Origin of the sequence: Streptomyces phaeochromogenes (assembly GCF_001418655.1) — a bacterium.
Taxonomy (GTDB): Bacteria; Actinomycetota; Actinomycetes; order Streptomycetales; family Streptomycetaceae; genus Streptomyces; species Streptomyces phaeochromogenes.
This window is the reverse complement of sequence record NZ_LIQZ01000003.1, coordinates 1-55,034: the sequence shown is the minus strand read 5'-3', so window position 1 is coordinate 55,034 and position 55,034 is coordinate 1. Positions and strand designations below refer to the sequence as shown.

Sequence of the window (55,034 nt, the reverse complement as noted above, 5' to 3'; positions counted from 1 at the left end):
GCACCTGGCAGCCATCGCCCGGTCAAGGCGATGACCGCGCCGATGCACACCAGCAGTGAGAGCAGCAAGCACGCGGCCCGGGCGCCATCCATCGTGGAGAGCTGGACCCACACCGGGGCGGGCGACCGAACGAGCCCCGCGTACCAGCGCGTCAGGTGCAGCCCGCTGTCCACCGCGCCGGCCGCCAGAGCGAACGGGGCAGCCAGGGCGAAGAAGCGTCCCGCGCGCGACGCCGAGTCGAGGCCCAGCCGAACCCGTACGGCGTGCGCGGCGAGGTCGGCGTCCGCACGCAGCCGGGCCGTGCGCGGCATGTCCGCCGTCATCTCCCGGTGCACATCGACGATTTCCTGCCCGTAGGCGGCCCGGTACGCGGCCGGATACAGGCGGAGCAGGGGATCGGTCACGTCAGCGCCGCCGCCCCGCCGGTGTCCAGACGCCGCCTGACCTCCCGGGCGGTGGCGGCCAGCCGCTCCGCCTCGGCCGCCAGTCGCTCCCGTCCGGCGGGAGCGAGAGCGAAGATCCGGCGCGCCCGGCCGCCCACCACCTCCTCACGCTCCACCTTGATCAAACCCTCCGCCAACAGCCGGTCCAGCGCCCCGTAGAGCGCCCCGGTACGTGGCACCACGCGACCGTCGGTGATGGTTTTGACCTCCTGGGCGACGGCATATCCGTGCCGAGGCGCATCCGCCAGCGCCGTCAGCAGCAGCAGGGCCAGCTCCTGCATTCCTCGTTCACTCATACCAGCAGAGTATTCCGTCCGACGGACCTTCTTGAGGGCCAGGGCCAGGGCCAGGGCCAGGGTCGGGGGCACGGCCAGGGTTAGGGCAAGGTCACTCGACTGTCGACCGCAGGTACGCACCGAGGCGGGCGATGGCCGCCGGGTTGCGCGGGCTCTCGACGAGGTCGACATAGTCGAGGACGAAGATCCGCCGGTGCTTGACGGCGGAGACGTTGCGCAGCGGGGCGTAGGAGAGCAGGAACTTCTTCTTCTGCTCGGCGCTCACGTCCCCGTAGTCGCAGATCACGATGACATCCGGGTCGCGCTCCACGACGCTCTCCCAGCCGGTGGTGGTCCAGGAGTCGGCGACATCGTGCATGACGTTGACCCCGCCGGCCTCGCTGATGATCTGCTCGGGGGCGGCGTAACGGCCGGACGTGAAGGGCTGGTCCTGGCCGCTGTCGTAGAGGAAGACCTTGGGCCGCTCGGCGCCCTTGGGTGCCTTCGCCCGTACGTCGGCGATCTGCTTCTTGAAGTCGGCGATCAGCGTGGCCGCCCGCTTCTCGACGCCGAACAGCTTTCCGAGGTTGGTGAGGTCGGTGTACAGGGCGTCCAGTGGCGGCATGAGGCCGCGCGAGGTCTTGGTGCGGCCGTTGCGGCAGGACTCGGTGAGGATGTACGAGGGAATGCCGAGCTTCTTCAGCGCCTCGGGGGTGAAGCCGCTGTCGTCGCGGAAGCCGTAGTTCCAGCCGGCGAAGACGAGGTCGGCGCGGGCGTCGAGGACGTTCTCCTTGGTGAGTTGGTCCTTCGACAGCCACTTCACCTTGTCGTAGCCGTCCTTCCAGGGCACGCCGCTGACATCGCCCTTGTCGTCGGGCATGGCGAACCCGGCCATGCGGTCCTCAAGGCCGAGCGCGAACATCAGCTCCGTGATACCGACGTCGTTCGTGACCACCCGCTTCGGGACCTTGTCGTACGTCACCTTCCGGCCGCAGTTGGTCAGGCTGACCGACGAGGACTTCGCGTCGTCGGACGACTCGACACTGGCGCCGCAACCGGCAGTTGTGACGGTCGTGGCGAGGCAGAGGGCAGCGGTGAGGAACTTGCGCATGGGGATCCTTACGGGGTGGTGAGCGGGAGCCGGTCGAAGAGGAGTTGGACGGCGCCGGTCTCCGGATGCCGTACGGGATGCGCGCGGACCCCGAACACCCCGGCTAGCAGGTCCGGTTGGAGCACGTCGTGCGGCGGTCCCGATGCGACGATCCGGCCGCCGTCGATGACGTACAGGCGATCGCAGTGCGCGGCGGCCAGGTTGAGGTCGTGGAGGGCGGCCAGCACGGTCGGGCCGCTCTCCCGGACCAGCGAGAGCACGTCCAGCTGGTGGGCGATGTCGAGGTGGTTGGTGGGTTCGTCGAGGACGAGCACCTTGGGCTGCTGGGCGAGTGCGCGGGCGATGAGGACACGCTGTTTCTCACCGCCGGAAAGTGCGAGGAACCCGCGCTCGGCGAGGTGCGTGACACCCGTGCGGGCCATGGCATCCGTGCACACGGAGCGGTCCCCGGCGGCGGTACGGTCCCGGTGCGGCAACCGGCCCATGTCGACGACCTCGGCGACGGTGAAGTCGAATTCGGCCGACGACTCCTGCGGCAGCGCGGCCAGCACCCGGGCGGCGGCCCGGGGCGACATGGCGTGTACGTCGTCCCCGTCGAGCCGTATGGTTCCAGCCGCCGGACTCAGCGCCCGGTACACGCAGCGCAGGAGTGTGGACTTGCCGCTGCCGTTCGGGCCGACGAGACCGACGAACGCCCCGCTGTCCACGGCGAGTCGGATGTCGTCGACCAGTCGGACCCCGGCGGCCTCGACCGATACGCCCTCCAGGTCAAGCCGCATGGCCACTCACCCTCCCCATACCGCCGCCGGTGGCCATCAACGACCTCCGAAGGCATAGCCACCGCGTCGCATGAGCAGCAGAAAGGCGGGCACACCGACCACCGCGGTGATCACTCCGACGGGCAGTTCGGCGGGTGCCAGCAGCAGCCGGGACAGCAGATCCGCCCACACGAGCAGGACGGCGCCGACGAGCGGGGCCACGGCCAGCACCCGCCGGTGATCGGCACCGACCAGCATCCGCACGACATGCGGCACCATCAGTCCGACGAACCCGATGGCCCCGCTGACCGCGACCACGGTCCCGGTCACGGCCGCGCTGACAAGGAACAACTCCCGGCGCAGCCGCCCCGGTTGGACGCCGAGCGCGGCCGAGGTCTCGTCACCCATGGCCAGCGCGTTGAGCGCCTCGGCGCGCCAACGCAGCCACGCCCAACCGGCCGCCACGGTCACGGCAGCGAGCGGCACCTGCGCCCACGTCGCGCCGCCCAGGCTCCCCAGCAGCCACATCATCGCCGACCGGGCCGCCTCGCCCCGGGCCGCACCGAACACCATCACAGTGGTGACGGCCTCGAAGCCGTACGCGAGAGCCGTCCCCGTCAGGATCAGCCGCAGCGGTGTCAGCCCGTGCGCCGACCGGGCCACGGAGTACACCAGCACCATCGCCGCGAGAGCCGAGACGAACGCCGACAACGACAGCGCCCAGACCCCCAGCCCCGCGAACGCGCCGAGCAGAATCACGGCGTTGGCGCCCACGGCCGCGCCCGAGGAGATACCCAGCACGAACGGGTCGGCGAGCGCGTTGCGCACCATGGCCTGCACCGCCACACCGACGGCCGCGAGCCCCGCTCCGACGACGGCGCCGAGCACGACACGCGGCAGACGGATCTCCCAGACGATGGTGTACGCGGCGACATCCCCGGCATGCACCGTCCCGCCGGTGAACCCGGCCCACAGAAACCGCTGCACGTCCGCCCAGCCGACCCCCGCGGCCCCGAGAGCCACCCCGCACACGATGGACACGAGGAGCAGCAGCCCCAGCCCAACGACCCACGGCACGACGGATATTCGGCTCGGGTTCCGGCTCAAGCTCAAGCTCGGGATCGGGCTTCGGCGCACGGTCGGGGCGGTCCTTCATGTGAGGCCGCCTGAACGTCAAGAAAAGAGGCAGCCCGTACGACACGCCGGCCGTGCGGTCCCCTCTCGCAGTCCACGGCGAGCAGTCAACGGGTCGCACCACCTACGGGCGATCGGGCTCACGCGACGAACCACGGGTTCGCCACGCACACCGTTGCGGGTCAGCGCCGGACTCTCACCGGACTTCCCCCACAGGCAGCGACGGGAGCGTAGCAAACCGGAGAAGTGGCGGATGGGCTGGGTCACTTGACGTCGCAGTCACCGACTGGATACTGGCGGAGGTTCCGACAGCAGCACGTCTGATCGGCATCTCGAACAATGCTTGAAATGTCGGCCAAGGGTTGGACTGTTCAAGCCGTCATCTCCGCACCCGACAGCTCAACCTCCAACTCCCCCCCCACACACAGGAGTACTTCTCCATGACCCCACGACAGACCCCGGAGCCCACTGAGCGAGCGACCATGCCCTGGCGAGGGAAGGTGGCCATAGCCGCGCTGGCGGGAGCCCTATTGGTCGGGCCCGGCGTCGCGCATGCGGCACCTCAGGTCGCCCCGGCCCCCAAGGAACAGGTGGCGGCGGCCACCATCACCTGGACCCTCGAACGGGCCGCCAACCCCACCCAGGACCAGCAGACGGCGTACAACCTCATCACGACGGCCATGAACGCCGCCGTGACCCGCTACAACAACGTGAGCGACCTCGGCAAGAGCATCACTGTCCGGTACGACCCGGGCGTACCCACGGCCGACGGCAACATCAACGGCACCATCCGCTTCGGCAACCGCGGTTACATGACCGAGCGGACCGCCCTGCACGAGATCGCCCACACCATCGGCGTGGGCACGAGCTCCGGCTGGTCCTCCCTCGGAGGCAGCGGTACCTGGCGTGGAGCGCAGGCCACGGCGCTCGTCAAGCAGTTCGACGGTTCGGGCGCCACGCTGTCCACCGGCGGCGGCCACTTCTGGCCCTACGGCCTGAACTACGAGAACGAGTTCTCCAGCACGGCGGCCAACCGCCATGTCCAGATCGTCGCCGCCATGGTCCGCGACGGCCTGTAACCCGGACCCTGCTGGAGGGGTGGCCGCTCCCGCCGGTTCGCCGCGCGGCCCGCGCACCCCTCCGGCTCGGCCGGTTGGTGTAGTAGGAAGGGTGCACATGCCCTGACGCACGACCCACACCCGCTCCCACCGCCAACCCCCACGCGCCCACATCGAGGACTCCTGGAGGACTCCTGAATGAAAGACGTGTCGGCTTCCTACCGGCTCGTGGCCGGCGCGCCGGACTCCCCAGTGATCCTGCACGTTCCGCACTCCTCGCGGGTGATCCCGCCGGATGTGCGAAGCGGCATCGTGCTCGAAGATGCCGCCTTGGAACGGGAGTTGGACCACATCACCGACTCGCACACCGCCCGGATCGCGTCGACGGCAGCCGAACGCTGCGCCACAGGGCCCTGGCAGTTCGTCAACCAGTTGTCCCGGCTGGTCGTCGACCCCGAACGGTTCCCGGACGAGCGTGAGGAGATGCTGGCCGTCGGGATGGGCGCGGTCTACACCCGGACAACGCACCGGGAGGAGCTCCGCCCGGCCGACCATGACGGTCAGCAGCTCGTCGAACGCTACTTCCACCCGTACGCGACCGCTGTCACGGACGCAGTGACACAGCGGCTGGCAGCAGTCGGACGGGCCGTGATCATCGACGTCCACTCCTACCCGACCGAGCGCCTGCCCTACGAACTGCACGGTGACGGCCCCCGGCCGCCCATCTGCCTGGGACGGGACACCTTCCACACCCCGGCCGATCTGCTGGCCCACGCCGAGAAGGCGTTCGCGGGCTTCGGCGGCACGGGCGTCAACACCCCCTTCGAGGGGACGTACGTCCCGCTGAAGTACTACGGGAACGACCCGCGGGTCAGCGCCCTGATGATCGAGATCCGGCGGGACGTCTACATGTCCGAGCCGGGCGGCCCGGCGGGCTCCGGCCTCGACGCCCTCGCGAACGCGCTCGCCGACCTGGTCGACATGGCGAGTACGGCAGGCGTGGTACGCCCCTGACGCAGACCTGCTTTCGCCAGCAACGGGCTCGATTCAACTTGGCGTCCGCTCAACGTGGCGTCCGTTCAACATGGCGTCCGCCATGGCTCGCCGCTGTCGCCTCCGCCCGTCCGGCCACCGCCCACGGCACAGTGGAGACATGAACGCAGACGACAGAAACATTCTGGCCGGGGCACGTGTGGCGACGAGGCTTCCCGCCCAGGACCTGGACCGGGCACGGCGTTTCTATTCCGAGCAACTCGGTCTGGAGCCCGTCGACGAGCGTCCCGGTGGGCTGTTGTACCGGTGCGCAGGCGTGGACTTCGTCGTGTTCCAGTCGACGGGAGCCTCGCCCGGGACCTTTACCCAGATGGCGTTGGAGGTCGACGACATCGAGACGGTCGTATCGGAACTCAAGCGGCGTGGCGTGGTGTTCGAGGAGGTCGACGCTCCTGGATTCCGCACCAGGAACGGCATCGCCGAGATCGACGGGAACTACCCGAGCAAGGGCGCACGGGGCGAACGCGGCGCCTGGTTCCGTGACAGCGAGGGAAACCTGCTGGGCATCGGCGAGTTGGTCTTCTGAGCACGGACGGGATCAGAAGCGGCCCTTGACCGCTGAGTACAGAGTCTCCACGCTGCGCCGGGTGTCGTCACTCCCGCCGATGAAGCTCGTACGGGGGTTGAGGCGGAAGGTGCTGCCGTCCGCGCGGCGTATGCGCACGTACGTGTTGCCGGTGTAGGCGCCGTGCATGTGCAGCTCATTGGGTCTGCCGCCCAGTGCCACCTCGTCGAGCGGATCCGCCCAGAGGAGCCCCTTGTCGCTGATCGACCAATAGGCACTCCTGACCAGAAGCACTCGACGGTCGGTCACCCCGAGGACGGCACGCCGGAAACCGGCACCGAGGTACCCGGACAGGGCCACCTTCAGTGTCTCCTTGCGCAGATGGGGGTGCAGGGCTCGCTTCAGCTCGGAGTCGATCATGAGGACCCTCCATTGGCGGGTGCGTGCAGACCTGGCGCGGTGCCGCGGTCGAGTGCGTACACCTCGTCGGTGTCCGCACCGCCGGTGCACCCACAGATGATGCCCGCCGGACCGTCCACGAGTCACGCCATGTGACCCAACTGGTCCTGCGAGAAGCCGAGTTGGGTGGGCGTAGTCGGCAGGGCGACCGACGTGCCGCCCGGCGGTCCGGTCAGCCATCGGTGCGAGTGCGCGCGCCCGGGAGTGGTCCCGGGCGCCGTACGTCACCATGAGCTCGCCCAGAACAGCCATCGGTCCTGACCGCGGAGCGGAGCCCATGCGCCAGATGCTTTCCACTCGACGCCCAGCCGTTCTCGTCGCACTCCTCACTCCTGGTGTGGCACTGCTGCTGGCAGGGTGCGGGAGCGACGGCGCGGACAAGACCGCCCAAGACCGATCGAGCACGCCCCGGACGTCGGCGACGGCAGCCGCGCAATCGCCGGATCCGGACGCCACGCCCGACGAGAGTCCGAGCGCCGTGCCCCGCCCCACCGGCGACACTCTTCCGGCGGACGCCGCTACGGACGCGAGTGCCCAGGTCGACGAGGCGTTTCGCGCGGCGCGAGTCGTCGCGCTCCAGGGCAACCTGCGGTACATCGACCCCGCACTGGGCGCACCCGAGGACATCGACAAGGCCGATGCCCAGTACGCCGACCTCCAACGGAACGTCGCCAATCCCGACCAGGTCGCCGCCCGCCGCTTCAGCACCGGGAACCACAAGGTGACCACGGCCGACGGCAAGCGGATCAACACGCTGTTGAGCAACACGTATTGCGGCTGAAGCGCGTTGGCGGTGGCCGGCGGAGTCAAGGCACCTCCGGCGTGCCGATCCCCAGTAGCGTGCTGCCCGACGGCCACGGCGGTGGCCGTGGCGATGCCCACGCGGTGCGCTGGGCATCCCATCACTACGAAGCCACCGTCCAGATCGCCGCCATCGACGGTGCCGCAGCCGCAGGATGTCTTCGCCGCATGTCACCACGGCCACTTGGCAACCTGATTGGGACTCAGTGGTCACGCTGAAAACGCTCATTCCAGCAGCCGTCTCTCCTTGGCGACCGCCACGGCCCCGGCCCGCGTCTCCACCCCCAACTTGCCGTAGATCCGTCCGAGATGGGTCTTGACCGTCGCCTCGCTGATGAACAGAGTTCGGGCGATCTCCCGGTTGCCCGAGCCGTGGGCGAGTTGTCCGAGGATCTCGTGCTCGCGCGGGGACAGGGTGGGGCTCGGGCTGCGCAGCCGGGTCATCAACCGGTCGGCCACCGGGGCCGACAGAGCCGTGCGACCGGACGCCGCGTGGCGGATCGCCGTGAACAGTCCATCAGGGTGCTCGGCCCTGAGCAGACAGCCGGTGGCACCCGCCTCGATGGCCAGGGTGGTGTCGGTGTCGGTGTCGAACATCGTGAGCACCAGGACCCGGGGGCCCGTCCCACCACACTCGGAGGTCAGGCGCCGGGTGGCGGTCACGCCGTCCATCCCACTGTCGAGTTGGAGGTTCATCAGCACAACGTCCGGACTCGGCCGGGCAGCCATGGCGAGCGCCTCCTCGCCGGTGGCCGCCTCACCGACCACTTCGATGCCGTCGGCGCGGGACAGGAGAGCGCGCAGCCCGGCACGTACCACGGCGTGGTCGTCGCACAACGACAGGCGGACGGGCGTCACAGAGGAGGAGCAGGCCTACGCGACAGCGGACAGCCAGTCCTTCTATGGACCGGACATGCTTGTGGCCCCCGTGACCTCACCCGGTGCCACGGCCTCCGTCTCGGTATGGTTCCCGCGGTTCCGGACACACCCTGCGGATCGGCCCCGCAACCGGCTCGTTCCACCGTCAGGTGACCCACCGTGAATGGACCGTCAAGGTTCTCAACGCCCGGGCACCCAAAGGGATCTCGGTCAACGGCGAGCCCTTGGGCGCCGGCGCTCACCACTGGGACAGCACAACCCGCACGCTGACCGTCAAACTTCCTCGACACAACATCAGGGCCCCACTCACCCTCGCCTACCACTGACCCGCAGAGACGGTCCGTTCGTCGTACTCCCCGGCCGTCGGGGCCGGGGTCAGTACCCGATGGCCTCTCGGAGAAGCAGCACGGTGCCGCACCCCGGGCGGGTTTCCGCGTTGAGGATGAGCAGACGGTTGACGGCGCTGGGCATCCCGTACACCGCCTGGGCGCGGGCGTTCTCCAGCGGTAGGGCGTACTCCTCGACGCGGCGCAGCGCTGTGCTGAGGTCGGGCACCACCTTCTGCGCGCCGACGATCCAGACCGCGTTGGCGGCGCCGCCCGCGTTGGCGGGGAGCTGGCTGCCGCTGCCCGAGGCGAGAACGAGCGAGCCGGTCTCGGTGACCGCGGCGACGCTGTTGACGACGAAGTCGGGGCCGGCGACCAGCCTTCGGATCTCGTCGGCGCCGGTGGCACGGTCGATGGCCAGGACGCGCGGCCTGATCGCGTCGTACCGGCCGCCGGTGTTGATGTCCTCGTCGATGCCGGACAGCCGGAGGGTCTCGCTGGCTCCGGTGAGCACGCTGGCGCCCTCGGGAACCAGCTCCTTGATGCGGGCGCGCGCCGCTGCGGCGTCGTCGAGGATCTCGGCGGCAAAGCCGCCTGCCCGCAGCGCGGTGGCTGCCCGCTCCAGTCGTTCGGCCGACGCCGGGTCGGCGAAGGAAGCGGCCGGAGCCGGAGCCGGGGACGTTGTGGCGTCTGTCCGGTTGGCCCCGGAGCCCTGTTCCGCGCGGGGCGCCGAACCCGCCAGCGGGGAGGTGTCGAGGTACCTGACCTCGTACACCCGCTCGGTGAACTTCCAGCCCTCCGCGGTGCGTTGGTAGCGGTCGTGGTAGACGGCGTAGTTCAGACCCTGGCGTCCGTCGAGGGTGCGCGCGAGTTCCTGGATGTAGGCGCGGCCGGTCGCGGTGTCGCCGTCGAGCAGGATCGTGCCGGGGTGTGTGGTCTGTACGAAGAAGTCCCACTGGCTCTGCAGCCGCTCGCCTCCGGCACGGATCTCCTCGCGGCCGATCAGCTCGACGGGGATGTTGGGCATGCGCAGGGCGCCGTCCGGTGTGAACAGCGACGCCAGGCGGGGGCGGTCACGCATCATCGCCGCGTCGGTGAACTCGCCGCGCAGCGCCTCTATCTCGACGCGGTCCGCGGTGGCCTGGAAGTCGTTCATCGGAATCACCTCTCGGTCCTGTTGTCGTCCTCACCGGTACGACAACGCAGCCCTGCGGAATGTGAGGTGGCGCGACGACCTCACATTCCGGCGAGCTGTCCTGTCGTAACGGGTAGAGGCACAGAACCGAGCGAGGGAGACGGCCAGACCATGACCAGCAGAGCCGAGCCCGGCGACGACCGGAGCGATCCGGACCTCATCGAGATCATGAGCGAGCGGCGCCAGTTGATCAACCTCGGCTATCGACTCCTCGGGTCCCTCGCCGACGCCGAGGACGTCGTGCAGGAGACCTACGCCCGCTGGTACGCCATGTCCGCACGGGAGCGGCAGGCCATCGAGTCGCCCGGCGCCTGGCTGATGACGGTCGCCAGCCGCATCTGCCTGAACCTGCTCGGCTCGGCTCGGGCCAGGCGGGAGACGTACGTGGGCGACTGGATCCCGGAACCGCTGCCGGAGCCCACGGAGTGGATCACCGGGCGTTCCGGCGTCGGCGGCATCGACCCGGCCGATCGGGTCACCCTCGACGAGTCGGTGACGATGGCCTTCCTGGTGGTCCTCGATTCGATGACTCCGGCCGAGCGCGTCGCGTTCGTCCTGCACGACGTCTTCCGTTACCCCTTCGGCGAGGTCGCCGAAATTGTGGGCCGCACTCCGGCGGCGTGCCGCCAACTGGCCTCGTCCGCCCGACGTCGCGTCCGCACCGCACAGACCCCGGCGGGACCGAGCGCCGGGCAGGCCAGGATCGTCAGGCAGTTCAGAACGGCATGGCAGGCCAAGGACATCGATGCCCTGATCAGCCTGCTCGACCCCGATGCCACCGCGACCGCCGACGGCGGCGGCCTGGCCGTCACTCACCTGCTTCCGATCTTGGGCGGCGAGCAGATCGCACGGGCCTACGCCGAGATCGCCCGTGTGTCGGGCCACCGCACGACATTCCTGGAGTGCACGGTCAACGGCCTGCCCGGCCTGGTGGCGCAGCAGGACGGCGATATCGCGACTGTGTTCGCGTTCGAGATCTCGGGCGACCGGATCAGGCACATCTGGGCGGTACGAAACCCCGAGAAGCTCCGTCCCTGGCGGATCGGCTGAGGAGCGATCCGGATCACGGCAGCGACCGGATCGCGTGAACCGGCGCATGGGGCCCGTCCGGCCCTGTGCCTGCGCCTGTGCTCCAGCGCAGCGAGTGACGCCGGTAGCGCCACTCGGGAGGCCCGAGCGTCCGGCAGTACATCGGCCGAGGTCGACGACGGGGGTTCAGCCCACCGGCATGTGATCGGGTGCGGATGACGGCGTGCCGGTCCATCGGTGCAGGGCGGATTCGAGGCCGGTGACGGCGGCGAAGTCGGTGGCGTCCGAGGCCCAGGCGACCACCCCGTCAGGGCGTACCAACACCCCGGTCGGCGTCGCCTGGCCGTCGGTCACGCTGCTCACTCGCCCGGCCCAGCCCTGGGCGAGGCGGGCGAACGTGCCGTCCGGAGTACGGTCGAGCAGCAGGAACCCGCCGCCGTGCCCGTGGTCGACCAGACGGGAGCCGTCCCCCAGCCACAGGTCGGGGACGAACCGTCCGACCAGCGGATGATCGCCGGGCAGGTCGATGCGCTGGTCGGCTCCGGAGACCTTCTTGACCGCGTAGGTCACGCCGTCCCGGGTGCTCAGCAGATCGGCGACGACCTCCCGGAGCGCGGCCGACTTGGCGTCCCCGCGCATCACCCCGATCTGGGCCCGCGTCCAGTCCAGCACCCAAGCACCGAGGGGACGACGCTCGGCGTCGTAGGTGTCGAGCAGCCCGTCGGGCGCCCACCCGGCGACCACGGCACCGAGCTTCCACCCGAGGTTCATCGCGTCGCCGACTCCGAGATTGAGCCCCTGACCGCCGAACGGCGAGTGCACGTGCGCGGCGTCGCCGGCCAGCAGCACACGTCCTGACCGATAGGCCGCGGCCTGGCGGGCGTTGTCGGTCCAGCGCGTCGCGGCGGCGCGCAGCGCGGTCAGCGTGACGTCGGTGCCCGAGACCCGCCGCAGACTGGCCTGCACCTCGTCCAGGGTGACCGGCGTCATCGGGGTCCCTCCGCGCGAGCGAGGCCGAGCGTGGGCGAGGTCGGCGTGAGCACTGTCGAACTCCACGGTGACCACCCGCCCGGGTTGTGGCCCGTAGCGGTACGCCCCACGGGTCGACCACGCCCATCCGTTCGCCAGTTTCTCCGGGTCGGCGATGTCGACGAGCGCCAGATGTCCGGTGAGTTCGGGGTCGGTGCCGGGGAAGTCGATGCCCGCGAGGCGGCGTACGGTACTGCGCCCGCCGTCGCACCCGACCAGCCATCCGGTGCGCACCGGGCCGGCAGTGGTGCCGACGAGCACGCCGTCGCCGGTGTCCTCGAGCGCGGTGACCTCCACCCCGCGAAGCACCGGTATGCCGAGTCGCGCGACATGGCCGGCCAACAGCTCCTCCAGCTCACGCTGAGGCACCATCCGCGCTCCGGCGATTGCCGTGTGCGCGGCGAGGTCGGCATCGGACCAGTCCACGAGGTCGGCGTCGAGGACCATCCCCGCGAAATGCCCGGTGAACCGCGAGTCGGGCGCTCGCCGGCCGCCACCGGGCTGTTGATCGCCAGTGGGCTGCCCGCCACCGGGCCGCTGGTCATCGGTCTTGCGAGCGAACGGCCCCACCCGCTCAAGCACTTCCCGCTGCACCTGTTCGGCCGCGGCCAGCAGACCACGGCGGTCGAGCGCCTCGGCCGTCGGCACGTTGATCGACCCCGCCTTCATCGCCTCCGCCGGCTCGGTCAGTCGCTCGATCACCTGCACCGACGCCCCGGAGAGCGCCAGCTCGGCGGCGAGCACAAGGCCCACCGGCCCGGCGCCCACCACGGTCACGTCCACGTCCTGCTTCGCATTGGCTGTCACGAACACTGTTCTAACTACGAACACTGTTCGCGTCAAGTTATGATGGCTGCGTGAATCCGAGAGAGCGACGCGCGGCGCGCCACCAGCCGCCGAACCCCGAGGCCGAAACCGGCTCCAGGCCGCGGCGCCGCAAGGCCCCGATCACCGTGGATCAGGTCATCGACACCGCCCTGGGCGTCATCGCCGCAGAGGGCTACGAGGCACTGACCATGCGCCGACTGGCCGGCGTGCTGGACACCGGCCCCGCCTCGCTCTACGCCCACGTGGTGAACAAGGCCGACCTCGACGAGCTGCTCATCGGACGGCTGTGCGCCGAGCTCGTACTGCCCGATCCCGACCCCGCGGCCTGGCGGGAGCAGATCCGCGGCGTGTGCACCCAGATCCGCGAGCAGTACCTGAAGTACCCCGGAATCTCCCGCGCCGCGCTCGCCATGGCCCCCACCGACCTCGAGACGGTGCGCGTCAGCGAAGGAATGCTGGCCATCATGCTCGCCGGCGGAGTCGCCCCGCAGACCGCCGCCTGGGCCATCGACGCCCTCCTGCTGTACGTGGCCGCCTACTGCCTAGAGGTATCGATCGCACGCCGGCGATCAGCCCAGGACGACGCCGTCTGGGTCCACGACCGCGACGAACTGCTACGCCGGTTCGCCGCCCTGCCCGCCGAGACCTTCCCCCACACCACCCGCCACGCCGCCGAGCTCACCGCGGGCGAGGGCCACGACCGGTTCGACTTCACCCTGGCCCTGATGATCGACGGCCTCGCGCACCGCTAGCCCGACGTCGCCCTCTCGAGCCCTGGTTGTCGGCGTCCTGCGCGGAGGTGTGCGAGGAGTGTCCGGCCTCCGAGTGGTCGACGCCTCGATCTTGCCCGACATCCCCTCCGTGGCCACCAACCTCATAGTGATCATGTCGCCGAAATCATCGCCGACCGCTACACCGAGGACGCCGAGGTCTGACATCGGCGCGGTGGTTCCGCAACGACATCGCGTGGAGTGACCGTTGAGCGGAGACGGTGTCGGTGCGAATCGGTCTACGTCCCCACGTGCGCCTCGCCGACCGAGGCCGCGTACGTCTCCAGTGCGGACCGCGGCTCCCGCTCCAACAGCCCGCGCAGCGCGTTGTGTTCGATGCCCGTGCCGTCCAGGAAGCCGGCTGCGATCGCCGAGTACGTGCCCACCAGCATCGGCACCTGGTAGGGCAGCGACTCTCCGGCCGCAGCAATCGTTTCCCGGGCTCGGGCGAGTGAGCCGGGCTCGTAGGAGCCGCCGGCCGCTGCCGCCAATTCCGTACCGCTGAGGGCTTCCTCGCCGACAAGTTCGTACGTGCGGCCCGCGTGTTGCTCCGGGGCGCTCACCACGCGAGCGGCCACCTCCGCGAGATCCTCGCGGGCGACGGCGGCCAGACGCCCCGTGCCGAGCGGCGCGGTGATGGTCCCGGCGGGGTCGGGGGCGGCGATGGCGGCCAGGAACTCGGCGTACAGACCGTTGCGCAGGACGGTCCACGCCAAGCTGCTCTGCCGGATTCGCCGTTCGGTCCAGCGATGGGGGAGTGCGTAGGCGAGGTGGTCGCCGTCGCCGCTCAGGCTGGTGTAGACGATGTGCCGTACGCCCGCCTTCTCGGCCGCAGTGATGGCCGCGTCGTGACGGGCGACGACCACGTCGTCCTCGCCGAACCCCGCGGAGATCAGCAACAGCGTGTCCACACCTGAGAAGTCGAGTGACGCCGGATCGTCGAAGTCGACGCGGCGCTCGCCCGCGGAACGGGGTGTGCGGGTGCCGAGCACCACGTCGTCGCGTACCGACAGTTGCTGGGCGACGAGCTGTCCGAGTGCCCCGGCGGCGCCGGTGACCAGAATCATGGGAAGTCCCTCCTGAGCTGTGTGGTTCCATCCTCAGCGGAGGAACGGGATCGCATAAGGAGGCACATTCATGTCAGCAGGGCACACGGCGGTAACCAGCCCGGCGACCGCCCCGGTGGTCGCGGAACCCGTGATCGTCTGCGACACACCGCAGGACGAGTGCGGTGTCCGGGATGTGCTGGACCGGCTCGGCGACAAGTGGTCCGTCTACGTGGTGGTCGAACTCGCTTCTGGCATCCGCCGATTCAAGGAGCTCCAGCGCGCCATCCCCGGCGGCATATCGCAGCGCATGCTCACGCTCACCGTTCGCCGCCTCGAGCGCGACGGTCTGGTGAAGCGCACGGTGTTTCCCACGGTCCCGCCCCAGGTCGAGTACGAGTTGACGGAGATGGGACACAGCCTGACTCACCTCGTGAAGGCCCTCGCCGACTGGTCGATCGCCCATCGCCCGGCCATCGCCGCCTCGCACGAGGCATGGGACACGGCCCACCAGGACTCGGACGCGCGCTGACCGCTCGGTCCGGCGGGCCTGACACCGGACCCGGCGGACCTGCAACCGGATCCGGACCGGGGCCGTACCGCCGGAACGTCGCACGGCGTCACCGCGCCCGCCGTGCCATCGTGGTGCCATGACGATCGAAGTGCGCCCGGCTACGGTCTTCGAGGACGTCCGCACCCTGGTCGGCCCGAAGTCACCCGGGGCCAACGTCTGCTGGTGCCTGAGCTACCGGATCCCCTCCAAGCTCAACAACGAGCTTCGAGGGCCGGCCCGAGGCGAATACGTCGCCGAACTGTGCCGTACGGGGCCCCCACCAGGTGTGCTCGCCTACGACGGCGACGAGCCGGTCGGCTGGGCCGCGGTGGCGCCGCGCGCGGACACCTCCTTCGCGCGCAACCGCAAGATCCCGCACGTCGACGACCTCCCGGTCTGGTCGCTGTGGTGCATCCGCGTACGCCCCGGTCATCGCAAGCAGGGGATCTCGCACGCTCTCATCGCCGGGGCGGTCGAGTACGCCCGCGCCCAGGGCGCACCGGTGATCGAGGCCTACCCCCTCGACAACGGTGACGCCAAGGTCGACATGACGATGGCCTACGCGGGGCTCCGCAACAACTTCGAGCGCGCCGGGTTCATCCATGCCGCCGACACCACCTCGGTACTGGCCGGTCATCCCCGCATCCTGATGCGCCTCGACCTGCGCTGACAATCGGCAGGAACCCATGGGTTCGACTACAAGAAGCTGCTCCGCACCGCGGCATGGAGGACTGAGCAGGGACGGACGCAGGCCGGTGCGGGCGACCGGAAGACGCCCGCGCGGCAGCTCGCCACACCCTGCGGGTCAGGGCTTGCCCAGGTACTCGGTGGCCTCGATCTCGTTCAGGTGGATGAGGACGTCGTGTGCCTGGCCGAGGGCGATCTTGTACGTCACGGGGTCGGGCCACCCGGCGCCGATGTTCCAGGTGACACGCGACTTGTCCAGCCAGGCGCGCGCGGAGTTGGGGACCGTGCGCATGTCGAGGATGTAGTCGTCCTGGCGGACCTTGTCCAGGGTCTCCTCGTTGGAGCCGGGCTTCGCGGCACCCACGCGGTAGGTGCGCATCACGTTGTCGTCGGTGCCGAACGCCTTGAAGGAGCCCTTGAAGAAGCTGAAGCCGATGCTGACGTACTTCCTGCCCAACGCGTCTCGCAGGAACGCCCCTTGAGTCTTGGGATACCGCTCGTCGAAGGAGTCGTACGCCACGTGCGTGTTGTGCGCGGACAGCAGGACCCGGTCACCGGTGTGCTTGTTCCACCAGGCCACGTTCTCCGACATCACCTGGTCACGGAGCCTCATCATCTCCGAGACCTGGGCCTCGTCGGTGATGTCGAGGGAGTAGCCCTTGGCCATCTGGTGGATGGCCCTGGCGTGCTGCACGGTCCACAGGTGCTCCTGCCGGTCGGCGCCGGAGCCGGGGCGCTGCTTGTGCAGCAGCTCGTACACCTTCCCGGTCCGCTCCGCCCGCTCCTGGCGCTCGGCCAGAGGCAGCTTCAGGTAGTCCTCGCTGTAGGTGCCGGCGTCGGTGGTCGGCGCCAGACCGCGGTACAACTCGGTGACGCGCTCCAGCAGTTGCGGGTGCTCGCGCGCCACCTGGTCGGTCACCTTCTCGTACAGCTCCGGCCCGGCGTAGCCCATGTCGTTGCCCATGAACTGCACCTTGTCCTTCGGGTGTTGGCGGTTGTAGTCGCGCATCCACTCGATGAGGTTGATGTAGTCCTGGTTGTTCCAGATCCGGTACGCCCCCAGGAACTCCTCGTTCGCTATGTCCTTGAGGTTGCCTTTGCCGTTCAGTACGTAGTCGTTGAGCCGCAGACCGCTGCTCCAGGCAAGTTCCAGGGAGAAGGTCCGGAAGCCCTTCTGCTCCACCAGGTAACGGAAGACCCGGTGCTTCATGCGGAAGAAGTCCTGCGATCCGTGGCTGGCCTCACCCAGACCCACCACCTGGGCGTCCTTGACCATACGGCCCAGCGCGTCCAGGTCCCGGAGACTGCCTTCGGGCTGGGTGGTCCTCAATGTGTGGGCACTGCGCTCGATGGCATCGACCACGCTGCCCGCGCGTTGCCCCGTTGCCGACGTCTTGGAGAGGCCGGCGGACGCCGAAATCGGAGTCGATGACTTGTCGTCCATGGCATCGCCGATGGCCGGAGTGGCGACCGCCATGGCACCGAGGGAGAGGAGGACCGAGGGAATGATTACTGCCTTGCGTCGCGTCATGGCCATAGATTCCCGTGCGCACAGGGGTCGTCTCCAACCCATACGCTGCCCAGCTCCGGGTAGCGCAGACACTACCGCCGGGCACCTTGGCGTGTTCAGGTCGGGCGCCTTCTTCAGAGAGAAGGCTGCAGCCTCGTTGGTGTCCGCCCACGAGCCCCGGAACTGGACTCCGCCTGGCCCGGCGTTCGGTACGGGCTCGGCCTGATGGAGATCCCGCTGTCCTGCGGCGGCGCGTACTACAGCCACGGCGGTGACATGCCCGGCTACACGACACGTAACGGCGTCAGCGAGGACGGCCGCCGCACGGTGGTCCTGAACGCGACGGGCGACGGCTCGACGGACTCGTCCACGCAGCAGGCGGCGAACAACCTGATCGACGACGAACTCCGCGCGTGAGCCCGCCCACCTGGCCGGCGCGGCCACGGTCGCCGCGTCGAACAGAGGCCCTGGCCGGCAGCCGGGGCGGGAGCTGTCCATGCCCGGGCTGCCGGGTGTCCGGGCCGGTCAGGAGACCTTGGCCCCCAGCAGGTCGATCGGGGCGATCACCGGCGGTGCGCTGAGCCTGGTCTTGGCGGCCTCCCCGAGGGCGGCGGCGATCCGGCCCACGAGGTGCGCCTCGCGTCCCTGCTCGTCCTCGAAGGTGTCGAACACCCCGAAGGTGGTGGCGTTCTCACGGAACGCGAACCACGCCACCGTGCCCTCCTCCTGCTCGGCCAACTCCTGGGCGCCGCGCAGCATCGCCGCCACCTCGTCGGCGAACTCCGGCTTGGCCTCGATGCGTACCAGCAGACCGACCTTCATGTGACCACTCCTTGCCTGAGGACCGCCGGGCTCCCGGCGTGCAACGAACGTATGGCGGCGGTCGGTGATCACATCAGTGGCAGAAGCGACACGGTTGATAGGGTTCCCGCCATGCGGATAGCGGTCGTCGTCTACGACGGGGTGTTCGACTCGGGGCTCGCAGCCATCCTCGATGTGCTGGACAACGCCAACGCGCTGGCCCGGCAGATCGACGAACCGCCCACCTGGAACGTGACACTGGTCGGCCCCGCTCCGCAGGTTCGGACCGGAGCGGGATTCCTTGTGGCACCCGAGCCGCTTGAGCAGGCACACACGGCGGACCTCCTGGTCGTTCCGGCATTCGGGGCGAGCGATCCCGACGCATTGCTCGACCATGTCGGCGGCGATGCGTCCCTTGCCGTACGTGACCTCGTCGCACACACCCGCGCCCGCGGTACGACCGTCGCGTCGGCGTGTGCGGGTACCTTCCTGCTGGCCGAGGCGGGAGTACTGGACGGCCTGCGCGCCACGACGACCTGGTGGCTGTCGCCGGTGTTCCGGAACAGGTATCCCAAGGTCGAGCTGGATCACAGTCAGATGCTCATCACCTCGGACGGCGTCATCACCGCCGGGGCGGCCTTCGGTCACGTGGACCTCGCACTGGCGATCATCCGGGCGAGCAGCCCCGCGCTCGCCGACCTGGTCGCCCGCTACCTCGTGGTCGACGAACGCCCCTCGCAGGCCGCGTACACCATTCCCGGTGCCCTGGCCCAGAGCGATCCCACGGTCGCGGCCTTCGAACTGTGGATCCGCGAGCATCTTGCCGAACCCATCAGAATCCCCGAAGCAGCCGGTGACATCGGCGTCAGCGAGCGCACGCTGCAGCGTGCCGTACAGCGCACGATCGGAACGTCCCCCATCCGATTCGTCCAGGACCTGAGAATCGAGCGGGCCTCCCACCTGCTGCGCACCACTGACCTGTCCCTGGAGACCATCTCCAGGAAAGTCGGCTACGAACACCCGAACACTCTGCGAGTACTCCTTCGCGAACGCACCGGGAAGACCACATCAGCCCTGCGCGGCGGCAACTGACGCCGCGCCTCCGCGCAGCACGGAACGCTACGAACAGCGCGGTGGTGACGCGCCGTCCACCCACCTACGGACGAGGTCGGAATCGGGTGAAGGGGTCCAGCTCCCCGTCGCGAGTGATGGTGGGCACCGCGATGTCCGGCGCTGCCGCGAGGCGGGCCTCGATACCGTCGTAGCGGCGCACAGACGCGGCCCGTGATCCGTCAGTCGGGGGCGTCGCTGGTCCGGAGATCCACTTGGCGGGCTTCTCCGTTGCCGAGCGTGATGTCGGCGGAGACGGGAGGGCAGCCGGAGGCGACGACGGTGTAGGGGCCGGGAGTCAGGCCCTTCAGGGTGTACGTGCCGTTCTCGCTGGTTGTGGACGTGGTCACGACATCGCCATGGGCGTTCAGCAGGGTGATGTGGGCGTGGGGGACGGGACGATCGGTGTGTGCGTGGCGCACGGTGCCGTGCACACCGCAGATCGCCGTCAGGGCGAGGTCGGAGAGGACCGGTTCAGCTCCCGTGGTGACCTGCACGGCGCGGGGCTCGTGCCCCTTGGCCGACACGACCAGCATGTGCGAACCGGGTTCCGCTGACGCCAGCTCGTACGCCCCGTCCTGACCCGATCTGGCGATGGCCTTCTGATGGCCGTAGCGGTCGACGAGTGTGAGCGTGGCGTGGACCAGCGGCTCGCCGGAGCTGTCCCGTACCCTGCCGCGCAGTTCAAGGGCGGGGGGCGTGGCCGAACCGACCTCAGTGGCTGCCTGCGCGGGCGCCATGGCAGCAGGCGTCACGGGTGTCGGTGAGGTGGGCGACGGCTTGGTGCGGCCACGGATCAGTGAGGCGGCCGCGGCGGCCAGGGACATGGCGATGGCGAGGGAGAAGACGATGACCAGACCGTCGTGGAACGGCTGCGAGATCAGGTGGGGGAAGAACTCACGCCCCGTGAGGTGCGCCGAGGCAGTCGGCGAGAGGTGGGTCAGGACGTCCGGGCCGAGCAGGTGCTGGATCGGGTTGTATCCGAGGAAGGCCGCGAACAGGACGCCCACCGGGGGCAGTTCGGCGACGGTGTGGGCGGCGTGTGCCGGGACGCCCTGGGCGGTGAGGCCCGAACTCAGGGTGTGCGGCAGTGTGCTGGAGAGGCCGGCCACCATGAGCGAGAAGAACACGCCCATGGACAGCACCATGCCGGCGTTCTGGAACGTGGCGCGCATGCCGGAGGCGGCACCGCGGGCATCGGCCGGGACGTTCGACATGACGATCGAGGTGTTCGGCGCCGCGAAGAGGCCACCGCCGACCCCGTTGAGGAAGATCAGCGCTGCGAAGATCCCGTACGGGAAGTCGCTGGGCAGCATGAGCAGTCCCGCGAACGACGCCGCCATCACCGCGAATCCGGATGCTGCGAACAGCCGCGCACCGAACCGGTCGGACAGCGCTCCGGAGATCGGCCCGGCTATCAGGAAACCGGCAGTCAGCGGCAGCATGTAGATGCCGGCCCACAGTGGGGTGTCGGCGTAGTCGTAGCCGTGCAGGGGGAGCCAGATGCCCTGCAGCCAGATGATGAGCATGAACTGCAGGCCACCGCGCGCGATCGACCCCAGCAGAGTGGCCGCGTTGCCGCCCGCGAACGCCGCGTTGCGGAACAGGCGCAGCGGGAACATCGGCTCGGTGACCTTCATCTCGACCACGCAGAAGACCGCGAGCATGGCGACACCGCCGATCAGCCCGGCCAGCACCCACGGGTTGGTCCAGCCCATGGTGTGGCCCCCGTAGGGCTGGATGCCGTAGGTGATACCGGCGAGCAGGGCACTCAGTCCGACGGCGAAGGTGATGTTGCCCCACCAGTCCATCCGCCCCGGCCTGCGCACGCCCGTCTCGTGCAACGACTTGTACGCCCACACCGTGCCGATCAGGCCGATGGGCACGTTGACCCAGAAGACCGAGCGCCAGTTCCACGTGACGAGGGCGCCGCCCAGCACCAGGCCGATGAACGACCCGGCGATGCCCGCCACCATGTTGACGCCCAGGGCCATGCCGCGCTGACGGGCGGGAAAGGCGTCGGTGAGGATGGCCGCGGAGTTGGCCATCAGCATCGAGCCGCCGACCGCCTGCACGATCCGCCAGCCGATCAGCCACAGCGCCCCGCTCCCGCCGTGGAAAGGGTCGAGGGACAGCACCACCGAGGTGAGCGTGAAGATCAGGAAGCCGGCGTTGTAGATGCGGACCCGGCCCATCATGTCCCCGAGTCGGCCGAGAGCGACCACCAGCACCGCGGTGACGAGCATGTAGCCCATCAGCATCCACAGCAGGTAGCTCACGTTCGCGGGTTCCAGCGGATCGAGCCGGATACCGGTGAAGATCCCGGGCAGCGAGATCAGCACGATCGAGCTGTTGATCGTGGCCAGCAGCATGCCCACGGTGGTGTTGGTCAGCGCGACCCACTTGTAGCGGGGATGATCCACGCCGATCCACGTTTTGTGACTGCCCCGCCCTGTGTCCGCGGTTGCGGGGACGTGGGACTGCTCGGGGGTCATCGCTTGCTCCCGGTGCTGTGCTGTTCGAGAAGGGGAGGCTGCTGTGTTCCGTCCTGGAGCAGCATCCGCCGCACGAGCGGCAGGGCGGTCCGCATCGCTGTTGCCAAGGCGTGCTGCTCCTCGTCGGGGAGGGAGGACAGCAGGTTGGCCAGGCGGGTGTCACGCTCTTGTCGGCGCTCGGCGAGAACCTCCCGCCCGGTGTCCGTGATGGCGACCAGGGTGACCCTGCCGTCTTCCGGGTCGTCGATCCGCAGCGCCAGCGCCTGCCGCTCCAGGCGCTGCACCAACTGGGTCATCGACGGCTGCGTGACGCCTTCCGCCGCCGCCAGCGCGGTCAGCCGGGCCGGGCCCTCCCGCTCCAGCCGGGCGAGGGCGGAGGCGGCGGTGAAGCTCATACCCCGCCTGTCCGTCACGGCCCTGACCACGACAGAAGCGAGGTCGGTGAGCGCCCGCGCGGTTTCCTGGAGGCTGTCCTCCGAATGCGACTGATCCACGGTTACCAAGTATCGCGCTTTTACATAGGCACCCTATGAAAAATGGGTAAGAAGAATTTCCGGGACGGGGTAGTGCTGTCAGGGAGGGGCGGAGACAGGGGAGGGGCGTCGCCGGGCCGACGGTCCCGATCCCGGCTGTGGGCCTCACCCGCGCCGCCCGTATCAGTCGCGCTTGGCCGCGGTCTCGATGCGGTCGAAGAGCTGCTGGCGCTGGTGGGCGTGGGTGAAGTCGGCGATTCGGTGGGTGCCTTGGCTCAGGTCTTCGCGGATGCCGGCGTAGGCGTGGCCGACGGTGTAGGCCGGGCTGGTCCGGGCGTCGGCGAGGGCGGGCAGTTCGTAGGCGGCGGGCAGGGGCAGTTCGGCCAGTTCGCCGCTCTCGCCGCGGGCGCCGTGGAGGGTGATCGGTCCGACCTGGAGATGACCGTTGGGTCCGGTGATCTGGATGTCGCCCTCGGTGCCGTTGATCTCCCACAGGAAGTTCGTGCCCCGGCTCAGCCCGCCGCGGTAGTGGGCGGAGACGACAGCGCCGGACTCCAGGACACCCTGGACGGCGATCTGGTCGGCCGTGCGCATCGCCACTTCCTTGCCGGTCTGCGCGACGCGGACGGTGGTGCGGCGGGTGACGGCCCTCGCGTCGAGGTCGGCGAACTCCCCGAGCACCATGGTCAGCGCGTCGACGGTGTGGCCGAAGGGGATGGTCAGCAGCGTCGCGCCGTTCGCGGGGTCGAGCAGGTAGATGTTGCTCTGGTCCACGGTGTCGCCGTATGCGTGTCCCGATCCGACCAGGGTCGTGGACAGTACGTCACCCACGTAGCCGTCCGCGATGAGGTCGCGAAGGTACTGGACGTGCGGCGCGGTCCGGGCCTGAAGACCGACGAAGGTGCGGACGCCCTTGGCCTCAGCGGTCTCCGCCAACTCCCTTGTCTCGGCCGCGTTCTTGCCCAGTGGCCATTCGCTGAGCACCATCTTTCCGGCGTTCAGCGCGGCCATTACGTTCGCGTAGTGGTCGGGAGCCTTGACGCTGACCACGACGAGGTCGACGTCCGGGCTCTCGGCCAGCTCCTTGGCACTGCCGAAGGCAAGGGGCACCCCGTACTGCTCGCCCGCCCTGTGGGCGGAGCCGGGGTTGGACGTGCTCAGTGCGCGTATGTCGAACCCCTCCAGGGCGCGCAGCGCGGGCAGATGGGAGGCGGCTGCCCAGCCGCCGGAGGCGCTGAGGCCGATGATCCCCACGCCGATGGAGGATCCGGGCGCGACCGGGGAAGAGGCCGAGGGCATGGGTGTCTCCAATACGTGGGGGAGCGGGGGTATGGATCACTCCCCGCCGCTTCACCGTAGCCCATGTACACATTCTTGCGAACATGGTGGCGGGTGACCCGGTACCCTTGCCGCATGGCCAGCCGCACGTCTTCCCCGCTCACCCACCCCGACTTGGAAGAGTTCGACCTCTTCAAGATCATGAGTGCGCTGGCCGACCCCACCCGGCTGGCCATCGTCGTCACGCTCGCCTCCAAGCCCGGCCTGGCTTGCAAGGGCTTCTACCCGGCCGTCGGGAAGTCGGCCCTCACCCGCCACCTCCGCATCCTGCGCGAGGCCGGCCTCATCCAGCAGCACGACGTCGGCACACTCCGCGTCAACGCCCTGCGCAAGGACGACCTCGACCAACGCTTCCCCCACCTGATGGACCTGGTCATCAACGAGGGCGCCGGCGCCGACCATCCGATCCTTGTGGCGGACCTCGAGAGTGCGTGACACCCACTGAGGTGTGGCGCCGAATCCGTTTCGACTGCGGGCCCCGCCTTCCATCCGACCAGCAAGGGACGCCAGGCTGTGGACGTCGAGTTACCCCCGTTCGTACGCGACACCGCCGCCCAGTTCGGGGCCGGTGTCCCCTACGCCCTGAAGGTCCTGGCCGGTCAGTTGGCCGACGACCCGGACATGGGTCGGCCCTCGAATCTGCCTGGCATCCTCACCGTGATGGTCGACGGCGACCTGTTCGAGGACTGCCCCGCCCTGGCCGTCGGCTACATCCGTGAGCCCGACCGGATCGAGATTCGGTACGTGACCCCGATCTCCTTTGCCGAGTCCGCCGAGCCCGTTGCGGACGCCCGGGACCGGGAGCAGCAGGTCGAGGGGCCCGCCGACCTGGCCACCGACGTGGTCACCGTCCGGGAGGTCGCCGACGCCTGGCAGCGCATCACCGGCTGGCTCCAGCGCAACGCACCCGATTCCTACGCCGCGCTCCGTGCCGGTGCAGGCCCCGCCTCCATCGCCGCCCTGGAGGGTGACCTCGGCATCCGGATACCCGTCGAGCTGCACGTCCTGTGGCTGCTGACGGCGGGTGACAACGGGGTCAATGGCGGGGGATGCCTTCCGGGCAATTGGGCTCTGATGACCCTGGACGCCGTGGCCGCCACCTACCGGCTGAAGACGGACTCCCAGGCGCACGAGGACACCTTCAACACCGACCGACCCGAGGACGAGCGGATCACCGTGTGGAAGGAAACCTGGATTCCGGTTGTCGCCTTGGGCCCGGCCGACGGCACCTCGGGGCTGTACCTGGACGCCGAGACCGGCTACCTGGGCCGCTGGTCCCGCTACAACGAAGCCCCCGGCGAAGAACTCGACACGCTGGTCACCTACTTGGAAGAGGCCGCCGACATGCTCGAAGCCCCGGCCCTGGCCACGCGGGACAAGCCCGGCCTGATCGGTGGGGCGTTGGTGTGGCTCAGCAGTATCCACCGCGCACAGGAAGACCGGTGGCAGCCCTGGACCGGCTGACCACCGGTCACGATCCGGTCGGCTCAGTGGGTGACCAGCAGGCCCCGGCTGCGCAGTACCCGCCGCTCCAGTGGACTGAAGATGAGCAGGTCGATGGCGATTCCGACGATCAGGATGAGGAGGATGGCGAGGAAGACCATGGACATGCTGTTGGCGGTGCGGCCGTTCTCAAGGAGTTGGCCGAGGCCGATGCCGAGGTCGGGTGAGGAGGCGATGATCTCGGCGGCCATCAGGGAGCGCCAGGAGAAGGCCCAGCCCTGCTTGAGGCCGGCGAGGTAGCCGGGCAGTGCGGCCGGGATCACGATGTGCCAGGTGCCGCGCAGTCCCGTGGCGCCCAGGGTGCGGCCGGCCCGCAGGTAGAGCGGGGGTACCTGGTCGACGCCGGAGACCAGTCCGTTGGCGATCGAGGGGACCGCGCCGAGCAGGATCACCGCGTACATCATCGAGTCGTTCAGCCCGAGCCACAGGACGGCCGGCGGCACCCACGCCACCGACGGCAGCGACTGGAGGCCGGACAGGATCGGGCCGATCGCCGCGCGGACGAACTTCACCCGGGCGACCAGCAGACCCAGCGGCGTGCCGATCACCAGGGCCATGAGGAACCCGAGCAGACCGCGCGAGACGCTGGTCCAGATGTACTCAAGGAATGTGCCTTGCCGCCAGGCCTCGCTGACCTCGTCCCAGACCGCGGACGGCGCGGGCAGTTTGTAGCTGTCGGTGACCTTCGCCCAGACCAGGACCTGCCAGACCACCAGTACCAGCGCCACGGCGACGATCGGGCGGCAGCACCTTGCCCGTCAGCGTCTCGCGCAACGGCGTACGGTCGACCCGCACCGAATCCAGCGCGTCAAGGCCCGCTTCCAGTCCCGCCAGATCGTGCGGGTCCTGGGACTCCCCGGCCGCCGGGGAGTCGTCCTTCTTGATGTCGACCCCGGGGTCAGTGCTGGCCATGGCGGCGGATCTCCCCACGCAGTTGTTCGGTGATCTCGACGGACAGTTCCGCGACGGCGGAGTCCTCGATACGGCGTGGCTGCGGGATGTCGACCGTCCACTCGTGGGCGATCCGCCCCGGGCGGGAGGACAGCAGCACCACGCGCTCGGCGAGGCGTACGGCCTCGCGGACGTTATGGGTGACGAACAGCACCGACACGCTGGTCTCGCGCCAGATGCGGGTCAGTTCGTCGTGCAGCACGTCCCGGGTGATGGCGTCCAGGGCGGCGAACGGCTCGTCCATCAGGAGGAGTTTGCTGTCCTGGGCGAGCGCGCGGGCCAGTGCGACGCGCTGGCGCATCCCGCCGGACAGTTCGTGCACCCGCTTGCCGTAGGCGCCCTCCAGCCGGACCAGGGCCAGCAGTTCCTCCGCCTTGGTGCGCCGCTCCGCCTTCGCCACGCCCCGTAGTTTCAGGGCGAGTTCGATGTTCTTGCCCGCGGTCAGCCAGGGGAACAGGGCGTGTTCCTGGAACATCAGCGCGGGGCGGCCATCGGTGCTGATGCCGCCCGCCGATGGCTGGTCGAGGCCGGCGACGAGGTTGAGCAGGGTGGACTTGCCGCAGCCGGAGGCTCCCAGGAGGGTGACGAACTCGCCGGGGGCGACATCGAGGGTGATGTCGTCCAGGACGAGCTGGCGGCCGGCGGGGGTGGTGAAGGACTTCGAGACGTGCTCGATCCGCGCGGCGTACTCCACCGACGTAGTGGCGTCGGCGGCCTTGGCGAGGGCGGTTGCCATGGTCGTCACCTCCTGGGAACTCATGCGGATGAAACGGGACTGTCCGGGCTTGTGCGGGGGGTTACTTGACGCCGAGTCCGGCGTCGTCGACCGTGCTCTTGCCCTCGGCGGTGAGGACCTTGTTCAACGGCGCCAGGTCGTAGATGCCGTCCAGCTTCGGCTTCTTGAGCAGACCCGCCTTGACCGCGTGCTCGGCCTCGGTGTTCAGGGTCGAGGCCAGCGGGTCATCGGTGAACTGGATCGACTTCCACGCCGGGTCCAAAACGTCGGCCGGCAGCGGCTTGCCGGACAGCTCCTGGAGCTTGGTGTTGGCAGCCGCCTTCGCCTTGTCGGGGTTGGCGTTGATCCACGTGTTGGTCTTCACCGAACCGCGCAGCACCGCCTGCACCACATCCGGGTGCTCCTTCAGGAAGGTCTGGGAGACGATGATGTTGGTGATCACGAACTTCTTGTCGGGCCACAGGTCGGCCTCGTCCAGGAGCACCTTGCCGCCCTCGGCGACCAGCTTGGACGCGGTCGGCTCGGGCACCCACGCGCCGTCGATGGAACCGGCCTTGTAGGCATCCGGGGTGATCTTGTTGTCGGTGCGCACCACCGACACATCACCCTTGCCGCTCTGCGCGTCGACCTTCCAGCCCTGCTCGGCGATCCAGTTCAGGAACGCCACGTCCTGGGTGTTGCCCAGCTGCGGGGTCGCGATCTTCTTGCCCTTGACGTCCTTGAGGGACTTGACCTTGTCCGGGTTGACGACGAGCTTCACACCGCCGGACGCGGAACCGCCGATGATCCGCAGGCCCTTGCCGTCCGTGGTGCTGTAGCCGTTGATCGCGGGCGAGGGGCCGATCCAGCCGATGTCGATCGAACCCGAGTTGAGTGCCTCGATCTCCGCGGGGCCTGCGTTGAACTGGGAGTAGGTGGCCTTCGTGCCGCCGAGTTCCTTCTGCAGCAGGCCTTCCTGGTCGCCGACCAGGGCGGTGGCGTGCGTCAGGTTCGGGAAGTAGCCGATCCGCACGGTGTCCGCGGAGAGCTTCTTGCCCTCGGCCGCCACCTTCGACGTGTCGTTGTCCTTCGACTCGGACCCGTAACCGCAGGCAGTGAGAGCGAGCAGGGGAAGCGCGGCTATGGCGGCGATGGTGCGCAGGGTGGTGAGCGGTCGTGCGGCAGACACGGAGGTGTCCTCTCAGGAATGGGTTGTCGGGAGTTCGGAAACGCGAGGCGCAAAGCCCATTGGCGCGTAGCGCACCAGCACTCCACTACCGGCCCTCGGTGGCAGGAATGCCGTCGCGGGCTGAGGAGCGGAACGTGGCGGGTGTCGCCGGAGTGGTCGCTGCGTCGCCGACACAGCCACGCCATGCCCGAAGGCATGCGGTCAGCGGGATGTGCGGGTGACGCAGTCGGCCGAGGAGTGTCGAAGAACGTCCGGGCCACCGACAGGGGCGGGGAGGCAGGGAGCGCAGCGGTGTTCTGCGTGAGCCACCGGGTTCCGCGGACGGCGTCAGACAGGGCGACAGATGGCGCTTGACGTACGGCCGAGGTCGATGTGGCGACGCGAGGTCAGAAGGGGCAGCAACCGGTCTGTGCGGTTGAGCGTTCTCATGGCCACCCCGCAGTTCCCTAGTTTTCCCACCTGGTTGATGGGGATCGTGACAGAAGGTGGCCTTCACCCCAAGAGGGTGTTCATATGATGGACAGCCTGATCTCACATTGCGGGATCAGGCTGGGATCGGCCTTGCGGTCAGGGGTTTGTCCAGGCGCCGGGGGAGTCGGTCAGCGCGGACACCCCGGCGGGCAGCTCGGCCGACGCGACGTCGGCGAGGGACACGCCTTCGAGGATCTCGCGCACGTTGGAGCGCAGCGCGATCCACAGCGGAAGCAGCGACTGGGCGGGTCCGGTGTAGGACAGATCGGGAGGGCGGACCCCGCGGACCGAGACCAGCGGTCCGTCCACGACGCGAATGACGTCGGCGATGCTGATGGACTCGGGAGACTTGGCCAGCCGGTAGCCGCCGTTGCCGCCGCGCTGACTGAGGACGAGTCCGCCCCGGCGCATGTCGTTCAGGATGCCTTCGAGGAATTTGTGCGGGATGTCCTGGGCGTCGGCGATGGCCTCCGCCTTCAGTGGCCCGTCATCGCGTGACGCGGCGAGCTGCAGTGCGGCACGTACCGCGTAGTCCGCCCTGGCTGAGATCCGCATGCGTTCATTATCCCGTACGAATTCGGTCGGCGTCCGCTGCGGGCGGGATGCCGGGCACCCGTTCTCGTCCGGCAGCCGAGGGGTTCAGGTCGCCGGAGATCAAGGCAGGGTCTTGCGAGGTCAGGCGGGCAGGACGAACGGGGGGTGCGCACCGTTGAGGAAGTAGTCCCCGACATCGCGAAGCCGGTCGGCCACGGGCTCGTACAAGGTGTGGGTCCTGGCGTTGCGCCAGAAGCGGTCGAAGCCCAGCCGCGAAGACGTGGAGCGGACGCCGATGACGTCCAGTGCGCGAGCGGTGCAATCCTGCACGGCCCTGGAGGCGGCGGCTTCGGCCATCGCCACGAGGACCGATACCTCCGCGTACTCGTCGTACGTAAGATCTTCACCGCGCGCCAGCCCGCCCTGCAAGGCGTCCAGAGCTTGATCGGTGAGCGCGGAAGCGGAGCGGGTGAGGACGGTGAGTTCCCCGTAGATGGCCAGCACCTGCGGGTCCTGCGGAGAGCCGGCCGGCCACGCCGGGTCCCAGGGAGAGTGGCCCGCCCGGCTGTACTCACGGGCTTCGGCGAGCACTCCCTCGGCCATGCCGAGACGGAGCTGGACGGACACGAGTCGCCCGACCGGTGACGCCAGGGAGGACACGGGCGACAGGGCGTCCTCGTCCGCGGACAGGGAGCCGAGTACGTCGTCGGTGCTGACCGGTACGCCGTCGAACTCCACGCTGCCGCCGGCCGCGAGCCGCTGGCCGAAGGGGTCGGCGTCGCCGTCGATCACCACGCCGTGCCGGGCGGGATCGACGACCACGGCGAGCGGTTCGCCGGTGTCGGTCCGCACGGCCCGTACGACGAGCCGGTCGGCGACCAGGACCCCGGTGACGTAACTCTGCCGGCCGTCCAGCAGGTAACCACCGGCGGTCCTGTTCAGCGCGAGAGGTGGTTCCTGACGGGCGAAACCGCCGCCCCAACACCACTGCTCCGCCGCGGACTGCCGCCCGACCTGCGCGGCGAGGGAAGGCTCGGTGAAGAACCGGGCGCTCCACGACATGAAGTAGTGACAGCCGAGGAGCTGGCCGATGGCGCCGTCGGCCGCGGCGATCTCCCGGACAACGGCGTAGGCCGTCGGCCAGTCCTCGCCTGCGCCCCCGAGCTCGGCCGGAATCAGCAACGTCAGCAGTCCCGCTTCGCGCAGCCGGGACACCTCGTCGAACGGGACCTTGCCCGCTTGCTCCCGGACCACCGAGTCCGTGGCCAGGTCGTCCGCCGTCTCGCGGGCCACGCGCAGCCAGTGCGCGCGGCCCGTCGCGGTCCGGTCCGACTCCGGCGCGGGACCGGACTGCGCGGGGGCAAAGCCCATGGGACTGGTCTCCTCAAGGCCGGCCGCAGAGAGCGGCGTCGGGGCTCACTTGCTGCTCGGGCACGTACTTGTAGCCCACGCGTCGTACGGTGACGATCCGGTGCTGGTGAGCCTTGCCCAGCTTGCGGCGCAGGCGCGCGATGTGGACGTCCACGGTGCGGCCGTCGCCGACGTGGTCGTAGCCCCATACGTTGGCCACCAGCTGCTCGCGCGAGTGGACCTGGTGGGGCCGCAGAACGAGATGGGCCAGCAGCTCGAACTCAAGGTAGGTGAGGTCGAGTTCACGCCCGTCCGCCTCCGCGACATGCCGCGCGGTGTCGACGTGGATGCTGTCGCCGCCCGCCTGCGGCGCGGGAGGCGAGTCGTCGTAGGTGACCGGCCGGAGGTCCGGCCGTACCCCGTCCTTGGTGAAGAGTTCGGCGGGGTCGGTGCCCTCGGGGACGAGCAGGAGGTAGCCGACGAGCGGCGCCGCATTGTGTTCCCCGGTGCCGCCCTGCCTGGTGTCGCCCACCAGGCGAAGATGGCGCACGTCGGAGAGGGGCGAGTTCAGGGGAGCGGGCTGAGCCGGAAGTGCCGTGGTCATGGCGGTCGTCCTTCAGAAGGATGTCGGGCTGTCGGGAGCGGTGGGTGAGTTCACCTGAAGGAAGCGGAGCGGCACGCGCGATGGGTGCGAGTCGCGTGCCCTAGACGCGACAGCAGGCGGCACTGACGACGTGACCAAAGTCGACATGCCGACGACGAACGAGTCGTTGCTGCGTGGGGCACATGTGCATCATCCTGCGCATCCCAGCAGGGCGCCGTCAATACTTCCCTAGTAAATCGATAGGAAATATAGGGAATGATCGACGGGGATGGCTGGTATGCGTTGCCGTGGCTGGCTGGCTGGCTGGCTGGCTGGCTGCGGCTCGTTGGCAGGCGGGCAGGGTGCCGGAGCCGGTCCGGCATGCGGGCGTTGGTTGACGATGAGCGAGATGTATTGCTCAATTGGCCGCATGAACGCCCAGCCGCGCTTGGTCTCGCGTGACCACATCGACTTCGGTCGGGTGTGGTCCGCGGCGTGTTGCGCCTGACTCGGGCGGTGGGCCGTCCGTAGGCCCTTCCCTCCTCGGTGCCCCTGTCGCTCACCGAGTTCCCCCTTCGGGGCACCGACCCTCGCAGGCGCTGACCCGCGCAACGACGTGGCCCTGCGGGTCTTGACGCGCGCTGCCGCCGCCCGGTTGCCGGCTGACCCTGCCCAGGTCGCCTCCCTCGCTCCAAGCTCCGCACCAGTTCCCTGACGAGCCGTTGCCTGACGAGCCACTCCGTGACGAGCCGTCATGTCCCGCTGTGCAAAGGCCCGTTCCGCCAGCCCGTACGAAAGGTCATTCCCATGCCCGTGGAGTTCCTCGGCATCGCCGCGACCAACAACGGATCCGAGACCACCGCGCGGTCCGGCGCCGCCTTCGACAAGGAGTACACGCTCCGGCTGGCCCGGGCGCACGAGGAGCACGGCTGGGATCGGGTGCTGTTCGCGTACGGCTCAGGATCGCCGGACCCCGCGCCGGCCGCCGCCTACATCGTGAGCAGACTGGACCGGCTCCAGATCCTGCTCGCCCATCGGCCCAACGTCTCGTACCCGACCTTCGCCGCGAAGACCTTCGCCACCCTCGACCAGATCAGCGACGGCCGGCTGACCGTGCATTTCATCACCGGCGGCAATGACCAGGAGCAGGGCCGCGAGGGTGACGTCCTCACCAAGGACGAGCGCTATGCCCGCACTCGCGAGTACATCGGGATCGTCAAGAAGATCTGGACCACCCACGAGCCCTTCGACCACGAGGGCGGGCACTACCGTTTCCACGACTTCGTCAGTGACGTCTTCCCGGTTCAACAGCCGCGCCCGAACGTGTCGTTCGGAGGATCGTCGCCCGCCGCGTACGCCGCAGGGGGCGCCGAGGCCGACATCTACTGCCTCTGGGGCGAGCCCCTCGCGAAGACCGCTGAGCAGATCGAGAACGTGAAGGCCGCCGCGAAGGCCGCGGGCCGGACCGAAGTCCCCCGCATCCAGGTGGCGTTCCGGCCGATCATCGCCCCGACCGAGGAACTGGCCTGGGAGAAGGCGCATCGCACGGTCGGCGCGATCAGGGCCCGCAAGGAGAAGGGCGAGACGATCACCAAGCGCCACAACGGGCAGGCGCTGCCGCAGAACACCGGCTCGCAGCGGCTGATCGCGATCGCTGAGGCGGGCGAGCGCTACGACCGTGCCCTGTGGACTCCGACAGCTGCCGCCACCGGGGGTGCGGGCAACTCCAACGCCCTGGTCGGCACGCCGGAGACGGTCGCCCAAGCACTCCTGGACTACTACGACCTCGGCGTCGACATCCTTTCCGCCCGCGGCTACGACCTGCTGGACGACGCGATCGACTTCGGCCGGTACGTGATCCCGATCGTCCGCGAGGAGGTCGCCAGGCGCGACGCCGAGCGCGATGCCAACCGCGACATCGAGCGCGCAGCCCGGGCCGCGCAGAACCTCGCGGCGGTGAATGGATGACATCAGTCGCGCAACCACCGTCGTCCGCAGCCGAGTTGACGGTCATTCAAGTTGCCGTGTCCGACCCGCGGGTGAGACCGCTGCTGCGCGAACTCGGCGACGAGTACTCGACGCGCTACGGCAAGGACGCGCACGCCGAACTTGCCCGCTATCCCGACGAGGAGTTCACCCGGCCGTACAGCGGGGTGCTGCTCCTGGTGTTGGAGCGCGGTGAGCCGGTCGCGGGCGGCGCGTTCCGCCGGTACGACGCGACCACGGCGGAACTCAAACGGATCTGGACCCACTCCGCCCACCGCCGACGCGGCTTGGCGCGACTCGTGGTCGCCGAACTGGAACAGGAGGCGCGCGTACGCGGCTACGGGCGGATCTACCTGACCACGGGGCCGCGCCAGCCCGAGGCCCGCGGCCTGTACCTGGCCACCGGCTACACCCCGCTGTTCGACACGTCCGCCGACCCCGAAACCATAGGCCCGCTGCCCTTCGAGAAGCACCTGTCGGGTATCGCCCGCCACGAGATCCGGGCCGCGCCCAGATAGCGGATGGAGTCCAGCAACTGCCGGTGACGTTAGCCCTCGGGCCGTCCGCCCCGCTTCTGAAGCCAGGCCGGCACAGACAGCATCGGCCGGACGGCCGCCCACTCCGCATTCGTCATGTCCGACGGATACCGGCGCCCCCGAACGGGATGGTCGGCCGCGTTGCCGTACACGTTCGGGCCTCCTGCCGACGGCCTACCACCAGGGGGTGCAGGTGATGCCGGTGTCCCTGACAGGGATCGCCGCCATCGCGCAGACACGGAAGGCTCGGCTCGCCGAGTTGCTGGTCGGGTAGGCCGGGGTCGTGATCCTGGCGCCGGCCGACGACACGTAGAACGGGCCGCACTGGATCCACGACTGTTTGTTGTCGTTGGTGACATCCATCCAGACCTGGCCCGAGGCACCGGCACCCCAAAGGCTGGAGCTGGTGCTCAGGACGCCCCACCCCATCTCTCGGCCGCCGACGTTGCCGGTCTGCATCGCGTACGAAGCGACGGCGTACGGCACGTTGGTGGGAAAGTCGACCACCAGCGCCCCTGCCCCCGCCACACCCCGGCCGCTGAGACTGTCGGGGATGTCGGTGAATCCGGCCCTGCCTTGCGTGCAGTCCGATGCCGCCGCCTGAGCCGCACCGGAAGAACCGGCCACGAGCCCTGCCCCGAGCACGAGCGCGGCTGTTCCCACGCTGAAGATCCGGCGGATACTGTGCATGTCTTCTCCTTGGTCGAAAGGCTGACGGTTCCCACAGATCGGCCCCTTGCCGTAATGCCCGCCTGCCGGAACCGTCGTCATGCCGTCACAACGGCTACTGCTGTTACCCGATCGGAGCGTTCACGTCGCTCCTGCTCCAGCCGCCGTAGCGGCCAAGAGTTCCCCCGAGCCGGCGCCTCGGACTGTAGATCGCGCCAGGGACATCGTGTCCCTGACAGATGTCAGGGTGGCGCCCCTCACCTCATCGACCACGCATCAAGAACCTATGAGGGTCGTGAGGGCGCCATGGGCAGGGCGTGATCGGGCAAGCGATCCCGAGCATGGCGTGGTGGACGCCGTCGCCTTTGAGGCGGCAGTCTCGGAAGGTTTTCCAGGTCTTCATGCGGGCGAAAGTGTGCTCGGCCCGCGCGTTCCCGTCGCTTGGGGGACCGTGTTCATACCGGAGCGGCTCGTCAAGGACGTGTACGTGTCCTTCTGGGAGCGACGCCACGGCGTACTCCTGTGGCGTGGCAGGGTCGAGGAACAACCCCTGAGAAAGGGACAGTTCCTGTATTCCTCGCCGCGAAACATGGCGCCCGGATGAGTCCACGCTGCGCGTCGTGGCGTCACACGCCTGTCGGAACCACCGCTGACCTGCAAAACCAGCGGGAGAGACCGACGCGAGGCAGCGCGCCGCGAGACATCAGCATCAGCGCGGCCAGCACGACACCCGAGGCAGCCCCGGTCGCGGGTTCCCCGAGCCACCGAGAGGCCCTGCCCTCATGATCAGAAGCCGTCCGTGCCCGACCTCGAAGATCCGCGATCAGTCATGGGGATCCAGGCCGTTACGGCCCAGCGCCGCTCGGATCTGGCTGAGCCACTCCGCGCCCAGTTGACGCCCGTTCGGGAGTTGGTCGTCTCGGTCCCAGCGCCACGTTGTGATGATTGCCAGCACGAGGATCCGGCACTCACGCAGCAAGTCCTGGTCGATGCCCGGATAGTGCTCGCTGACTTCTTCGGGCGCGTGGGCGAGGTCGAATTCGATGGGCCCGCGGCAACACGTCTCGAAGTCGATGAACAGCAGCCCGTTCTTCGTGGTGAGCAGGTTGCCCGGGTGCGGCTCGCCGTGCAGCAGCTGCTCGGCGGCGCCGCGCTCGGCGATCGCTTGCCTCAGACGTCGTAACGTATCGCTGAGCAGCTCCCGGTCCGCGTCGGCGAGCGCAGGAGTGCGCTCGCGGTTCGCCAAGAGTCGTTGAGCGTGCTCGACTCGATCCAGGAAGTGCGGCGTCGGGACATCGAGCTTGCGCATGCCGGCGTGCAGCTGCTCGAGCGCATGGGCGAAGTCCGCTGGTGAGACCTCGTGAGGTGTCACGGGTTCGTAGTAGGTCCACAGTGTGACCACGAAGCCGTCGCGCTCATAGACGCGTGGCTCCACTCGCGGCTCAAGGGCGGCCACCGGGCACCCGGATTCGCCGAGCTGCTGAGCGACGTCGACCTCGAACTGTGCGATTTGTTGCTCCACAGGTGCTACCCGGGCCAGGACATCACAAGACAGCAGACGCAGAGTGAGCTTGTTGGAGTCATGAAGAACGATCGCGTCGTCGTCGACGGCCAGGTCAAGTGATGAGGCGATGGCCATGGCCGCGGCCACCGCACGCGAGACCTCTGACGCCTGCATCGTCGCCCGGCCCCTCTCCACATGGTCCAACTGGCCAGCGCACCTTACCAAGTTGTCGATCGAGAGCCGGGGTAGCGCGACGGACAAGGCGTGCGGAATCGGCGGGCCGGGAGTCGGGATTCGGGCGTCGGGAGTTCAGTGAAGTTGGGCCAGAACCTGCGGATTCGCGCAGTGCGCGAGTGGCCGGCCCGCCAGGAACGCGGCTACCTCCGAGGCCACGATGGAGGCGGCGTTGAAGGCGGTCTGTCTGCTGGCGCCGGCCAGGTGCGGCGTCATGACGATGTTGGGCGTCGTCAGCAGGCGTGAGGTGGCGGGGATCGGCTCGTGGGGGAAGACGTCGAAGGCGGCGCCGAAGAGCTTTCCGGCGTCCAGGGCGTCGCACACGGCGTCGTAGTCGACGAGTGATCCGCGAGCACAGTTGACCAGTACGCCGCCTGCCGGCATCAGGTCGATCATCCGCCGGGAGATCAAGCCCTCGGTCTCCGGGGTCGCGCGGGCGTGGACGGTGACGAACGTGGAGCGTCGCATGAGGTCCGCCAGGTCGGTGACCTCGGCCGGTGACACGTCGTCCGCATGGACAAAGGGGTCGGCGACGAGTACTTGTGCGCCGAATCCGCGGAGGATCCGGGCGACCCGTGAGCCGATGGCGCCGTATCCCACGATGCCGACGGTGCTGCCCGCCAGCTCCGGGCCGACCTTTTCGAACATGTAGTAGTCACCTCGCCAGGTGCCCGCGGCGAGGTCCGCGTGGGTGGCGGGGACGCGTCGGGCCGCGGCCATCATGAGGGCGACCGTGTGCTCGGCGGTGGCGGTGGCGTTGCGTCCGGGGGCGAAGGAGACCGCGACGCCGTGCCGGGTGGCTGCTTCGAGGTTGGCGTTGACGGGGCCGCCGCGGCTGACGCAGAACAGGCGCAGACCGGGGCTGGACTCCAGGATCCGTTCGGTGAGCGGAGCCATCTGGGTGACGCAGATGTCCACCCCGCTGAGGGCCTCGATCAGCTGGTCCTCGGTGCCGGAGGCCTCCCGTACTTCGGCCACCTCCCCGAAGGGCTCGACCGGCCAGGGCAGGGTGAGTTCGCGGAAGGTCGCGGTGGGTGCGGCCGGCCGGAGCTGGTCGAGGAGCAGGGAGTTGAGGACGAAGTGGTCACCGGCGGTGAGGATGGTGGTCACTTGGGTTCTCCTGGGGTCACGGGGCGGTTCAGTGTCAGCAGCGACGGCCCGCCGTCACGCAGGACGAGTTCGTTGAGGGCGCAGTTGGCCAGGAACGGGAACGTCCGGCGGTACTGGCGCAGAGGCAGTCCGAGCAGGCGGCAGAGTGCGAGCCGGATCGCGGTGGAGTGGCCCACGACGAGGACGCGGCCTTCTTGGTGATCGGCCTGGAGGTCGGTGAGGAACGCCAGATAGCGGTCGCTCGCGTCGAGGGGGTTCTCTCCCTTGGGGAAGTGGTTCGTCACCGGGTCGGTCCTGAAGGCCGCCAGGTGGTCGGGGAACCGCTGGTGCATCTCCGCGCGGGTGAGGCCCTCGGCGATGCCGAAGTCGAGCTCGCGCAGCCGTTCGTCCACGCTCACCGGCAGTCCGGTGCGCACCGCGCTGTCGCGTGCGGTCTCCTGCGATCGCGTCAGCGGGGAGGCGAAGATCGCGGTCAGGTCCGCCTGTTCCGCCCAGTCCGCGAGCGCGCGTGACTGTGCGTGGCCGTGCTCGGTGAGCGCGACGTCGGTGCTGCCGGCGTACCGGTTCTCGGCGTGCCACAGGGTCTCCCCGTGTCGGACGAAGATGACATGGAGGCTCAAGGCGCCGTCCTTTCTCGTGCGTGGGTTGCGACGACGCCGGGGAGCCAGCCGCGTTGGACAAGCAGATCGAGCAACCTGAAGTAGCCCTCGTCGTGCGGGTTTCTCTGTGAACGGCGTGGTTCGAGAGTCCGGTCGAGTCGCACCATCGAGGCGGCGACGCTGTCCAGAGGCTGACTGCTCGACGCGGCCAGCACCGCCATGCCGAGCGCCGGTTGCGCGTTGCGCGGCAGGGTCACCGGGCGTTGCAGCACATCGGCCCGCAGCTGGTTCCACAAGGGGTTGCGGGTGGCCCCGCCGGTGAGGGCGACCGCACCGTCGGTCGGCGCGCCGAGCAGGTCCACGTAGTCGAAGCAGAGCCGTTCGATGTATGCGGCGCCCTGCAGCAGCGCGGCGAACGACTCGGTGCGGGTGGCCGGCTCGCGGCTGCCGAACGCGCGGGCGTCCGCGGCGACGAAGGGGAACCGTTCGCCCGGGGAGACCAGCGGATAGCGCAACAGGTCGGTGGGCAGCAGCGCCGCGGCCTCGCGGGTGAGCCGGTTCAGGTCGGCGTCCGCGAACTCCCGTGCGACCAGGCCGGCTCCGACGCTGGAGGCTCCGCCGGGCAGCCAGTGGCCGGAGGGTGACCGGTGGGAGTAGACGACCCCGTGCGGATCACGGAGGAGGTCCTTGGTGACGCCCTTGAGCACCAGGGTGGTGCCCATGACCGAGTTCCAGCTGCCGACGGCGGTCGCGCCGGAGCCCAGTTGCGCCGCGCAGCCGTCGGTCATCCCGGCGACGACGGCGGTGCCTTCGGTCAGCCCGGTCTCGGCGGCGGCTTCGGCGCAGACCTGGCCGATGACCGTGCCGGGCAGTACCAGGTCGGGCAGCATCGCGCGGGGAATCTCCAACGCGGCGAGTACGGGCTCGGGCCACGTCACCTGTGCGGCGTCGGCACCTGTCTTGAGCGCGTTGCTGGTGTCGGTGGGTACCTCGTGCCCGACGAGCCTGCTGTTGACGACGTCGTTCTGATGCGCCAGGCGCCAGCCGTTCTGAGCGGCCCGGGGATAGTGGTTGAGCAGCCAGCGGAGCTTGGGCAGCGCCCAGGATCGCTGCATCCGCTGGTAGCCGGCCCTGGCCCACTGCTGCTCCCCGGCGGCGTTGACCTGTTCCGCCTCCGCCGCGGCGCGCCCGTCGTCGTACATCAGCGCCGGTGTCACACACAGGCCACGGCGGTCCAGCATGGTGATGGTGCCGGAGGTCGCGTCGACGGCTACCCCCTGGACGCGGCGCAGGTCGGCACCCGCGGCGCGTGCCCGGTCGATCGCGGTGAGGACTGCGCGCCACCACTGCTCGGGGTGCTGCTCATGGCGATCGCCCTCCCGGCGGCTGGTCAGCGGGCACGAGCCCTCGCCCAGCAGACTGCCGTCGGACGCGGCGACGACCACCCGTACGCCCTGAGTCCCCAGGTCGATGCCCAGCCAGGCATCGCTTTCGTCGGCGGTCATGCGCCGTCTCCACCGGTCGGGGCCGGACGTGTCTGTCCGCGGTCGCGTGTCCACAGCGGCTGGTTGAGCTCCCGCAGCCGCAAGAAGTCGGCGTACTGGTCGCTGAAGTCGTCGAACGCCTTCAGATCGGGCTGGTATGTGGCGGCGACCTCCACGTGCCGGGCTGCCGCGGTCGGGAAGTCCGGCTCACGGCCGGTGGCGACCAGGCCGGTCAGCCAGGCGCCGCGGGCCCCGACCTCGGCGGAGGAGGGAATGGTCACGGGGAGGCCGGTGACATCGGCGATCAGTCGCATCCAGAAGTCGCTTCTGGTGCCGCCGCCGCAGAGCGCCAGCCGGTCCGGGGAGCCCGGGGCCGCGGTCAGGCAGTCGCGGATGGTCATGGTGACTCCTTCCACCAGCGCACGGGCCATGTCTTCGCGGCCGGCCTCCAGGGACAGGCCGGACAGGGAGCCACGCGCCGTGGTGTCGAAGAAGGGAGCCCGCTCTCCGGCGGGGGAGAGGTAGGGGATGAACCGCACCCCGGCCGTATCGCGTCTGCCCTGCGCGGCCAGGGCCATCAGATCGGTGACAGAGGTCAGTCCGAGCAGTCCCGCCCCCCAGTCCAGGACGTCGCCGCCGCTCATGGTGGGGAAGGCGCGGAGGTAGCGACCGGGGACCCCGAGCGTCACGGTGATGCCCACGGGCTCGTCGGTGACCACCGTGTCCGTGATGACCTCGGTGGACAGGGTGGTGCCGAGGATGCAGCACGCCTGGCCGGCGGTCACCGCGCCGGCGCCGATGGCGGTGGCGCAGATGTCGTACGGCGCCAGCACCACCGGGATCCCTGCGGGCAGGCCGGTCTCGGCGGCTGCCGATGCGCTGATCGTCGTGACTCGGTGGTCGTCGTCGCGCAGCTCGGGCAGGAGCCGCCGAGCCCACTGCAGGCCGTAGATCTCGAACAGCCGGTCGGACCAGTCGCGCTGCCTGATGTCCATGAACGGTGCCGACGCGTCCGACTCGTCGACGGCGGGTTCGCCCGTCAGCTTCAGGTGAAGCCAGCCTCCGCAGGTCAGCAGATGGCTCGATCGGGCCACCCGGTCGGGGTCGTTCTCGCGCAGCCAGGCCAGTACGGCGTTGGGCATGCCGGTGGACAGTCGCGACCCGCTGATCCGGAAAGCCTCCAGCGCCACCCCGTCGTGCTCCCACGCGGTGATCTGGGCGGTGGCTCGTCCGTCGTTCCACAGCACGGCGGGCCCGGTGGGACGTCCCTGGCCGTCGACCAGCCAGGCGCCGTCGCCCTGTGCGGTGACGGCGACCATGCCGGGTGCGTCGGGGAGTGCTTCGACGACTTCCCGGACGGCGTCGGAAACCGCGGCCCAGACTTCGGCCATGTCCTGCTCGGCCCACCCGGGACGGGGGCGCGTCACCTGGGTCGGCCGGCGGCTCACCGCCAGTTCCTTCCCGTCGTCGGCGTATCCGACCACCTTGATGGTGGTGGTGCCCGCGTCGATGGCGATCGCAGTCATCCGCTTCACCCCCGTCCGTGCGCCTGGCGCGAGCGCCGGGCGAAGGAGTCCAGGCCGACGGCGATGAGCAGGACCGCACCGGTGATCATGAACCGGTAGGAGGAGTCGAGGTTCAGCAGCGTGAGACCGCTGGAGATCGACTGGATGACCAGGACTCCGAGCAGGGCGGCGATGGCCGAGCCACGGCCGCCGAACAGACTGGTCCCGCCGATCACCGCCGCGGCGATGGCATTGAGGTTGACGTCTCCGGTCCCGGTGCTCTGGTTCGCCGCGGCCAGTCGCGACGCGGCCAGTATGCCGCCGACCGCGGCCAGTCCGGAGCACAGGACGAACGCCGAGGTATATACGCGCCGTACGTTGATGCCGGCCCTGCGGGACGCCTCGGCGTTGCCGCCGACCGCGTAGATGGATCGTCCGAACTTGGTGCGGCTGAGCACGTAGTGCGTCACCAGCACCAGGGCGACGAAGAACACGAACATCCAGGCGACGCCGCGGGTGCGGTTCAGGTAGTAGACGACGAGCAGCAGTCCGGCCAGCAGCAGAAGCGACTGCATGACAAGCCACTGCGGCGACGAGGACGACAGCCCGGCGCGGCGGCGGGTCCGGGCCCGCACCCACCCGGTGGCCAGGAACCCGCCCGCGGCCACCACGGCCAGTGCGTAGGCCATCCAGTGGGGGACGAACCACAGCTGTGCGAACTTCACCAGGGTGGAGTCGTAGGGCAGGTTGATCGCGTTCTGGCCCCGAAGCAGCCACAGTTGCACGCCGAGGAAGGCCAGCAGCCCTCCCAGGGTGACCACGAAGCTGGGTACACCGAAGCGGTTGAGCACCTGGCCGTAGAGCCAGCCGATCAGGCAGCCGCCGGCCACGGCCGCGAGGACCGCCAGCCACATGGACTGCTCGTTCTTGACCATGACGACAGCCGTGATCGCGGCCGACACACCGCTCACCGATCCCACGGAGAGGTCGATCTGGCCGGCCAGCAGGACGCAGACGATCCCCAGCGCGAGGACGCCCACCGGAACCATGTCGAAGGACAGGTTCACCAGGTTGGTGCTGGACAGGAACGTCGGATTGAGTATCTGGAAGATCGTCCAGATCACCACGATGCCGCCGACGACAGGCAGCATGCCCAGGTCTCCGCCCCGCACGCGGCGGATCGTGGCCCTGATGCTGTCGGTGATGCCCTGCGGCGTCACAAGACGCTCATCCTGCAGGTCGGTGGGCGTTGCCACCGAGTTCTCGGTGATGGTCACAGCTCTTCCTTCTCTTCCTGCATTTCCTGCGGGGAAGTCGGCCGGCCTGCGGCTCGCCGCGAGACCACGTTGTCGGTCGCGCCGGTGATCGCGGCGACGATCTCCTGGGAGGAGACGTCCCTGGCGTTGTACACACCGTTGTTGCGGCCGAGCCTCAGCACCGCGACGCGGTCGGCGACCGCCCGGACGTCCTCCATGTTGTGGCTGATCATCACCACGCCGAGTCCGTTGTGCTTGAGCCGCTCGACCAGGTTGAGGACCTCGGCCGTCTGCGCGACACCCAGGGCGGCCGTCGGCTCGTCGAGCAGGACGATCTTCGGGTTGCTCAGCAGTGACCGGGCGATCGCGACCGTCTGCCGCTGGCCGCCCGAGAGCGCGGCCACCGGGACACCGAGTGTGGGGATCTTCGCCGACAGCTGTCGCAGCAACTCCCAGGAGCGCTTTTCCATGGCGACGTCGTCCAGCATCCAGGGACGGAGTTCCTGACCCAGGAACAGGTTCGCCTTGACGTCGAGGTTCTCGCACAGGGCCAGATCCTGGAACACCGTGGCTATGCCCATCGCGTGGGCGAGCGCCGGTGAGCCCAGAGACACCTTCTCGCCGTGAAAGAAGATTTCTCCCGCGTCGGGCGTGTACACCCCGGAAAGGATCTTCACCAGGGTGGACTTGCCGGCGCCGTTGTCCCCGACGATGGCGACCACCTCACCGGCCGCCACGTCGAGCTCGATGTCGGTCAGCGCGGCGACCGCGCCGAAGTTCTTGCAGATTCCGCAGAGCGACAACACGGTGTCCGTGCCCGCACCGGTAACCGCGGTGCCTGTCATCGTGACCCTCTTTCCTCAGAGACCCCGAACCGCTACTTGATGCCCAGACGCCCGCAGTCGGCGGCGTACTGAGCGGTGCACACGTCCTTCGCCCTGAGCACTCCATCGGAGCCGAAGATGACCTCCTTGAGGTTCTTCTGTGTCACGACGGTCGGCTTGAACAACTGCGACGGGGTGTTGAACAGCTTCTTGTCCGCCTTGGGCTCCTCGCCCTTCAGCAACTGCCGGGCGACGTCCGCGGCAGCCTCGGCAACGATCTTGATCGGCTTGGAGATGGTGTTGTACTGATCTCCCGCGATGATGCGCTGGATCGCCGCCAGCTCCGCGTCGTTGCCGGTGATCGGCGGGGTCTTCACATCCGCGGCCTTGAACGCCGCGATCGCTCCGCCGCCGGTGCCGTCGTTGGCCGCCACCACGCCGGCGATCCTGCCGCGGTACTGGGCGATCTGCCCGCTCGCCCACTGCTGGGCCTTCTCCGGTGACCAGCCAGGTGTGTCGTACTCGGCGAGGAGTTTGAACCCGCTGTCATCGACGGCGTTGTGGACGCCCTTCTTGATCAGCCCGGCGGCGGCGTCGGTGGGGGACCCGTTGATCTGGAGCACACCCCCCTTGGCCTTGGTCTCCTTGAGGTGATCGACCAGCGACTGGGCGATGGACTCGCCGATCGCCTCGTTGTCGAACGACACATAGAAGTCCGCGGGCTTGTCCGGGATGGGCCGGTCGTAGGCAATCACCTTGACGCCCTGGGACTGCGCCGTCTGCACGATCGTGGCCGCCCCGGCGGAGTCCACCGGGTCGATCACGATCACCTTGGCCCCCTGGGCCATCGCGGAGTTCGCCTGCTGCTGCTGAAGCGAGGCGTCGCTGTTGGCGTTCTGGTAGATCACCCCGCAGTCCGGGCACAGCTTGGCCATGCGCTTCTTGAACAGCGGAGCGTCGTACTGCTCATAGCGGGTGGAGGCCAGGTCGGGCATGAGGAACGCGACCTTGCCCGACTTTCCGTCCGCCTTCGCGGTCCCGGAGTTCCCGGCACTCGGTTCCTCGGCGCATGCGGTGAGAGCACCCAGGGCGAGGATGCCGGCGAGAGCACCACTGGCCAGTCTTCTCATGTTCGACTCCTTGATCCAGGACCGTGCAGCTGCCGGGTCGGCCGCTCTGACGTAACGCACAAGAAACTCTTGGCGCTTTCGGGTGTCAACGGATCCTGAGAACTGAACACCGATGTCTGATCTTTTGATCAGCCTTCCTGTTCCTTCTCCTGGCATGGCTGAACATCGGTGTGCCATGCTGCTTCGGAGAGTGGGTCACAAACCGGGCTGAAACGCGCTCGTTGCAGGCGGGGAGAGTGCAACGGGCAAGGTGAAAGCCCGACACAGCCCGTATGTGTTCTGTTAACAGAAAAGGAACAAGGGGACTTCATGGCGGAAGGCAAAGATCCGGCCACCGACGAGGGAGGGCGAGGGCCGCGGGAGAGGCGGGAGCGGATCAAGAGCCGTGTCGTCGACGAAGGCTTCGTCCGCATCGAGCGGCTCGCCGAAGAGCTGGGTGTGACACCGATGACCATCCGTCGCGATCTCGACTACCTGCAAGGCAAGGGGTGGCTGAGAAAGGTCCGCGGCGGGGCCACCGCACAACCGTCGACGGCGTTCCACGGCGACATCCGGCATCGCACCCAGTCCATGGCGGAGGCGAAGAGCGCACTCGCCCGTGCGGCACTTCCCCTCGTCAAGCCCGGGCAATCCCTCATCGTCGACGACAGCACCACCGCCCTCGCGCTCGCGGGACTGCTCTCGCAACGCGCACCGCTGACGGTCATCACCAACTTCGTACCCGTGATCCAGGTTCTCGCCGGCAGTCCGGGGATCGAGCTCATCTCACTCGGCGGCGCGTACTACCCGGCCTACGACGCATTCCTCGGCATCCGGACCATCGACGCGGTCAACAGCCTGCGTGCCGACACGCTGTTCGCCTCGACGACCGCCATCACCCGCGGCCACTGCTACCACCAGTCCCAAGAGACCGTGGGAGTGAAACGAGCCCTGATGGAAGCCTGCGACCGCAAGATCCTGCTGGTCGACCACACCAAGTTCCAACGCCGCGGCCTCTACCAGCTCGCACCTGTCACCGCGTTCGACCTCGTCATCGTCGACGCCGGCATTTCGGCGTCACAGCTCGACACGCTGCAGGCCGCCGGCGCGGAGGTCCTCGTCGCCGACCCGGAGTGAAAGCCGGTCCAGCGGCGACGCGTTCGACAGGATCACTCCACAGGTCTGCATGGCGTAACCGCGCGGCACCGCGTCCAGGCCCTCGGCCATTACCGGCCTTCGAAGTGGTCCCGGCCCAGGCCAGGTTGGAGTTCCGGTAGCCGTGCTCGATGCGACAGCCGATCATCGCCAGGCGAACGAGCTCGGCGAGTGGCATGTCGGCAGGATCGGCAGGATCGGCCGCTTCACCGTGCCGTCGGGCCCGTTGCCCCCGTGGGGAATTCCTCGATCCCGATGACCCGCAGCAGCTCCAGCCGCTCGCGGGTCTCGGCGTCCGCCGGGGTGAGCACCAGCAGCTGCTGGCCCTGGTCGGGGGTGACCAGGGTTTCGCAGTCCATCAGCAGGCGGCCGACCCGCGGATGCAGCAGGGTCTTGCGGTCGGAGCGACGGACCGCCACCTCGTGCTCTGCCCACAGCCGGCGGAAGTCGGCGCTCGCGGCCTGCAACCGGTCGACGAGTCCGGAGACCGTGGAGTCGCCGGACCGGCGGCCGGCTGCCGCGCGCAGATCGGCCACGAGCCGGCGGCCGTGGCGTTCTCGCTCCTCGGGCGGGGTGATGGCGCGGACCGCGGGGTCGGTGAACCAGCGGTATGCGACGTAGCGGCGGTCGCCGGACAGGCCGGTGTGGTCGCCCATGAGCAGCAGGGCGGCCCGGTTCTGGGCGAGGGCCTCACCCAGGTCGGACAGCACCAGGGCCGGGGTGTCGCCGAGCAGGTCGAGCATGCGGATCAGCCCCGCGCGGGCCAGACGAGCCACCCCATCGGCGGGTGGGGGCCGATGGCCGGCCAAGTGAAACAGGTGGTCGCGCTCGTCGTCGGAGAGGCGCAACGCCCGGGCCAGCGCGCCGAGCAACTGGACTGATGGCTGACTGCTGCGGCCCTGTTCGAGGCGTACGACGTAGTCCACCGACATGCCTGCGAGCGCGGCCACCTCTTCCCTGCGCAGTCCGGTGGTTCGGCGGCGGGGACCGTCGGCGATACCGACCTCGGCCGGGCGCATCGCCTCGCGGCGGCGGCGCAGGAAGTCGGCGAGCTGGTCACGTTCCATGGCCCCATGGTCTCTCGCGGCGGGCGGGCCGAGCCAGGGAGCGGCTCTCCCAGGATGAACGCTCCGCTCCCGTACGTCGCGGCGCCGCCGCAAGGTGGACGGCAGACCGACGACGAAGGAGAACACGATGCAGACACGAACCCTGGGCACCACCGGCCCCACCGTTTCCGCCCTGGGCCTGGGCGCGATGGGCATGTCGGGCGCCTACGGAGCGGCCGACCGCGCGGAGAGCATCGCCACCGTGCATGCCGCGCTGGACACCGGCGTCACGCTGATCGACACCGGTGACTTCTACGCGATGGGCCACAACGAGCTGCTGCTCGCCGAGGCGCTGCGCGGCCGGGACCGGGACAGCTACCGGTTGAGCGTGAAGTTCGGCCAGCTGCGCGGGCCGGGCCGCGAGTTCAGCGGACAGGACGGCAGGCCGGAGGCGGTGAAGAACTTCCTGGCCTACTCGCTGACCCGGTTGGGGACCGACCACATCGACATCTACCGTCCCGCCCGGCTTGATCCGGCGGTCCCGATCGAGGAGACGGTGGGCGCGATCAAGGAGATGATCGAGGCCGGGTACGTCCGGAACCTCGGCCTCTCGGAGGTCGACGCGGAGACGATCCGCCGCGCGCATGCCGTGCAGCCGGTCGCCGACCTTCAGATCGAGTACTCCCTCCTGTCCCGTGCGGTGGAGGCGGACGTTCTGCCTACGTTGCGGGAGCTGGGCATCGGCCTGACCGCGTACGGAGTCCTCAGCCGTGGCCTCATCTCCGGGCACTGGTCCGCCGGCCGCACGGCCGGCCCCGGCGACGGCCGCGGCTTCAGCCCGCGATTCTCGACCGGGAACGTGGAACACAACCTCGCCCTCGTGGAGGCACTGCGCATGGTCGCCGACGCGAAGGGGTGCACGGTCGCCCAACTGGCCATCGCCTGGGTGGCCGCACAGGGCGAGGACATCGTGCCGCTGGTCGGCGCCCGTACCCGCGAGCGGCTGGCCGAGGCGCTGCCCGCGATGGAGCTGAACCTCACCGCGGAGGACCTCGCCGACATCGAGAATGCGGTGCCGCCGGGTGCGGCGCGCGGCGACCGCTACCCGTCCGCGTTCATGGCCGGCCTTGGCGTCGGCAACTGAGTCCGCGCCTCCGGCAACACTCCGAGGATGTCTGCCACGGAGTCCTACGAGGAATTGTCTGGCAGAGGGCACATGATGAACGCCGTGCTCATCGAGCAGTAGGTAATCGCCTTGCTGTGATGCTGCAGCCCGGCGATGCTGGGCCGATGCCAGGGCAGCGGAAGAGGAAGCGTCAGCAGCGGGACCGGGCACAGCGGACAGCTGCTCGCTTCGCGCCTGACATGGGCCGCTGGGAGGTGCTCTTCGAGACCCAGGACGGGTCGGAATGGCGCGATCACATCAGTCGGCTCCGAGCGTCGGACACACAGATCGACTGGTCGGCGGTGCGGGTCGACACGTTCTGCGGACGCACGGTGCAGCCGACCACCTTCCGACTGAGCCTCTTCGTGCCGAACTAACCGGCGTGTACTCACCGGGCACCAGGCACCAGGCACCAGGCACCAGGCAACGGGCGACGGGCATCGGGCAGGTGGCCGACGCGGCCTAGGCATTGCCTAGTGGGCCTCAGCCGAGAAGGCCGCCGCGGGTGATGAGGGAGAAGTGCCGGACCCATCGTCCACGTGCTGTGCCAGACGGTCGCGCAGGCGGGTCAGGCGGTCGATCTCCGCGTCGAGGGCTGCCAGTCTGCGGTCGGCGACCCTGGAGCCGGGGACGCCGGAGTCGGGGGGCCCGCAGCGCCGTTGGGGATTCTTGACCAGCACGTCGATCCGGTCGGCGACACCGCTCAGATCCTCGACGGTGAGCCCGAGCGCCAGCAGCTCGCGGACGACGCGGGCTCTGGCCACATCGTCCGGTCCGTACTCACGCTGTCCGGAGGCCGTACGCGGCGGCGGTGGCAGCACGCCGCGTGCCTCGTAGAACCGCAGCGCCCGGGGCGTGGTCCCCGCCGCCGCTGCCGCATCCCCGATCCGCATCCCGCCCCCGCCTCGGACTTCCTCACGCATCCGCCGTGCCCGTGCACCGTAGCGTCACCGTGACGGCAACTCCACGACGACGGTCCCGAAGTGCCGCCCCTCGAACAGTTCCCGCAACGCACTTGGCGCCCGATCCATGCCCGGGACCCGCACGTGCGGGAAGGTGATCTCGCCGGAGCGCAGCCACTGCCCGAATCGCTTGGTCCATTCCTCGTTCACCTCGGGATGATCCATACCGCTGTAGCCGCGGAGCGAGACGCTCTGGTTGACGAGCCGGAACGTGTCGATCTCTGCCGGCGCACTGCCACCGTCCCCGTGCGGCGACAGCTGTCCGGCCAGAGCGCCGACGAGCGCGAAGCGGGCACCGCGGCGAGCGGCGCGGACCGCCGCGGTGAGCTGCTCACCGCCGACGGTGTCCAGCAGCACGTCGATGCCCTCCGGCGCAGCCGCGGCCAACTGCGCGGCCAGCGACTGGGATCCCGGCACCAGCACCACGTCGTAGCCCAGTTCGGCCAGCAGTCGCTCGGCCTTGTCCGGCGAACGGGTGCTGCCGATGACCCTCGTGGCCCCCAGCAGGCGCGCCAGAGCGCCCGCCAGCGACCCCACGCCGCCGGCCGCCCCGGTGACGAACACCGTGTCTCCGGCGCGGACTTCGGCGAGCCGGGTCAGTGCTCCGTAGGCGGCTGCCCCGGATGACAGATGGGCCACTGGGTCGGGCAGGGCGTCGCCCAGCGGAGCGCAGTCGCCCTCCGCCAGCAGCGCGTGCTCGCGCCATCCGAGCAGATGGGTCACCGCGTCGCCCGGCCGAAACGAACTGCCTGCAGAGGCCGCGACGACCTCGCCGACAGCGGGACCGAAGAGCGTGCCGCCGACGTGGATACGCGGCAGTGGTACGCCGTCGGCCTGGCCGCCGATCAGGGTGCGCAGCCCCGGGAACACGAGGAAGTACCGGTTCCGGACGAGGACTTGACCCGGGCCGGGGGCGGAGAGCGGCTTCTCCACGACCGCGAAGTGCTCAGGCCCGGGCAGCCCAACAGGGTTGTCGGTCAGCAGGATCTCGCGCGTCGTCGCAGGCAGGACAGTGGCCATGTCGGGACTCCTGGATAGGTGCGTAGGTGGGCGCGGGTGACAGTCGGACCTGCCCGGGCCTGGCGGTCGGCGCGCAGACGCTAACCCTTGACGCGCGCGTCAAGGGCAAGCCTGTCGCGGCCGTCCGGACGCTCTTCGACGGCGGCTCCCGCCTTCGGGCGTACCGCGCGTCTCCGCCGTCCCGCCGGTGCGTCCGCGTGGACAGGAGCACTGGGGGTGCCGCGCCAAGCCAACTCCCTGACATGAAGGCTCCATTGACACCCTGGCGAGCCACGTGCTTGCATCCCGCCATGCCGTCGCCGGAACCTCTGACTCGCCGCCGCGCCGTGGACCTCGTCCGGGTGGCCGCGGCACTGTGTCGGACGACCGGCTGACCACGCGCCCTTTCGCGCCTCCCGCCAACAGCCCTGCCGGGCAATCCTGTTGTGCTCGGAATTCCGGCCGCCGGGTGCTCGCCCCGGCCCGTGCCTGACCTCCTTCCGTGCTGTCCACCCCTTTTGACGAGGACTCGCCATGCCTTCTGCCGCCCCCGCCGGCCACCACGACGAATCCGCCTACGACCGCCGCAGGCTGCGCCAGTGGCTCGCCGGCGAAGCCAGGGCGGACGGGGTCACCCGCCGCCGACTGCTCACCCTGCTCGCCGCCACCGCCGCAGGGACGGCGCTGGGTGCCACGCCCTCCGCCCACGCCGCCGACCGGCCGATCGTCAAAACACTGCCGCCCGAGTGGTTCATCGAACGCGGCACCAACGCCGAGACCCGCTGGGAGGCGCTGCGCGGGACCGGCCTCCACACCCCCAACGAGCGGTTCTTCGTACGCAACCACACCGCCACCCCCGTCCTCCAGGCCGACGAATGGCGGCTGCGGCTGTGGGGGAGCGGACTGCGCGGAGCCCCCGGCGAGGACCGGGCGGTGGAGTTCGGGTACGACGATCTGAGAGCTCTGCCTGCGGTCACCCGTACCGCGTTCGTCGAGTGCGCCGGAAACGGACGCTCCTACTACACGACCCAGCAGGGCGAGACGGTCACCGGGACCGCCTGGACCCTGGGCGCGATCGGCGTGGCGCGCTGGCGCGGCGTGCGCCTCGCCGACGTGCTGCGCAGGGCCGGGCTGTCCCCGTACGCCGTGGACGTGCAACCGCGCGGCCTCGACGCCGAGTACTTCAGCGGGGGCGAGAACCTGGGCAGGGTGCGCCGTCCGCTGCCGCTGGCGAAGGCGCTGGACGACGTACTGCTCGCGTACGAGATGAACGGTGAGCGGCTTCCCAACGATCACGGATATCCGGTACGGGTGTTGGTGCCCTCCTGGGTCGGGATCGCGTCGATCAAATGGGTCGGTGACATCGAGGTGTCCGCGCAGCCGCTCTTCTCGCCGTGGAACACCACCTTCTACCGGCTGTTCGGCCCCGCCCACCCGGAGGGCGGCAGCGCGCCCATCACCCGCCAGGTCACGAAGAGCGCGTTCGAGCTGGCGAGCGGTGCCACGTTCACGGCGGGACGGAGGCACGTACTGCACGGGCGGTCGTGGTCGGGCGCGGGCGGCATCGAGCGGGTCGATGTCAGCACCGACGCCGGGGTGAGCTGGCGGCCGGCCCGCCTCCACGACCGGCCCGGCGCCGGTACCTGGTCCCGCTGGTCACTCAACTGGAGGCCCGACGCACCCGGCGCCACCCACCTGCTCGCCCGCGCCACCGACACGGCCGGCCGCACTCAGCCGGACACCGCCGTGCCGAACACACAGGGGTACCTCTTCGACGCGGTGGTTCGGCACCCCGTCAGCGTGGTGTGACGCCGCCCCGACCCCGCATCACGCTTCAGGAGGGGAGCGTGGACAGGGGCACGGCGAACACTGTGCGCAGGTTCTCCCATTCGGTCAGGGACCAGACCTGTCCCGTGCTCTGCCAGTACGTCAGGGACTCCGGATGCTCGGCCCAGCACTGGTAGGTGCCCCCGCAGGTGGCGACGCTGCGGGTCGTGGTCTGTCCCCAGAGGTGTCCGTGTACGCCGGACGAGGCCGAGGCGTGTGCGACGTACCAGACGTTGTTGTGGGCGAGGACCCCCTGCATGTTCCCTACGCCGCTCCGGTAGCCCTGGACGGCGGGGACGAAGGAGCCGGAGGCGCTGCTGCTGTTGAGCAGGTAGTCGCTGCCGAAGTTGTAGCGCAGCATGCGGCCCTTGGTTCCGTTGTTGAGGTACTCGGTGGTGACCAGGCTGTCGGGCACGCTGCTGCGGTCGAGCGAGAGCGAACCGACGCAGGGCACGGCCGTGTTGACGTTGCCCGTGCAGGCTCCCGCGTCGTACGAGTATGAGCCGATGGCGGGCATGACGTACTGGTAGCCCCAGGCGGAGTAGCCACCGTCGACCTTGCCGATCGCGTAGCTGTTCACCGAGGCCTGCAGGATGTGCTGCATGCTGAAGACGTAGATCGCGTTCGTGTGGCCCTGCTGGCCGGAGACGAACAGCTTGTCCCCGTACCAGGCCATGCCTCCCGCATGCGCGGCGACCCGCGCGAAGTTCTCGCCGCCGCTGGTGGGAGTCACCAGGAGCACCCAGCGGTACTTGGGGGCCGCGGGGTTGTTGTAGTCGATGAAGGCGACGCGGACGGTGTTGTAGCGGGCGTCGCCGGTTCCGGTGCCGACGTAGCTCCACCCGGCCAGGATCAGCCTGTTGGTACCCCAGGCGCCGTCGTCGTCGGCGTCGCCCGAGCTGGTGATCGACTGGGGGTGCCAGTCCGGGGTCGTCGCGTCGCCGGTGTCCCAGCAGAAGCTGGCGCTCGCGGTGGGAGCGGTCGGCAGGGTGCCCCGCTCGGCGGCGTTGCAGGAGCGTGCCGGGTGGTTGGCGCTCTCCAACACCTCGGTGACACCTACGTTGTTGAGCTTCGAGTCGAGGTTCGCGGTCGTCTCCGGGGTGACCGCGTTCCAGCGGAGCCCGTACCCCGCCCGCTCACTCGCGCCGATCGTCTCCAGCGGATCGGTGTAGGCGGTGGCGGCGGCTCCCGCACCGGTGATCGCGCCGGGTGCCAGCGCGGCGGCGACCAGAGTGAGCAGGGCGACCAATGCGAGTCGAATACTTCTTCGGGAATTCATGGTGGGGCCTTGCCCCATGGAGTCGTATCCCATTCCGGGGGCGCCACCGATACACGACAACCGACACACAACAAAGGCGAGGAGATTGCCTTCTCCTCGCCACTATCAACCTATAGCGCACCCGGGGCCTTGCGGCAAGACCCGGGTCGTGCTGCAGAATCTCCGGCCTGCGGCAGAACTCGCGGTGCGGCGGCAGGCAAACGGCGCGGAGGCGCGGGTGTGCGAACTGCCGGACCGCGCGGGGCAACTGGCCGAACGGGCCTTGTCGAATGAGGGGGAACTGATGATTGACGTGATCGTCGTCGGCGGCGGACCGACCGGATTGATGCTGGCCGGCGAGTTGCGGCTGCACGGCGTGCACGCGGTCGTGCTGGAGATGGAGACGGAGCCCACGAAGGTCGTCCGCGCGCTCGGTCTGCACGCGCGCAGCGTCGAGGTGATGGACCAGCGCGGTCTGCTGGAGAGGTTCCTCGCGCTGGGGAAGCAGTACCCGGTCGGCGGCTTCTTCGCAGGTATCACCAAGCCGTCGCCGGACAGGCTGGACACCGCACATCCGTACGTTCTCGGCATCCCGCAGCCCGTCACCGACCGCCTGCTGACCGAGCACGCCACCGAACTCGGCGTCGATGTCCGGCGCGGCTGCGAACTGGTCGGGCTGAGCCAGGACGACCAGGGGGTCACCGCCGAGTTGGCCGACGGCACGCAGTTGCGTTCGCGCTGGCTCGTCGGCTGCGACGGAGGCCGCAGCACGGTCCGCAAGCTGCTCGGCGTGGGCTTCCCCGGCGAGCCCGCCAGGGCCGAGACGCTGCTGGGCGAGATGGAGGTGACCGCGTCGCAGGAGACGGTGGCCGCAGTGGTAACCGAAGTCCGCAAGACCCACCTTCGGTTCGGCGTCGGGCCGTACGGAGGCGGGTCGTTGTACCGCGTCGTCGTGCCCGCGGAAGGGTTGGCCGAGGACCGCTCGGTCCCGCCGACGCTTGAGGAGGTGAAGCAGCAGTTGCGGGCGTTCGCTGGCACCGACTTCGGCGTGCACTCACCGCGTTGGCTCTCCCGCTTCGGCGACGGGACCCGGCAGGCCGAGCGCTACCGGACCGGCCGGGTGCTGCTGGCCGGCGACGCGGCGCACATCCACCCGCCGCTGGGCGGGCAGGGCCTCAACCTCGGCATCCAGGACGCGTTCAACCTCGGCTGGAAACTGGCCGCGGAGGTCAACGGCTGGGCGCCGGAAGGGCTGTTGGACAGCTACCACACCGAACGGCACCCGGTCGCCGCCGACGTACTGGACAACACGCGCGCGCAGACGGTGCTGATGACCCCCGAGCCGGGCCCCCTTTCGGTGCGCCGGCTGATGTCGGAACTGATGGACTTCGAGGAGGTGAACCGGTACTTGATCGAGAAGGTCATCGCGATCGGCGTCCACTACGACTTCGGCGAGGGGCATGAACTGCTCGGCCGACGGATGCGGGACGTGGTGCTGAAGCGGGGGCGCCTCTACGAGTTGATGCACGGTGGTCGCGGCCTGCTGCTCGACCAGACCGGTCGGCTTTCGGTGGCGGGATGGGCGGACCGGGTCGACCACGTCGTCGACGTCAGCGAGGAACTGGACGTGCCCGCGGTGCTGCTCCGACCGGACGGCCACGTGGCGTGGGCCGGTGACGATCAGCAGGGGCTGCACAGCCAGTTGCCCAGGTGGTTCGGCGCTGCCGTCGGCTGAACTCTGCTCCGAGAGTGAGAACCACCTTCAGGGTCCCTGGAATTGGCCTTGAGGAATCCGCCGGCGAGACCAAATGCTCCCCTGTTCCGATCTCAACTTCACTGCGACCATGAAGGGATGGCGGACGCGCCGATCGAAGTGAAGCTCGCGCAAAGGGCGTTGACCGGCGCCTGGGGTTCGACGAGCTGATCGACTTCTACGGCGCGACATTCTGGTATTGCCCTGGGGGAGCTGATGACTATTTCCTGCCGATCCGGCGAGGACCAGCGCGGTGGTTTGGAGATCACCATCACCCTGACTGCCCTGGAGGCTGAGGCCATGGGCACGGATGCCACGCTCATGGCCGAGGTCTTCGACAGCTATCTGTGGGCCATGGGCATGCTCCGCACTGGCCGCAACTCCCGTGACCCCGGCACACCGCCCCCGACTCCCGGTGATTGGCTCGCGGCCCTGCGCGGACTCGACCGGCTCCCAACCCGCTTCCAAGGCATTCGCGACGGTCTGATCCGAGCCTGCACCGCGGCCGACGGAAGCCTCGAACGTCTGGCCAACATCATGAACATCAGCAGGTCGGCCGCTCGGCATCGACGTACGAGGATCACCAGGCATGCCCCCAAATCCTGGGAGCAGTGGGCCAGGACGCCCTCTTCGCGACCTTGAGGCGGGTACGCCGATGAGGAAATGGGAGAGGGGCATTCCGGAGGGAGGCGGACGGTGACGACGCAGCCGACGGCGTGTTCGTGGACGGATGAGGAGACCGTGGCGGCCAACGCCGCCGGGCGTCTGGTCCCGGCGCAGCAGCCGCTGATGACCGGGGCACCGGCCCGGATCATCAGTGCGGTGGGGCGGATCGTCGAGGTACCGGGTGCCGATCCGGAGGTGCGTGCGGGCGCGGTGCGGATCGAAGTGCATGACGGCGCAGCGCCGCTTCCGCCTCCCGCGACGTACCGGCTGTACTGGTTGGCACCGGCCGAGGGCGAGGAGGGTCCGAGCCCGCTGCTGCTGTCGGCGCAGCCGCTCGACGCGCAGCACCTGGGGGAACCGTCCGACGCCATCGCCGTAGCCGTAGAGGTGGGACGCGTGCCCGCCGGGAGCCGACGGCGCCGTCG

The 55,034-nt window shown here is 69.3% G+C and carries 57 protein-coding genes and 1 pseudogene (1 of these 58 running past the window's edge); 23 read left to right on the top strand and 35 right to left on the bottom strand.

All coding sequences use genetic code 11. The annotated features are described in order from the left end of the window. The 5 genes from AOK17_RS00310 to AOK17_RS00290 all read right to left on the bottom strand — a co-directional run. Positions 1-404 carry the beginning of a hypothetical protein gene (locus tag AOK17_RS00310; RefSeq protein ID WP_055610176.1) on the bottom strand. Its footprint begins 475 nt before the window's first position, so only the first 404 of its 879 coding nucleotides appear in the window; the start codon lies at positions 402-404; its stop codon lies off the left edge, out of view. Continuing rightward, a complete protein-coding gene (locus AOK17_RS00305; protein ID WP_055610175.1) occupies positions 401-739 on the bottom strand; it encodes a PadR family transcriptional regulator in 339 nt (112 codons plus the stop codon). The genes AOK17_RS00310 and AOK17_RS00305 overlap by 4 nt, the downstream gene beginning before the upstream one ends. A 91-nt stretch (positions 740-830) precedes the next feature. After that, positions 831-1,829 (bottom strand): ABC transporter substrate-binding protein, encoded by a 999-nt coding sequence (locus AOK17_RS00300; protein ID WP_055610174.1) that lies wholly within the window; start codon positions 1,827-1,829, stop codon positions 831-833. A gap of 8 nt (positions 1,830-1,837) precedes the next feature. After that, on the bottom strand, positions 1,838-2,608 hold the full coding sequence (locus tag AOK17_RS00295) for an ABC transporter ATP-binding protein (protein ID WP_055610173.1): 771 nt from the start codon (positions 2,606-2,608) through the stop codon (positions 1,838-1,840). 36 nt (positions 2,609-2,644) lie between these two features. Further along, positions 2,645-3,673 (bottom strand): FecCD family ABC transporter permease, encoded by a 1,029-nt coding sequence (locus AOK17_RS00290; RefSeq protein WP_055610245.1) that lies wholly within the window; start codon positions 3,671-3,673, stop codon positions 2,645-2,647. Between the two features lie 530 nt (positions 3,674-4,203). On the opposite strand from AOK17_RS00290, the gene AOK17_RS00285 reads away from it, so the two are divergent. From AOK17_RS00285 to AOK17_RS00275, 3 genes are all read left to right on the top strand, one after another. Then, positions 4,204-4,800: a hypothetical protein gene (locus AOK17_RS00285; protein ID WP_055610172.1), complete on the top strand. Its 597-nt coding sequence runs from the start codon at positions 4,204-4,206 to the stop codon at positions 4,798-4,800. Positions 4,801-4,977: 177 nt separating this feature from the next. Continuing rightward, complete coding sequence (locus AOK17_RS00280) at positions 4,978-5,793, top strand: N-formylglutamate amidohydrolase (RefSeq protein WP_055610171.1); 816 nt, start codon at positions 4,978-4,980, stop codon at positions 5,791-5,793. 139 nt (positions 5,794-5,932) lie between these two features. Then, positions 5,933-6,358, top strand: coding sequence for a VOC family protein (locus AOK17_RS00275; RefSeq protein ID WP_055610170.1), 426 nt, complete (start codon positions 5,933-5,935; stop codon positions 6,356-6,358). A 12-nt stretch (positions 6,359-6,370) separates the two neighbouring features. Here AOK17_RS00275 and AOK17_RS00270 read toward each other — a convergent pair whose 3' ends face one another. After that, positions 6,371-6,757, bottom strand: coding sequence for a hypothetical protein (locus AOK17_RS00270; RefSeq protein ID WP_055610169.1), 387 nt, complete (start codon positions 6,755-6,757; stop codon positions 6,371-6,373). Between the two features lie 316 nt (positions 6,758-7,073). Here AOK17_RS00270 and AOK17_RS50610 point away from each other — a divergent pair, with 316 nt between their 5' ends. Next, entirely contained in the window at positions 7,074-7,577 is a 504-nt protein-coding gene (locus AOK17_RS50610) for a hypothetical protein (protein ID WP_157881257.1), read from the top strand. A 245-nt stretch (positions 7,578-7,822) separates the two neighbouring features. Here the strand turns inward: AOK17_RS50610 and AOK17_RS00260 are convergent, their stop codons facing one another. After that, positions 7,823-8,455 carry a response regulator gene (locus AOK17_RS00260; protein ID WP_055610167.1) on the bottom strand — a complete coding sequence of 211 codons (633 nt, stop codon included), beginning with the start codon at positions 8,453-8,455 and terminating at the stop codon, positions 7,823-7,825. Here AOK17_RS00260 and AOK17_RS53870 point away from each other — a divergent pair. After that, a complete protein-coding gene (locus AOK17_RS53870) occupies positions 8,370-8,639 on the top strand; it encodes a hypothetical protein (RefSeq protein WP_425424581.1) in 270 nt (89 codons plus the stop codon). The two genes, AOK17_RS00260 and AOK17_RS53870, sit on opposite strands and share 86 nt — an antisense overlap. A 212-nt stretch (positions 8,640-8,851) precedes the next feature. Here the strand turns inward: AOK17_RS53870 and AOK17_RS47920 are convergent, their stop codons facing one another. Continuing rightward, entirely contained in the window at positions 8,852-9,958 is a 1,107-nt protein-coding gene (locus AOK17_RS47920) for an LUD domain-containing protein (RefSeq protein ID WP_079052705.1), read from the bottom strand. 150 nt (positions 9,959-10,108) lie between these two features. Here AOK17_RS47920 and sigJ point away from each other — a divergent pair, with 150 nt between their 5' ends. Next, positions 10,109-11,047 (top strand): RNA polymerase sigma factor SigJ, encoded by a 939-nt coding sequence (gene sigJ / locus AOK17_RS00245; RefSeq protein ID WP_055610166.1) that lies wholly within the window; start codon positions 10,109-10,111, stop codon positions 11,045-11,047. A 165-nt stretch (positions 11,048-11,212) separates the two neighbouring features. Here sigJ and AOK17_RS00240 read toward each other — a convergent pair whose 3' ends face one another. Further along, entirely contained in the window at positions 11,213-12,862 is a 1,650-nt protein-coding gene (locus tag AOK17_RS00240; RefSeq protein ID WP_245696960.1) for an FAD-dependent oxidoreductase, read from the bottom strand. 50 nt (positions 12,863-12,912) lie between these two features. Between AOK17_RS00240 and AOK17_RS00235 the strand changes: the two genes are divergently transcribed. Further along, entirely contained in the window at positions 12,913-13,635 is a 723-nt protein-coding gene (locus AOK17_RS00235; protein WP_055610165.1) for a TetR/AcrR family transcriptional regulator, read from the top strand. A 49-nt stretch (positions 13,636-13,684) separates the two neighbouring features. After that, positions 13,685-13,858: a GMC oxidoreductase gene (locus tag AOK17_RS47915; RefSeq protein WP_281198568.1), complete on the top strand. Its 174-nt coding sequence runs from the start codon at positions 13,685-13,687 to the stop codon at positions 13,856-13,858. Between the two features lie 34 nt (positions 13,859-13,892). Here AOK17_RS47915 and AOK17_RS00230 read toward each other — a convergent pair whose 3' ends face one another. After that, the gene (locus tag AOK17_RS00230; protein ID WP_055610164.1) at positions 13,893-14,720 is read right to left on the bottom strand and encodes an NAD(P)H-binding protein; all 828 of its coding nucleotides are present in this window, start codon (positions 14,718-14,720) and stop codon (positions 13,893-13,895) included. A 70-nt stretch (positions 14,721-14,790) separates the two neighbouring features. Here AOK17_RS00230 and AOK17_RS00225 point away from each other — a divergent pair, with 70 nt between their 5' ends. Both AOK17_RS00225 and AOK17_RS00220 read left to right on the top strand, forming a co-directional pair. Beyond that, entirely contained in the window at positions 14,791-15,231 is a 441-nt protein-coding gene (locus tag AOK17_RS00225; RefSeq protein WP_055610163.1) for a winged helix-turn-helix transcriptional regulator, read from the top strand. A gap of 118 nt (positions 15,232-15,349) precedes the next feature. Beyond that, entirely contained in the window at positions 15,350-15,922 is a 573-nt protein-coding gene (locus AOK17_RS00220) for a GNAT family N-acetyltransferase (RefSeq protein WP_055610162.1), read from the top strand. A 135-nt stretch (positions 15,923-16,057) separates the two neighbouring features. Here the strand turns inward: AOK17_RS00220 and AOK17_RS00215 are convergent, their stop codons facing one another. Then, positions 16,058-17,470 carry an erythromycin esterase family protein gene (locus tag AOK17_RS00215; RefSeq protein ID WP_055610161.1) on the bottom strand — a complete coding sequence of 471 codons (1,413 nt, stop codon included), beginning with the start codon at positions 17,468-17,470 and terminating at the stop codon, positions 16,058-16,060. A 204-nt stretch (positions 17,471-17,674) separates the two neighbouring features. Between AOK17_RS00215 and AOK17_RS00210 the strand changes: the two genes are divergently transcribed. Next, on the top strand, positions 17,675-17,866 hold the full coding sequence (locus AOK17_RS00210) for a hypothetical protein (RefSeq protein ID WP_055610160.1): 192 nt from the start codon (positions 17,675-17,677) through the stop codon (positions 17,864-17,866). A gap of 108 nt (positions 17,867-17,974) precedes the next feature. Here AOK17_RS00210 and AOK17_RS00205 read toward each other — a convergent pair whose 3' ends face one another. Next, positions 17,975-18,271 (bottom strand): putative quinol monooxygenase, encoded by a 297-nt coding sequence (locus AOK17_RS00205; RefSeq protein ID WP_055610159.1) that lies wholly within the window; start codon positions 18,269-18,271, stop codon positions 17,975-17,977. Between the two features lie 111 nt (positions 18,272-18,382). On the opposite strand from AOK17_RS00205, the gene AOK17_RS00200 reads away from it, so the two are divergent. After that, positions 18,383-19,342: a GlxA family transcriptional regulator gene (locus AOK17_RS00200; RefSeq protein WP_055610158.1), complete on the top strand. Its 960-nt coding sequence runs from the start codon at positions 18,383-18,385 to the stop codon at positions 19,340-19,342. Between the two features lie 200 nt (positions 19,343-19,542). On the opposite strand, the gene AOK17_RS00195 is transcribed toward AOK17_RS00200, so the two are convergent. The 3 genes from AOK17_RS00195 to AOK17_RS00185 form a co-directional block, all read right to left on the bottom strand. Then, positions 19,543-21,732: an MFS transporter gene (locus AOK17_RS00195; RefSeq protein WP_342671460.1), complete on the bottom strand. Its 2,190-nt coding sequence runs from the start codon at positions 21,730-21,732 to the stop codon at positions 19,543-19,545. Positions 21,733-21,851: 119 nt separating this feature from the next. Next, positions 21,852-22,349, bottom strand: a complete 498-nt coding sequence (locus AOK17_RS00190) for a MarR family winged helix-turn-helix transcriptional regulator (RefSeq protein ID WP_055610157.1) — start codon at positions 22,347-22,349, stop codon at positions 21,852-21,854. Positions 22,350-22,511: 162 nt separating this feature from the next. Then, positions 22,512-23,627, bottom strand: a complete 1,116-nt coding sequence (locus AOK17_RS00185) for a Gfo/Idh/MocA family protein (protein WP_055610156.1) — start codon at positions 23,625-23,627, stop codon at positions 22,512-22,514. Between the two features lie 114 nt (positions 23,628-23,741). On the opposite strand from AOK17_RS00185, the gene AOK17_RS00180 reads away from it, so the two are divergent. Both AOK17_RS00180 and AOK17_RS00175 read left to right on the top strand, forming a co-directional pair. Then, entirely contained in the window at positions 23,742-24,101 is a 360-nt protein-coding gene (locus tag AOK17_RS00180; RefSeq protein WP_055610155.1) for an ArsR/SmtB family transcription factor, read from the top strand. A 78-nt stretch (positions 24,102-24,179) separates the two neighbouring features. Beyond that, positions 24,180-25,130: an SMI1/KNR4 family protein gene (locus AOK17_RS00175; RefSeq protein ID WP_055610154.1), complete on the top strand. Its 951-nt coding sequence runs from the start codon at positions 24,180-24,182 to the stop codon at positions 25,128-25,130. Between the two features lie 23 nt (positions 25,131-25,153). Here AOK17_RS00175 and AOK17_RS00170 read toward each other — a convergent pair. From AOK17_RS00170 to AOK17_RS00145, 7 genes and pseudogenes are all read right to left on the bottom strand, one after another. Further along, positions 25,154-26,081, bottom strand: a pseudogene (locus tag AOK17_RS00170) (ABC transporter permease). Further along, positions 26,068-26,856 (bottom strand): ABC transporter ATP-binding protein, encoded by a 789-nt coding sequence (locus AOK17_RS00165; protein ID WP_055610153.1) that lies wholly within the window; start codon positions 26,854-26,856, stop codon positions 26,068-26,070. The pseudogene AOK17_RS00170 and the gene AOK17_RS00165 overlap by 14 nt, the downstream one beginning before the upstream one ends. A 61-nt stretch (positions 26,857-26,917) precedes the next feature. Next, positions 26,918-28,024, bottom strand: coding sequence for an aliphatic sulfonate ABC transporter substrate-binding protein (locus AOK17_RS00160; protein ID WP_055610152.1), 1,107 nt, complete (start codon positions 28,022-28,024; stop codon positions 26,918-26,920). A gap of 327 nt (positions 28,025-28,351) precedes the next feature. After that, positions 28,352-28,453, bottom strand: a complete 102-nt coding sequence (locus AOK17_RS53740; protein WP_327394225.1) for a putative leader peptide — start codon at positions 28,451-28,453, stop codon at positions 28,352-28,354. A gap of 138 nt (positions 28,454-28,591) precedes the next feature. Then, the gene (locus AOK17_RS00155; RefSeq protein WP_055610151.1) at positions 28,592-29,050 is read right to left on the bottom strand and encodes an RrF2 family transcriptional regulator; all 459 of its coding nucleotides are present in this window, start codon (positions 29,048-29,050) and stop codon (positions 28,592-28,594) included. A 120-nt stretch (positions 29,051-29,170) separates the two neighbouring features. Continuing rightward, positions 29,171-30,400 carry an acyl-CoA dehydrogenase family protein gene (locus AOK17_RS00150; protein WP_055610150.1) on the bottom strand — a complete coding sequence of 410 codons (1,230 nt, stop codon included), beginning with the start codon at positions 30,398-30,400 and terminating at the stop codon, positions 29,171-29,173. A 13-nt stretch (positions 30,401-30,413) separates the two neighbouring features. After that, on the bottom strand, positions 30,414-30,983 hold the full coding sequence (locus tag AOK17_RS00145) for a winged helix-turn-helix domain-containing protein (protein WP_055610149.1): 570 nt from the start codon (positions 30,981-30,983) through the stop codon (positions 30,414-30,416). 786 nt (positions 30,984-31,769) lie between these two features. Here AOK17_RS00145 and AOK17_RS00140 point away from each other — a divergent pair. Further along, a complete protein-coding gene (locus AOK17_RS00140; protein ID WP_055610148.1) occupies positions 31,770-32,930 on the top strand; it encodes an LLM class flavin-dependent oxidoreductase in 1,161 nt (386 codons plus the stop codon). Then, a complete protein-coding gene (locus tag AOK17_RS00135) occupies positions 32,927-33,466 on the top strand; it encodes a GNAT family N-acetyltransferase (RefSeq protein ID WP_055610147.1) in 540 nt (179 codons plus the stop codon). Before AOK17_RS00140 ends, AOK17_RS00135 begins: the two co-directional genes overlap by 4 nt. A 192-nt stretch (positions 33,467-33,658) precedes the next feature. Here the strand turns inward: AOK17_RS00135 and AOK17_RS00125 are convergent, their stop codons facing one another. From AOK17_RS00125 to AOK17_RS00085, 9 genes are all read right to left on the bottom strand, one after another. Beyond that, entirely contained in the window at positions 33,659-34,174 is a 516-nt protein-coding gene (locus AOK17_RS00125; protein ID WP_055610146.1) for a hypothetical protein, read from the bottom strand. Between the two features lie 802 nt (positions 34,175-34,976). Beyond that, positions 34,977-35,831 (bottom strand): phosphotransferase enzyme family protein, encoded by an 855-nt coding sequence (locus AOK17_RS00120; protein ID WP_055610145.1) that lies wholly within the window; start codon positions 35,829-35,831, stop codon positions 34,977-34,979. Positions 35,832-35,966: 135 nt separating this feature from the next. Continuing rightward, complete coding sequence (locus AOK17_RS00115; RefSeq protein ID WP_055610144.1) at positions 35,967-37,001, bottom strand: 2-hydroxyacid dehydrogenase; 1,035 nt, start codon at positions 36,999-37,001, stop codon at positions 35,967-35,969. Then, on the bottom strand, positions 36,998-37,621 hold the full coding sequence (locus AOK17_RS00110) for a histidine phosphatase family protein (RefSeq protein ID WP_055610143.1): 624 nt from the start codon (positions 37,619-37,621) through the stop codon (positions 36,998-37,000). Before AOK17_RS00110 ends, AOK17_RS00115 begins: the two co-directional genes overlap by 4 nt. Next, on the bottom strand, positions 37,618-39,105 hold the full coding sequence (locus AOK17_RS00105; RefSeq protein WP_055610142.1) for an FGGY-family carbohydrate kinase: 1,488 nt from the start codon (positions 39,103-39,105) through the stop codon (positions 37,618-37,620). The genes AOK17_RS00110 and AOK17_RS00105 overlap by 4 nt, the downstream gene beginning before the upstream one ends. After that, positions 39,102-40,610, bottom strand: coding sequence for an FGGY-family carbohydrate kinase (locus tag AOK17_RS00100; RefSeq protein WP_055610242.1), 1,509 nt, complete (start codon positions 40,608-40,610; stop codon positions 39,102-39,104). The genes AOK17_RS00105 and AOK17_RS00100 overlap by 4 nt, the downstream gene beginning before the upstream one ends. 5 nt (positions 40,611-40,615) lie before the next feature. Continuing rightward, positions 40,616-41,740, bottom strand: a complete 1,125-nt coding sequence (locus AOK17_RS00095) for a sugar ABC transporter permease (protein ID WP_245696962.1) — start codon at positions 41,738-41,740, stop codon at positions 40,616-40,618. Positions 41,741-41,862: 122 nt separating this feature from the next. Beyond that, positions 41,863-42,690 carry an ATP-binding cassette domain-containing protein gene (locus AOK17_RS00090; RefSeq protein WP_055610140.1) on the bottom strand — a complete coding sequence of 276 codons (828 nt, stop codon included), beginning with the start codon at positions 42,688-42,690 and terminating at the stop codon, positions 41,863-41,865. Positions 42,691-42,722: 32 nt separating this feature from the next. After that, the gene (locus AOK17_RS00085; RefSeq protein ID WP_055610139.1) at positions 42,723-43,799 is read right to left on the bottom strand and encodes an ABC transporter substrate-binding protein; all 1,077 of its coding nucleotides are present in this window, start codon (positions 43,797-43,799) and stop codon (positions 42,723-42,725) included. A 309-nt stretch (positions 43,800-44,108) separates the two neighbouring features. Here AOK17_RS00085 and AOK17_RS00080 point away from each other — a divergent pair, with 309 nt between their 5' ends. After that, a complete protein-coding gene (locus tag AOK17_RS00080) occupies positions 44,109-44,915 on the top strand; it encodes a DeoR/GlpR family DNA-binding transcription regulator (protein ID WP_079052702.1) in 807 nt (268 codons plus the stop codon). Between the two features lie 224 nt (positions 44,916-45,139). Here AOK17_RS00080 and AOK17_RS00075 read toward each other — a convergent pair whose 3' ends face one another. Continuing rightward, positions 45,140-46,000 carry a helix-turn-helix transcriptional regulator gene (locus AOK17_RS00075; RefSeq protein WP_055610138.1) on the bottom strand — a complete coding sequence of 287 codons (861 nt, stop codon included), beginning with the start codon at positions 45,998-46,000 and terminating at the stop codon, positions 45,140-45,142. A 127-nt stretch (positions 46,001-46,127) separates the two neighbouring features. Here AOK17_RS00075 and AOK17_RS00070 point away from each other — a divergent pair, with 127 nt between their 5' ends. Next, a complete protein-coding gene (locus AOK17_RS00070; protein ID WP_055610137.1) occupies positions 46,128-47,123 on the top strand; it encodes an aldo/keto reductase in 996 nt (331 codons plus the stop codon). 146 nt (positions 47,124-47,269) lie between these two features. Continuing rightward, positions 47,270-47,521, top strand: a complete 252-nt coding sequence (locus AOK17_RS00065) for a hypothetical protein (RefSeq protein ID WP_055610240.1) — start codon at positions 47,270-47,272, stop codon at positions 47,519-47,521. 96 nt (positions 47,522-47,617) lie between these two features. Here the strand turns inward: AOK17_RS00065 and AOK17_RS00060 are convergent, their stop codons facing one another. Then, positions 47,618-48,037 (bottom strand): MerR family transcriptional regulator, encoded by a 420-nt coding sequence (locus AOK17_RS00060; protein WP_055610136.1) that lies wholly within the window; start codon positions 48,035-48,037, stop codon positions 47,618-47,620. A 54-nt stretch (positions 48,038-48,091) separates the two neighbouring features. Further along, positions 48,092-49,126: an MDR family NADP-dependent oxidoreductase gene (locus tag AOK17_RS00055; protein ID WP_055610135.1), complete on the bottom strand. Its 1,035-nt coding sequence runs from the start codon at positions 49,124-49,126 to the stop codon at positions 48,092-48,094. A 513-nt stretch (positions 49,127-49,639) separates the two neighbouring features. Here AOK17_RS00055 and AOK17_RS00050 point away from each other — a divergent pair. Continuing rightward, positions 49,640-50,914 (top strand): sulfite oxidase, encoded by a 1,275-nt coding sequence (locus tag AOK17_RS00050; RefSeq protein ID WP_055610134.1) that lies wholly within the window; start codon positions 49,640-49,642, stop codon positions 50,912-50,914. Positions 50,915-50,939: 25 nt separating this feature from the next. On the opposite strand, the gene AOK17_RS00045 is transcribed toward AOK17_RS00050, so the two are convergent. Then, positions 50,940-52,211: a hypothetical protein gene (locus tag AOK17_RS00045; protein WP_063997141.1), complete on the bottom strand. Its 1,272-nt coding sequence runs from the start codon at positions 52,209-52,211 to the stop codon at positions 50,940-50,942. Between the two features lie 283 nt (positions 52,212-52,494). Between AOK17_RS00045 and rox the strand changes: the two genes are divergently transcribed. The 3 genes from rox to AOK17_RS00030 all read left to right on the top strand — a co-directional run. After that, complete coding sequence (gene rox / locus AOK17_RS00040) at positions 52,495-53,925, top strand: rifampin monooxygenase (RefSeq protein WP_055610239.1); 1,431 nt, start codon at positions 52,495-52,497, stop codon at positions 53,923-53,925. A gap of 234 nt (positions 53,926-54,159) precedes the next feature. After that, positions 54,160-54,585 carry a hypothetical protein gene (locus AOK17_RS00035; RefSeq protein WP_055610132.1) on the top strand — a complete coding sequence of 142 codons (426 nt, stop codon included), beginning with the start codon at positions 54,160-54,162 and terminating at the stop codon, positions 54,583-54,585. 54 nt (positions 54,586-54,639) lie between these two features. Then, positions 54,640-55,034 (top strand): hypothetical protein (locus AOK17_RS00030; protein ID WP_157881255.1); only part of this gene is annotated, 395 nt, incomplete at its 3' end.

Excerpts from the sequence above, each read along its gene's own strand:
- AOK17_RS00305 (WP_055610175.1), bottom strand. The coding sequence starts at position 739 with ATGAGTGAACGAGGAATGCAGGAGCTGGCCCTGCTGCTGCTGACGGCG.
- AOK17_RS00300 (WP_055610174.1), bottom strand. The coding sequence starts at position 1,829 with ATGCGCAAGTTCCTCACCGCTGCCCTCTGCCTCGCCACGACCGTCACA.
- AOK17_RS00295 (WP_055610173.1), bottom strand. The coding sequence starts at position 2,608 with ATGCGGCTTGACCTGGAGGGCGTATCGGTCGAGGCCGCCGGGGTCCGA.
- AOK17_RS00285 (WP_055610172.1), top strand. The coding sequence starts at position 4,204 with ATGCCCTGGCGAGGGAAGGTGGCCATAGCCGCGCTGGCGGGAGCCCTA.
- AOK17_RS00280 (WP_055610171.1), top strand. The coding sequence starts at position 4,978 with ATGAAAGACGTGTCGGCTTCCTACCGGCTCGTGGCCGGCGCGCCGGAC.
- AOK17_RS00275 (WP_055610170.1), top strand. The coding sequence starts at position 5,933 with ATGAACGCAGACGACAGAAACATTCTGGCCGGGGCACGTGTGGCGACG.
- AOK17_RS00270 (WP_055610169.1), bottom strand. The coding sequence starts at position 6,757 with ATGATCGACTCCGAGCTGAAGCGAGCCCTGCACCCCCATCTGCGCAAG.
- AOK17_RS50610 (WP_157881257.1), top strand. The coding sequence starts at position 7,074 with ATGCGCCAGATGCTTTCCACTCGACGCCCAGCCGTTCTCGTCGCACTC.
- AOK17_RS53870 (WP_425424581.1), top strand. The coding sequence starts at position 8,370 with ATGCCGTCGGCGCGGGACAGGAGAGCGCGCAGCCCGGCACGTACCACG.
- AOK17_RS47920 (WP_079052705.1), bottom strand. The coding sequence starts at position 9,958 with ATGAACGACTTCCAGGCCACCGCGGACCGCGTCGAGATAGAGGCGCTG.
- sigJ (WP_055610166.1), top strand. The coding sequence starts at position 10,109 with ATGACCAGCAGAGCCGAGCCCGGCGACGACCGGAGCGATCCGGACCTC.
- AOK17_RS00230 (WP_055610164.1), bottom strand. The coding sequence starts at position 14,720 with ATGATTCTGGTCACCGGCGCCGCCGGGGCACTCGGACAGCTCGTCGCC.
- AOK17_RS00225 (WP_055610163.1), top strand. The coding sequence starts at position 14,791 with ATGTCAGCAGGGCACACGGCGGTAACCAGCCCGGCGACCGCCCCGGTG.
- AOK17_RS00220 (WP_055610162.1), top strand. The coding sequence starts at position 15,350 with ATGACGATCGAAGTGCGCCCGGCTACGGTCTTCGAGGACGTCCGCACC.
- AOK17_RS00215 (WP_055610161.1), bottom strand. The coding sequence starts at position 17,470 with ATGACGCGACGCAAGGCAGTAATCATTCCCTCGGTCCTCCTCTCCCTC.
- AOK17_RS00210 (WP_055610160.1), top strand. The coding sequence starts at position 17,675 with ATGGAGATCCCGCTGTCCTGCGGCGGCGCGTACTACAGCCACGGCGGT.
- AOK17_RS00205 (WP_055610159.1), bottom strand. The coding sequence starts at position 18,271 with ATGAAGGTCGGTCTGCTGGTACGCATCGAGGCCAAGCCGGAGTTCGCC.
- AOK17_RS00200 (WP_055610158.1), top strand. The coding sequence starts at position 18,383 with ATGCGGATAGCGGTCGTCGTCTACGACGGGGTGTTCGACTCGGGGCTC.
- AOK17_RS00195 (WP_342671460.1), bottom strand. The coding sequence starts at position 21,732 with ATGCTGCTGGCCACGATCAACAGCTCGATCGTGCTGATCTCGCTGCCC.
- AOK17_RS00185 (WP_055610156.1), bottom strand. The coding sequence starts at position 23,627 with ATGCCCTCGGCCTCTTCCCCGGTCGCGCCCGGATCCTCCATCGGCGTG.
- AOK17_RS00180 (WP_055610155.1), top strand. The coding sequence starts at position 23,742 with ATGGCCAGCCGCACGTCTTCCCCGCTCACCCACCCCGACTTGGAAGAG.
- AOK17_RS00165 (WP_055610153.1), bottom strand. The coding sequence starts at position 26,856 with ATGGCAACCGCCCTCGCCAAGGCCGCCGACGCCACTACGTCGGTGGAG.
- AOK17_RS53740 (WP_327394225.1), bottom strand. The coding sequence starts at position 28,453 with ATGAGAACGCTCAACCGCACAGACCGGTTGCTGCCCCTTCTGACCTCG.
- AOK17_RS00155 (WP_055610151.1), bottom strand. The coding sequence starts at position 29,050 with ATGCGGATCTCAGCCAGGGCGGACTACGCGGTACGTGCCGCACTGCAG.
- AOK17_RS00150 (WP_055610150.1), bottom strand. The coding sequence starts at position 30,400 with ATGGGCTTTGCCCCCGCGCAGTCCGGTCCCGCGCCGGAGTCGGACCGG.
- AOK17_RS00145 (WP_055610149.1), bottom strand. The coding sequence starts at position 30,983 with ATGACCACGGCACTTCCGGCTCAGCCCGCTCCCCTGAACTCGCCCCTC.
- AOK17_RS00140 (WP_055610148.1), top strand. The coding sequence starts at position 31,770 with ATGCCCGTGGAGTTCCTCGGCATCGCCGCGACCAACAACGGATCCGAG.
- AOK17_RS00135 (WP_055610147.1), top strand. The coding sequence starts at position 32,927 with ATGACATCAGTCGCGCAACCACCGTCGTCCGCAGCCGAGTTGACGGTC.
- AOK17_RS00125 (WP_055610146.1), bottom strand. The coding sequence starts at position 34,174 with ATGCACAGTATCCGCCGGATCTTCAGCGTGGGAACAGCCGCGCTCGTG.
- AOK17_RS00120 (WP_055610145.1), bottom strand. The coding sequence starts at position 35,831 with ATGCAGGCGTCAGAGGTCTCGCGTGCGGTGGCCGCGGCCATGGCCATC.
- AOK17_RS00105 (WP_055610142.1), bottom strand. The coding sequence starts at position 39,105 with ATGACCGCCGACGAAAGCGATGCCTGGCTGGGCATCGACCTGGGGACT.
- AOK17_RS00100 (WP_055610242.1), bottom strand. The coding sequence starts at position 40,610 with ATGACTGCGATCGCCATCGACGCGGGCACCACCACCATCAAGGTGGTC.
- AOK17_RS00095 (WP_245696962.1), bottom strand. The coding sequence starts at position 41,740 with ATGCTGCCTGTCGTCGGCGGCATCGTGGTGATCTGGACGATCTTCCAG.
- AOK17_RS00090 (WP_055610140.1), bottom strand. The coding sequence starts at position 42,690 with ATGACAGGCACCGCGGTTACCGGTGCGGGCACGGACACCGTGTTGTCG.
- AOK17_RS00085 (WP_055610139.1), bottom strand. The coding sequence starts at position 43,799 with ATGAGAAGACTGGCCAGTGGTGCTCTCGCCGGCATCCTCGCCCTGGGT.
- AOK17_RS00080 (WP_079052702.1), top strand. The coding sequence starts at position 44,109 with ATGGCGGAAGGCAAAGATCCGGCCACCGACGAGGGAGGGCGAGGGCCG.
- AOK17_RS00075 (WP_055610138.1), bottom strand. The coding sequence starts at position 46,000 with ATGGAACGTGACCAGCTCGCCGACTTCCTGCGCCGCCGCCGCGAGGCG.
- AOK17_RS00070 (WP_055610137.1), top strand. The coding sequence starts at position 46,128 with ATGCAGACACGAACCCTGGGCACCACCGGCCCCACCGTTTCCGCCCTG.
- AOK17_RS00065 (WP_055610240.1), top strand. The coding sequence starts at position 47,270 with ATGCCAGGGCAGCGGAAGAGGAAGCGTCAGCAGCGGGACCGGGCACAG.
- AOK17_RS00060 (WP_055610136.1), bottom strand. The coding sequence starts at position 48,037 with ATGCGGATCGGGGATGCGGCAGCGGCGGCGGGGACCACGCCCCGGGCG.
- AOK17_RS00055 (WP_055610135.1), bottom strand. The coding sequence starts at position 49,126 with ATGGCCACTGTCCTGCCTGCGACGACGCGCGAGATCCTGCTGACCGAC.
- AOK17_RS00050 (WP_055610134.1), top strand. The coding sequence starts at position 49,640 with ATGCCTTCTGCCGCCCCCGCCGGCCACCACGACGAATCCGCCTACGAC.
- AOK17_RS00045 (WP_063997141.1), bottom strand. The coding sequence starts at position 52,211 with ATGAATTCCCGAAGAAGTATTCGACTCGCATTGGTCGCCCTGCTCACT.
- rox (WP_055610239.1), top strand. The coding sequence starts at position 52,495 with ATGATTGACGTGATCGTCGTCGGCGGCGGACCGACCGGATTGATGCTG.
- AOK17_RS00035 (WP_055610132.1), top strand. The coding sequence starts at position 54,160 with ATGACTATTTCCTGCCGATCCGGCGAGGACCAGCGCGGTGGTTTGGAG.